The sequence below is a fragment of the [Acidovorax] ebreus TPSY genome, from assembly GCF_000022305.1.
GTDB lineage: Bacteria > Pseudomonadota > Gammaproteobacteria > Burkholderiales > Burkholderiaceae_C > Diaphorobacter > Diaphorobacter nitroreducens.
In genome coordinates this window covers 1995577-2053247 of sequence record NC_011992.1, presented here as the reverse complement: position 1 = coordinate 2053247, position 57671 = coordinate 1995577, and the positions used below count along the sequence as shown (strand labels likewise).

Below are 57671 nucleotides of genomic sequence, written 5' to 3'. Positions count from 1 at the left end.
TTCACAACGGCAAGCCGGTGCTGGCCCAGGATGTAAAGCACAGTTTCGACACCTTGATGGGCCCTTACACCTCACCGGGCTACAAAACGCTGCTGATCGAGGTGGCCGGTGTGGATGTGCTGGACGACCGCACCGTGCGCTACCGCTTCAAGGCGCCCAACCGCGAACTGCCGCTCACCGTCGGGGGGCTACCCGTGTTCAGCCGCGACTGGGGACTGGGCGCCGACGGCAAGCCCAAGCCGTTCGACCAGGTGGTGATGGACATCCCCATCGGCAGCGGACCGTACAAGATTGGGCCTGTCAACTTCGGCAAGGACATCACCTATGTGCGCGACCCCCAGTATTGGGCGCGCGACCTGCCCGTGCGCAAGGGGACGGCCAACTTTGACCGTGTGCTGGTCAAGATCTACAAGGACAACACTGCGCGGCTGGAGGCGCTGAAGGCCGGCGAGTTCGATTTGATGCGGTTTTTCAGTGCGGGCGACTGGGCGCGGCGGGTCAACGGCCGCAAGTTCGACACGGGTGAGCTGGTCAAGGGCGAGTTCGCCAACAAACTGCCCTCGGGCTTCCAGAGCTATGTGCTGAACACCCGCCGCCCGCTACTGCAGGACCGCCGCGTGCGAGAGGCCCTGGGGCTGGCGTTCGACTTTGAGTGGATGAGCCGCCAGCTTTTCTATGGTGCCTATCAGCGCGTGCGCGGCATTTTCGGCAACACCATGTGCGAGACCCACGGCATGCCCACGCCGCAGGAGCTGGCGTTGCTGGAGCCCTGGCGCAAGGATCTGCCCCCCGCGGTCTTCGGCCCCATGTTCGAGCCGCCCACCACCGACGGCGCCACCACGCTGCGCGACAACCTGCGTCGCGCGCAGGCGCTGCTCCAGGAGGCAGGCTGGCAGGTGCAGGATGGCGTGCTGCGCAACGCCAGCGGCCAGGCCATGGTGCTGGAATACATGGACAGCAGCGAAGGCGGCGTGCGCACGTTGTCCTCGTGGATGCGCAACCTGCAAAAGCTCGGCATCACCCTCAAGTTCCGCTCGGTGGACTTCGCGCTGTACCAGCAGCGCCTGCAGAAGTTCGACTTCGACATCACCACCATTGCCTACCAGGGCACCAACAACCCGGGGCAGGAGTTTGCCGACCTGTTCGGCAGCGCGGCGGCAGACCAGGAAGACTCGGGCAATTTCCCCGGCGTAAAGAGCCCGGCCGTGGACGCAATGATCCGTGCCATGGTCTCCGCCAAGACGCAGGAACAGATGTTGCCTGCGTGCCATGCGCTGGACCGCATCATTGCGCACGGCCACTACCTCATCCCGCAGTGGTCCGCGGGCACCCATCGCATGGTCTACAACGCCTGGCGCCTGGACCGGCCCGAAGTGGTGCCGCCGTATTCGACCGGAGAGATGTGGGCGGTGGATACCTGGTGGGCCCGTTCGCCTGCGCTGACCGCCGAGACTGCGCCCAAGGCCGCGACGCCGCGCAAGGACTGAAACCGCCATGTTCGCCTACATCCTCAAGCGCATCCTGCTTATGCTGCCTACGCTGTTGGGCGTGTTGCTGTTGACCTTTGTCGTGATCCAGTTCGTGCCGGGCGGGCCGGTGGAGCAGTACCTGGCCGAGGCCAAGGCAAGCGCTGCCGGCATGGGCGGGGGCGGCGAGGGCGGCGGCATGGCCTATCGCGGTGCGCAGGGCGTGGACCCCAAGCGGCTGGAGCAGATCAAGCAGCTCTATGGCTTTGACAAGCCAGCGCATGAGCGCTTCTTCCAGATGCTGGGCCAGTTCGCGCGCTTCGACCTGGGGCGCAGCTTCTTTCAGAACAAGGACGTGTGGCAACTCGTGAAGGAGAAGCTGCCCGTGTCCGTCAGCCTGGGGTTGTGGACCTTCTTCATCAGCTACCTCGTGGCGGTGCCGCTGGGCGTGGCCAAGGCGGTGCGCGCCGGCTCGCGCTTTGACTTCGTCACTACGCTCATCATCCTGGTGGGCTACGCGATTCCGGGTTTCGTGCTCGGCGTGGCGCTGCTGGTGATCTTTGGCGGGCAATTGCAGTGGTTCCCGCTGCGCGGGCTGACCTCGGCCAACTGGGACGAGCTGGGCCTGTGGGCCAAGGTGACGGATTACCTATGGCATATCGCGCTGCCCATCACGGCCATGGTGGCCGGCAGCTTTGCGGTGACGGCGATGCTGACCAAGAACGCTTTTCTGGAAGAGATCCGCAAGCAATATGTGCTCACCGCGCGTGCCAAGGGACTGACAGACCGGCAGGTGCTCTACAAGCACGTGTTTCGCAATGCGCTGATTCCCATCATCACGGGCTTCCCATCCGCCTTCATCGGCGCGTTCTTCGCGGGCTCGCTGCTCATAGAGACGCTGTTCTCGCTCGACGGCCTGGGCCTGCTGTCCTATGAGAGCGTGATCCGCCGCGACTACCCCGTGGTGTTGGGCACGCTGTACCTGTTCACCCTGATCGGGCTGGTGACCAAGCTCATCAGCGACCTGTGCTACGTGTGGGTGGATCCCCGCGTCAAGTTTGATTGAAATATGGCTCCAACGCCCGACCATCAAGCGCTAGCAGCTATTGATTCGGTAGCTAATGGGGCGCCAGCTGCGCCCGTTGCCGCCTCGGCGTCACCCAGCCGGCGCGCCTGGCAGCGCTTTCGTGCCAACCGCCTGGGGTTCTGGAGCCTGCTGGTGTTCTGCGCGCTGGTCGTGGTCAGCCTGGGGGCAGAACTGGTCAGCAACGACCGGCCCCTGGTCGTGCGCTATGAGGGTCAGACATATTTCCCGTTGTTCAAAGATTACCCCGAGACGACTTTCGGCGGTGACTTCCAGACGCCCACCGACTACCTCGACCCCTTCATTCGCGAGCGGCTGTCGCAGGGGGATAACTGGGCGCTGTACACGCTCAACCGCTACGGGCCCGACACCCTGAACTACTTCGCGAAGGAGCCCAACCCCTCGGGCCCGTCGCGCGACAACTGGCTGGGCACGGATGACCGCGGGCGTGACCTGTTGGCGCAACTGATCTACGGCTTTCGCGTGAGCGTGTTGTTCGGTATTGCCCTCACCGTGGTGGGCGTGGCGCTGGGTGTGGCGGCGGGGGCGGTACAGGGCTTCTTCGGCGGCAAGACCGACCTGGCTTTCCAGCGCTTCATCGAGATCTGGGGCTCCATGCCCGAGCTGTACCTGCTCATCATCTTCAGCGCCGTGTTCGCGCCCAGCATCGGGCTGCTGCTGGTATTGCTCAGCCTGTTCGGCTGGATGGGGCTTTCGGACTATGTGCGCGCGGAATTCCTGCGCAACCGGCAACTGGACTATGTGAAGGCCGCGCGGGCGCTGGGAGTGTCCAACGGCCAGATCATCCGCCGCCACATCCTGCCCAACAGCATGACGCCGGTGGTCACCTTTCTGCCGTTTCGCATGGGTGCGGCGATCCTGGCGCTGACGTCGCTGGACTTCCTGGGCCTGGGCGTTCCGCCCGGCACCCCCAGCCTGGGCGAGCTGCTGTCGCAGGGCAAGAACAACATCGACGCGTGGTGGATCTCCATCTTCACCTTCGGGGTGCTGGTCACCACGCTGCTGCTGCTCACCTTCATGGGCGATGCGCTGCGCGACGCGCTGGACCCCCGCAAGAACTGAGGCATCGTGAACCCTTCTGCCATGCGCGCTGCGCCCCCCCTGTCTCCCTCGTCCGCGCCGCTGCTGCAGGTGCGGGACCTGCGGGTGCGCTTCGGCGCCAAGCAGGTGGTGCATGGGGTGAGCTTCGACATGGCCCCTGGCGAAAAGCTCGCGCTGGTGGGTGAATCCGGCTCGGGCAAAACAGTGACTGCGCTGGCGCTGCTGCGCCTGACGGGCGATGCGCAACTGGAGGGGAGCGCGCTGATGCACGGGCGCGACCTGCTCCAACTGCCTGAGCGCGAACTGCGCGGCGTGCGCGGCGGCGACATCGCCATGGTGTTCCAGGAACCCATGACGGCGTTGAACCCGCTGATGACGATTGGCGACCAGGTGGCCGAGGTCTTGGTGCTAAAACAGGCCCTGAGCAAGGCGCAGAGCGCGCAAGCAGCTATCGAACTGCTAGCGAGTACCGGCATCCCCGAGCCGGCGCGGCGCGCGGGCAGTTTTCCGCACCAGCTTTCGGGCGGGCAGCGCCAGCGCGCCATGATCGCCATGGCCCTGGCCAGTCGACCGAAGCTGTTGTTGGCCGACGAGCCCACCACCGCGCTGGACGTGACGCTGCGCGGCCAGATCCTGGACCTGCTGTCCGACCTGCAGCGCCAGACGGGCATGGCCGTGCTGCTCATCACGCACGACCTGCTGCTGGTGCGCCGCTTTGCCGATCGCGTGGCCGTCATGGAGCAGGGCGCCGTGGTGGAGCAGGGCACCGTCGCCCAGGTGTTCGACGCACCGCAGCATGCCTACACGCGCAAGCTGATCGGCAGTACGCCGCGGCGGGACGTGGTGGAAGGCGGTGCCGACGGCGACGCCGTGCCCGCCGCGCAGGCAAGCGGCCTGCGCGTGGCCTACCCCGTGCCGGTGCCGGGCATCCGCGGCTGGTTTGCCAAAGGTGAATTCGTGGCCGTGAAGGATGCGGGCTTTCGCATTGCGCGTGCGCGCACACTGGGGGTCGTGGGCGAATCGGGCTCGGGCAAGTCCACGCTGGCCCAGGCGCTGCTGGGCCTGCTGCCGTCGCGCGGTGACCTGCAGGTGGCCGGCCAGGCCTGGCAGCAGCCCGCCCACCGCAACACCGCGCACAACCAGCAGCTGCGCCGGCAGGTGCAGGTGGTGTTCCAGGACCCGTTCTCATCCCTGTCGCCGCGCATGACCGTGGAGGAGATCGTGGGCGAGGGCCTGCGCGTGCACATGCCTGCGCTGGACGTGGCCGAGCGCCGCACGCGCGTGGCCGCCATGCTGGCCGAGGTGGGCCTGACGGACGCGCAATTCCCGGGCCTGCTGGCGCGCTACCCGCATGAGTTCTCGGGCGGCCAGCGCCAGCGCCTGGCCATTGCGCGCGCGCTCATCGTCGAGCCGCAGGTGCTGGTGCTGGACGAGCCCACCAGCGCGCTGGACGTCACCATTCAGCAGCAGGTGCTGAGCCTGCTGCAGCGCCTGCAGAAGGAGCGGGCGCTGTCGTACCTGCTCATCACGCACGACGTGGCGGTGGTGCGCGCCATGGCGCATGAGGTCATCGTCATGAAGGACGGCGAGGTGGTGGAAAGCGGCAGCGTGCACCAGGTGCTGGATGCGCCGCGCCACGCCTACACGCAACGGCTGGTGCAGGCCGCGCAGCCGGTCTGACCTGCCCGGCGGCGGGTCGCGCAGCAGGGTGTGCGGGGCCGTGGGCGCCTACCGCGTTTGGTGTAGGACACGGGCGCGATCTGCTTGCATGCCCGTTGGCCGGTTACTCTGCTATTCATAGCGTTGAATGTCGACTTCATGTGCCTGTCCGGTTTTTTGCAGCGCACAAGGCGGCTCCTGTTTTTCTGGCGATTTCATACATCAGGCAACACACCTGACACTTGGCTGCCAGCTGTCGCGGGATGCCGCTCTCACAATGCGCCCCGGGGCGGTCAGGCTGGTCTGACGGCACCTTCCTCGGCAAGAAAAACCCCGGAGGCGATGAACATCATGCGCACGAAAACCCTCTCCTGTTGCAAGTATCTGGCTGGCGCCACCGCGCTGGCTGCCCTGGTCGCCTGTGGCGGCGGCGGTGGTGATGGCGGTGACGGTAGCGGCACCGGCACGTTGAAGCTGGCGCTGACCGACGCTCCCAGCTGCGGCTATGACGCGGTGAACGTCACCGTGCAAAAAATACGCGTGCACCAAAGCGCTACGGCGGCGGATGACGCTTCCGGCTGGCATGAGCTCACGCTGAACCCCGCGCGCCGCGTGGACCTGCTGTCGCTGACCAACGGCGTGCTGGAGGAACTGGGCGAGCTGCCGCTGCCCACAGGCAAATACACCCAGATGCGTCTGGTGCTGGCCGGCAATGGCGGAGCGGCCCCCTTCGCCAACTCCGTCGTGCCCACGGGGTCGGGCGAAGTAGCGCTGACCACGCCCAGCGGCCAGCAAAGTGGCGTGAAGATGAACGTGAACATCGACATCGCCGCCAACCAGATGGCGGACTTCGTGCTCGACTTCGACGCCTGCAAGTCCGTCGTGGCGGCCGGCGCATCGGGCCGCTACCTGCTCAAGCCCGTGGTGGCGGTGATTCCGCGCCTGGTCTCTGGTGTGCAGGGCTTCGTCGAACCCGTTGCTGGCGCCACGGTGACGCTGCAGTCCCAGGGCGAGGTGGTGCGCGCCACCGTGCCGGACGCTTCGGGCCGCTACCTGCTGCGGCCGGTGGTGCCGGGCAGCTACACGCTGGTGCTGACGGCACCCGGCCGCACCACGGCCGTGGTGACCCAGGTGCCGGTGCAGTCCGAGCTGGTCACCTCCGTCGGCACGTCCACGCAGGCCGTAGCGCTGCCGGCATCGCCCGTTGGCACCGTGAACGGCACCACCTCGGTGGATGCCTGGGTGCGGGCCCTGCAGCCGCTGGCAGCGGCTGGCACGGTGCAAGTGTCGGCCAAGCCCGTGGACGGCGTGACCGGCGCCTACAGCTTCACGCTGCCCACGGCCGCCCCGCTGGTGGCGCCGTATGCCGCGGCGCCCACTCCGCTCGTGTTCACGGCCGATGCCGGAGCCGCAGGGCGCTACACCATCCAGGCGCGTCTGGCGGGGCAGGCCGACAAGCAGCAGGCCTTGACCCTGGGCGCGGGAACGACCCAGACGGTGAACTTCACGTTCCCCTGACGCCCGCCACGCGTTCCTAGAATGAAGGGCGGCAGTCCGCGACTGGCGCCCTTTTTTGTACGAACGCCCTTCCTGTCATGCCTCGCCTTGCTGCCAACCTCTCCATGCTCTACGCCGAGCATGCCTTCCTGGACCGCTTTGCCGCTGCCGCGTGCGACGGCTTCCGGGGGGTGGAATACCTTTTTCCCTACGACCATCCTGCGGAGCAGATTGCGCAGCGCCTGGCCGAACATGGACTGACGCAGGTACTGTTCAATGCCCCGCCGGGGGACTGGGCGGCGGGCGAGCGCGGTCTGGCCTGTCTGCCGGGGCGCGAGGCGCAATTCCAGGAGGGGCTGCAACAGGCGCTGCACTATGCGCAGGCGCTGCGCTGTGAGCGCCTGCACGTGATGGCTGGCGTGGTGCCGCCCGGGCTGGCGCACGCCGACGCACGCGCCTGCTACCTGCGCAACCTGCGCTGGGCCGCCGGCCAGGCCGGGCGCCAGGGCGTGCGGCTGATGATCGAGCCCATCAACGGGCGCGACATGCCCGGCTACTTCCTGCAGCGCCAGCAGGACGCCCATGCCGTGCTGCAGGAACTGGGCGCTTCCAACGTGCAGGTGCAGTTCGACCTGTACCACTGCCAGGTCATGGAGGGCGACGTGGCCACGAAGATCCGCCACTACCTGCCCACGGGACGGGTGGGGCATTTCCAGATCGCCGGCGTACCCGAGCGGCACGAGCCCGACCAGGGCGAACTGCAGGTCGACTACCTGCTGGGCGTGATCGACGAGGTGGCGACCACCTGCGGTTTCGACGGCTGGGTGGGCTGTGAATACCGTCCGGCGATCGCGGGCCCGGGCGGCACCTCGCAGGGGCTGGCCTGGGCGCGGCGCTGGGGTGTCGTGCCGCGCGGCGCGGATTGAGGGCGTTCGCCCCGGCGCGGGGCGGGGGCTAGCGTGGGGACGTCACAGTTCAGATAAAAAAGGCCTGCAGCGCTTATGCAGTAAGCGCTAGCAGCTATTGAATCGATAGTGAACCCGTCAGCGCAGCACCAGCACCGGCACGCTGCACAGCCGCAGCAGCGCGCTGGTGGTGCTGCCGACGATGAGCTGGCGGATGCGCGAGTGCCCGTAGGCGCCCAGCACCAGCAGTACGTTGCCGTGCGACTGCAGCAGGGCCGGCAGCGCCTCCTCCGGCACGCCCGGCACGATCTGCGTGGTGATGTCGAAGCCTGAGGCCTCCAGGTGTGACTGGGCGCTTTGCAGCGCTTCCAGCATCTCCAGCGTGGGCTCGCCGGCCAGGGCCAGCAGGCCGGGCATGCCGCGCAGCAGCGGGCTTCGGCCCACGGCCTCTACGGCGCGGCGCGCGGTGGCGCTGCCGTCAAAGGCCACGACGAAGCCCGCCGGCGCCACGAACTCCGGCATGGTCACCACCATCACCGGCTGGCGCACGTTGCGCACCACGCCTTCCACACGGTAGTCCAGCCGCAGCTTGCGCGCGGCGGTGGCGCGGTGCTGGCGCCCCAGCACGAACAGGCGCGCGCTGGGTTCGTGCTCCAGCAGCACGTCGGTCAGCTCGCCCTGGCGCAGCAGCGCCTGCAGCGAAGGCACGCGGGCGGCATCCACGCGCGCCTGGGCCTCGGCCAGCATGCGGCGCGCGGCCTCCTGTGCGACCTGGCTGCGCTCTTCATCGAGGGTATTCAGGCGCTGCAGCAGCAGGTCCTGCGCGCCCATGCCGATGACGCCGCTGTAGTCGCCCACGGGCGGCATGGGTTCAGGCCGCTCCAGTGCGTGCAGCAGCGCCAGGGGGGCCTGCAGGCGCTGCGCGGCCCACAGGGCCCCGTCCACCACGGCGTGGGTGGTGGCCAGCCCGTCGATGCAGGCATACACGGTGTCGTGGGTGTTCATTGCTTCCTCCTGCGCACGCATGTGATGGCCCGAGTGTGGCATCGCAGAGCGTGCAGTGCCACCGGGGGTGCCCCGCAGGCCGTGGGCGCGGGTGAACGCAAGTTTCAGGGAAATCGGGCTCCAGCGCTTGTCCGTCAAGCGCTGCCAGCTATTGTTTTGATGGCATTTCGGCATGCATCGGCCGCTGCTGCATCACCCGTGCGTACAGCGCCTGCGCGGCCACCGACAGGCCCCGGTCGCGCCGGCGCACCAGGTAGATCTGCCGCGTGAGCCCGGGCAGGGCCAGCGGCCGGGTGGCCAGGCCCTCCTGCTGGAAGTGGAACAGCGTGAGCGTGGGCACCACGCTGATGCCCAGCCCGGCCCGCACCATGCCCATGACGGTGGCCAACTGCTCCACTTCCATCAGCGTGCGCATCGCATGGGGATGGAAGGCCGCCTCCAGGTACTGGCGCACGCTGCTGTGCCGCGCGAGATGGATGAATGGCCACTCGGCCAGGGCGCGCCATTGCGCGGCGGCGCTGCGCCGGCCGGCGGGCAAGGGCTGCCGGGCGAGCGGATGGTCCGCGCGGCAGACCAGGTGAAAGACGTCCTCGCAGAAGGGCTCGGCCTGCAGCTCGGGCGTGTCCGCGCGGATGGCGGCCAGCGCGAAGTCGGCCTTGCCCGTGGCCACGCGCTCGATGCAAGGCTCGGACAGCACGTCGGCAATGTCCAGTTCCACGCCCGGGTGCTGTGCGCGAAAGCCGGCCAGCACACCCGGCAGCCACCCCGCGGCCAGCGAGGGCAGCAGCGCGACGGACACGCGCCCGCGCCGCAGCAGTGCGGCGTCGCGCAGCGTGGCCAGCGCGGCATCCACCTCGGCGCGAATGCGCAGCGCCGACGCATGGAAGTTCTCGCCCTCGGCCGTCAGGCTCACATGGCGCGTGCTGCGGTCGAACAGGCGCAGACCCAGGTCGTCCTCCAACGCGCGGATGAGCGCGCTGAAGGCCGGTTGCGACAAGTGGCACTGCGCCGCGGCGCGCGTGAAGCTGCGCTGCGCCGCCAGGGCAAGGAAGGCGTCGACCTGCCGTGTGGAGATATTCATTTGATATTCAGATGAATTGATCTTGACAATCTATTTCACAGAATAACCTGCCGTGCCTACAGTGCGCCCTGGAGACATTCCCCAAGGACCCCTGCAATGGCGAACCCCTCACCCCTGCTCATCGGCTGTGCGGCCGGCTTCTCGGGCGACCGCCTGGATGCTGCCGCACCCGTGGTGCAGGCGCTGGTGGACAGCGGCCGGCCCGGCGTGTTGATCTTCGAGACCCTGGCCGAGCGCACGCTGGCGCTGGCCCAACTGGCGCGCCGCGCCAATCCCGATGCGGGCTATGAGCCGCTGCTGGATGAACTGATGCGGCCGGTGCTCGCGCAATGCCTTCAACACGGCGTGCGCATCGTGAGCAACTTTGGCGCGGCCAATCCGCGGGGCGCTGCGCTGCGTATCCAGCAACTGGCGGCCGAGCTGGGCGCGCGCCGCCCGCGCGTGGCGGTGGTGCACGGCGACGACCTGAGCGGCGCACAGCACCGCGCTGTGCTGGAGCGGGCGTTGGGCCCGTCCATGCCCGCGCAGCCCATCGTGAGCGCCAATGCCTACATTGGCGCGGAACCCATCGCCCAGGCGCTGCGCGCGGGGGCCGACATCGTGGTCTGCGGCCGCGTGGCCGACCCTGCGCTGGTGCTGGGCCCGGCGCTGGCGCATTACGGCTGGTGCATGGACGACTGGGACCGCCTGGCGCGCGCCACCATGGCGGGCCACTTGCTGGAATGCGGCGCGCAGGTCACGGGCGGCTACTTTGCCGACCCGGGCTACAAGGATGTGCCGGGCCTGGCCCGGCTGGGCTACCCGATCGCCGAGATCGACGCCGACGGCTATTGCACCCTTACCAAGCCGCCGGGCACGGGGGGGCGCGTGGACGAGCGCACGGTCAAGGAGCAGCTGCTGTATGAACTGCACGACCCCGCCGCTTACCTGACGCCCGACGTGGTGGCCGACATCACCCAGGCGAGCGTGGCGCAGGTCGGCAGCGACCGCGTGCACCTGCAGGGCGTGCGCGGCCATGCGCGGCCGCCGTCGCTGAAGGTGAATGTGTGCTTCGAGTCCGGCTGGTTTGCCGAGGGCGAGATTTCGTATGCCGGTGCGCGCGCCGAGGAGCGCGCCCGCCTGGCGGGCGACGTGCTGCGCGAGCGGCTTGCGAGCGTGGCACCGCTGCGCGTGGACCTGATCGGCGTGGCCAGCGTTTGGGGTGACGACGCAGGGCGGTGGCTGGCGGCGCAGGCAAGCCAGGGCGCGCAGGACGTACGCCTGCGCGTGGCACTGCAGCACCGCGACCATGCCAGCGCGCAGCGCCTGGTGCGCGAGGTGACGGCGCTGTACTGCTGCGGCCCGGCGGGGGGCGGCGGTGTGCGCACGGCTATGCGCCCGCGCCTGGGCACCGTTTCCTGCCTCGTGCCGCGCGAGGCGGTCAATCCTGGCTACACGCTGCTGGACTGAAGGACCACGATGAACCCTACCGATCTCACGGTTCCCCTGTACCGCCTGGCGCACGGCCGCACGGGTGACAAGGGCGACCGCTCCAACATCAGTGTGATCGCCTGGCACCCGGCCCTGTGGGACGTGCTGGTGCAGCAGGTTACCGAGGAGGCCGTGGCGCGCCAGTTCGCGGCGCGGGGGCCCACGCGTGTCACGCGCTATCTGCTGCCCCAACTGCAGGCGATGAATTTCGTGCTGGATGGCGTGCTGGACGGCGGCGTGAACGACGCGCTCAACCTCGACAGCCATGGCAAGGCGCTGTCCTTTCTGTTGCTGGACCTGCCGGTGCGGATGCCGGCGGCGCTTGTACATCACCTGGCCGGAGCGCATTGACGCGCGCCGGCGGCATTTTTCATCACCACAACCAAGGAGACACCATGAACCCGTTCCCGCATCGCCGCCGTGTACTGGCTGCCACCGCTGCGGCCGTCCTGTGTGCCGCGGCCGGCACCGCCAACGCACAGGCCCCCGCCTATCCTGCCAAGCCCGTCACTTTCGTCGTGCCGTTTGCGGCCGGCAGTGCCACCGACCAGCTGGCGCGGGCATTGGGCCAGGCCGTGAGCACCGATGCGCGGCAACCCGTGGTCGTGGAGAACAAGGCCGGCGCCAGCGGCATGATCGCCGCGCAGTCCGTCGCCAAGGCACCGGCAGATGGGTACACGGTGCTCATCACCACCAACACCACGCATGCCGCGAACGAACACCTGTACAAGAAACTGCCCTACGACCCAGTGAAGGATTTCGCTCCCGTCACCGGCCTGGGTAAGGGCGGCCAGGTGCTGGTGGTGAACGCGGGCGCTCCCTACAAGAACGTGGGCGACCTGCTGGCCGCCGCCCGCAAGAACCCCGGCAAGCTGAGCTTTGGCAGCGGCAGTTCTTCCAGCCGCATGGCCGGCGAGATGCTCAAGCAACTGGCGGGGGTGGATATCCTGCATGTGCCGTACAAGAGCAACCCGTTGGCCATCACCGATCTGCTCGGCGGGCAGATCGACCTGATGATCACCGACACGTCCACCGGCGTTCCTCAGGTCAAGGCGGGCAAGCTGCGCGCGCTGGGGTACTCCACGCAAAAGCGCAGCACGCAGCTGCCCGAGGTGCCCACGCTGGATGAGGCCGGTGTGAAGGGCTATGACATGGGCTACTGGTTTGCGGCCTACGTGCCCGCCGGCACGCCCGCGCCCGTGGTGGCGCGGCTGAACGCGCTGCTGGCGCAGGCGACGAGGAGCCAGGCCGCTCAGTCGTTCTTCGAGACCGCAGGCTCCGAGGCCTGGACCACCACGCCCGAAGAGCTGGCGCGCTTTCAGGCCGCCGAGACCCAGAAGTGGGGCAGGGTGATCAAGGCCGCCGGTATTGAGGCGGAATGAGTGCGTCGGCGGGGTTGAAGGCGTTTTGGCCTTCAGCGCCCGCCCATCAAGCGCTAGTAGCTCCTATTTCAGGAGCGTTCTGAGCCGTCGTGCGGCGCGAACAGGTCCCAGGTGGCGATGAACAGTGCGGCGATCATCGGGCCGATCACAAAGCCCGTGAGCCCGAACAACGCCATGCCGCCCAAGGTGGAGATCAGCACCACGTAGTCGGGCAGCTTGGTGTCCTTGCCGACCAGCACGGGACGCAGTACGTTGTCCACCAGCCCGATGACGAATACGCCATAGGCGGTGAGGATCACGGCCTGCCCCGGCGCGCCGGTCGCCAGGAAGTAGATGGCCACCGGCCCCCAGATCAGGCTGGCGCCCACGGCGGGCAGCAGCGACAGGAACGCCATCAGCACGCCCCACATCACCGGCCCCTGGATGTTCAACAGCCAGAAGATCAGGCCACCCAGGGCGCCCTGGGCGGCGGCCACCACGATGTTGCCCTTCACGGTGGCGCGGATCACGGTGGTGAACTTGATGGCCAACTGCTCCTTGTGCCGCGCATCCAGGGGGATGGCCTCGCGGATGCGCGCCGCCAGCCGCGCGCCGTCGCGCAGCAGGAAGAACAACAGGTAGAGCATGACGCCGAAGCTCACCACGAACTGCAGCGTGTTCTGGCCCACGTCCAGCGCCTTGGTGGCCAGGAACTGGCTGGCCTGGGCGCCGATCGTGGTCAGGCGGGCTTGCAGCTCCGCGCGGGTGGTGAGGTGAAAGCGGTCCAGCAGCTCCAGCATCCAGGGGGGCAGCGCGGCCAGCACCTGCTGCAGGTAGGCGCCGAAGTTCAGCTGCCCCGAGCGGGCGCGCTCGTAGGCCACGCTGGCCTCCTGCACCAGCGAAGCGCCGATCAGCGTGACCGGCAGGATCACGATCACCAGGCACACGCCCAGGGTGGCAAGCGCGGCCAGGTTGCGCCTGCGCGGCATGCGCCGCTGCAGCCGCCGGTGCAGCGGCGTGAACAGGATGGCGAGCACCACACCCCAGAAGATGGCGCCGTTGAGCGGCCAGAGGATGGCGCCAAAGGCCAGCGTCACGACGGTGAGCAGGAGCAGCAGGGTGCGGGACTGGAGCGTGGGCGGGTTCATGGGGGCGGTGGAAGGAGCGAAGCCCAAAATGTAAGCCACACACACGCCTGTCTTGATACACCGCTCGCCGCGCGCGCAGGCGTTCAATGGCACAATAGCGGCCGCAAACGAGGCCCTTCCCCTGCCACAGTCGCATCCGCCAACCGGTTCAGCCGTGACGCGGAAGGTTTGTTAACCAGCTAACGCTTCCTTCAGGGAAGTGGAGGTCAGCGGAATATGAGCGATCCGACATCCGTCTACCAAGCCTACCAAGGCAACACCTATCTTTTCGGCGGCAACGCGCCCTACGTCGAAGAGATGTATGAGAACTACCTTGCCAACCCTGGCAGCGTGCCAGACTCCTGGCGCGAATACTTTGACGCACTGCAACATGTGCCCGCGGTAGACGGCAGCAATGCCAAGGATGTTCCCCACCTGCCCGTTATCAACGCCTTTGCCGAGCGTGCCAAGGCCGGCGGCACCAAGGTCGTGGTGGCCAGCGCCGACGCCGAGATGGGCCGCAAGCGCACCGCCGTCCAGCAACTGATCGCCGCGTACCGCAACGTGGGCCAGCGCTGGGCCGACCTGGACCCCCTCAAGCGCACCGAGCGCCCCCAAATTCCCGAACTGGAGCCGTCGTTCTACGGCTTCAGCGATGCCGACCAGGAAACGGTGTTCGACGCGAGCAACACCTTCTTCGGCAAGGACAAGATGCCTCTGCGCGAGCTGCTGAACGCGCTGCGCGAGACCTACTGCGGCACCATCGGCGTGGAGTACATGTACGCCACCGACCAGGTGCAAAAGCGCTGGTGGCAGCAAAAGCTGGAAAGCATCCGCAGCAAGCCCAACTTCTCTGCCGACAAGAAAAAGCGCATCCTGGAGCGCCTGACGGCCGCCGAAGGCCTGGAACGCTACCTGCACACCAAGTACGTGGGCCAGAAGCGCTTCTCGCTCGAGGGGGGCGAGTCCTTCATCGCCGCCATGGACGAGTTGATCAACTCCGCAGGCGCGAAGGGCGTGCAGGAAGTGGTGATCGGCATGGCCCACCGCGGCCGCCTGAACGTTCTGGTCAACACCCTGGGCAAGATGCCCAAGGACCTGTTCGCCGAGTTCGACCACACCGCCCCCGAGGACCTGCCCGCCGGTGACGTGAAATACCACCAGGGCTTCAGCTCCGACGTCTCCACGGCCGGCGGCCCGGTGCACCTGTCGCTCGCGTTCAACCCCTCGCACCTGGAAATCGTCAACCCGGTGGTCGAGGGCTCCGTGCGCTCGCGCATGGACCGCCGCGGCGACCCCAAGGGGAAACAGGTGCTGCCCGTGCTGGTGCACGGTGACGCGGCCTTTGCCGGCCAGGGCGTGAATCAGGAAACCCTGGCCCTGTCCGAAACCCGTGGCTACACCACGGGCGGTACGGTGCACCTGATCATCAACAACCAGATCGGCTTCACCACGTCCGATCCGCGCGACCTGCGCTCTACGCTGTACTGCACCGACATCGTGAAGATGATCGAGTCGCCCGTGCTGCACGTGAACGGTGACGATCCCGAGGCCGTGTGCCTGGCCATGCAGCTGGCGCTGGATTTCCGCATGGAATTCGCCAAGGACGTGGTGGTGGACATCATCTGCTACCGCAAGCTGGGCCACAACGAGCAGGACACGCCGGCGCTGACCCAGCCGCTGATGTACAAGAAGATCGGTCAACACCCCGGCACGCGCAAGCTCTACGCCGACAAGCTGGCAGCCCAGGGTCTGGGCGAGACGCTGGGCGACGACATGGCCAAGGCCTATCGCGCCGCCATGGACGAGGGCAAGCACACGGTCGATCCGGTGCTGACCAACTTCAAGAGCAAGTACGCCGTGGACTGGAGCCCCTTCCTGGACCAGAAGTGGACCGATGCCGGCGACACCGCCATCCCGCTGGCCGAGTGGAAGCGCATCGCCGAGAAGATCACGACCATTCCAGAGACCGTCGCACCGCACCAACTGGTGAAGAAGGTCTACGACGACCGCGCCGCCATGGGCCGTGGCGAGGTCAACGTGGATTGGGGCATGGGCGAGCACATGGCCTTCGCATCGCTGGTGGCATCGGGCTATCCCGTGCGCCTGTCTGGCGAGGATTGCGGCCGCGGTACGTTCACGCACCGCCACGCCGTGATTCACGACCAAAAGCGTGAGAAGTGGGACGAAGGCACCTACATCCCGCTGCAGAACGTGGCCGAGAACCAGGCGCCGTTCACGGTGATCGACTCCATCCTGTCCGAGGAGGCCGTTCTGGCCTTCGAGTACGGCTACGCCTCCAACGACCCCAACACGCTGGTGGTCTGGGAAGCGCAGTTTGGCGACTTCGCCAACGGCGCACAGGTGGTGATCGACCAGTTCATCGCATCGGGCGAAGTGAAGTGGGGCCGCGTGAACGGCATCACGCTGATGCTGCCGCACGGCTACGAAGGCCAGGGCCCAGAGCACAGCTCGGCCCGCCTGGAGCGCTTCATGCAGCTGGCCGCTGACACCAACATGCAGATCGTGCAGCCCACCACGGCGAGCCAGATCTTCCATGTGCTGCGCCGCCAGATGGTGCGCAACCTGCGCAAGCCCCTGGTCATCATGACGCCGAAGTCGCTGCTGCGTAACAAGGACGCCACGTCGCCGCTGTCCGAGTTCACCAAGGGCGGTTTCCAGACCGTCATCTCGGAGCAGGACGAAGCGATCGCCAAGAAGGCCGACAAGGTCAAGCGCGTGATCGCCTGCTCGGGCAAGGTCTACTACGACCTCGTGAAGAAGCGCGTGGAGAAGGACGCTACCGACGTGGCCATCATCCGCGTCGAGCAGCTCTACCCGTTCCCGCACAAGGCCTTTGCCGCCGAGCTCAAGAAGTACCCGAATGCCACCGACATCGTGTGGTGCCAGGACGAACCGCAGAACCAGGGCGCCTGGTTCTTCATCCAGCACAACATCCACGAGAACATGCTCGATGGCCAGAAGCTGGGCTATGCCGGCCGCGCCGCATCTGCCTCCCCCGCAGTGGGTTACGCTCACCTGCACCAGGAGCAGCAAAAGGCCTTGGTGGAAGCCGCTTTCGCCAAGCTCAAGGGTTTTGTCCTGACCAAGTAAGGCCGCAAACCCACACCTTCAGTACAGAACCCTCTTTGGAAAGAATCACATGGCTATCGTAGAAGTCAAAGTCCCCCAGCTGTCCGAGTCCGTGGCCGAAGCCACCCTGCTGCAGTGGAAGAAGAAGCCCGGCGAGGCCGTGGCAATCGATGAAATCCTGATCGAAATCGAGACCGACAAGGTGGTGCTGGAAGTGCCCGCACCGGCCGCCGGCGTGATGGCCGAGATCGTGGTCGCCGACGGCGGCACCGTGGCCTCCGACCAGGTCATCGCCAAGATCGACACCGAGGGCAAGGCCGGCGCGGCCGCGCCGGCAGCTGCTGCCGCTGCACCGGCGCCCGCAGCGGCATCTGCCCCGGCGGCCGCTGCGCCTGCCGCTGCTGGCGGCAGCAAGGGCGACGTGGCCATGCCGGCCGCCGCCAAGCTGCTGGCCGACAACAACCTGTCGGTCGGCGATGTGACGGGCTCCGGCAAGGACGGACGCGTGACCAAGGGCGATGTGCTGGCCGCAGTGGCAGGCGGCGTGAAGTCGACGGCCGCCGTGATCCCCACCGGCGTGCCCACCAAGGCGCTGCCCCAGGTAGCAGCCCCGTCGTCCGCTGCTGATCTGGGCGAGCGCCCCGAGCAGCGCGTGCCCATGAGCCGCTTGCGTGCCCGCGTGGCCGAGCGTCTGCTGCAATCGCAGTCCACCAACGCCATCCTCACCACGTTCAACGAAGTGAACATGGCGCCGGTGATGGACCTGCGCAAGAAGTTCCAGGACGCATTCACCAAGGAGCACGGCGTGAAGCTGGGCTTCATGTCCTTCTTCGTAAAGGCCGCGGTGCATGCCCTCAAGAAGTACCCGGTGCTCAACGCCTCGGTGGACGGCAACGACATCGTCTACCACGGCTACTTCGACATCGGTATCGCCGTGGGCTCGCCGCGCGGCCTGGTGGTGCCCATCCTGCGCAACGCAGACCAGATGAGCTTTGCCGACATCGAAAAGAAGATCGCCGAATTCGGCAAGAAGGCGGCCGACGGCAAGCTGGGCATCGAAGAGATGACCGGTGGCACGTTCTCCATCTCCAACGGCGGCACCTTCGGCTCGATGATGTCCACCCCCATCATCAACCCGCCGCAGTCGGCCATCCTGGGCGTGCACGCCACCAAGGACCGCGCCGTGGTCGAAAACGGCCAGGTCGTGGTGCGTCCGATGAACTACCTGGCCATGTCTTATGACCACCGCATCATCGACGGCCGCGAAGCCGTGCTGGGCCTCGTGGCTATGAAGGACGCGCTGGAAGACCCGTCGCGCCTGTTGTTCGACCTGTAATTCCCACAGGGTTCGACGCATACGAAAACCCACCCCCGGCCCGGTCCAGCGGTGGGTTTTTTCTCATCACCAGATACTGTTTTTGAACCATGAGCAAGCAATTTGATGTCATCGTGATCGGCGCAGGCCCTGGCGGCTACATCGCCGCCATCCGCGCCGCCCAGTTGGGCATGAATGTGGCCTGTATCGACGAGTGGAAGAACGCCGCTGGCGGCGCTGCACCCGGCGGTACCTGCACCAACGTGGGCTGCATTCCCTCCAAGGCGCTGCTGCAGTCGTCCGAGCATTTCGAACATGCCAACCTGCACTTTGCCGACCACGGCATCACCGCCACGGGCGTGAAGATGGACGTGGCCAAGATGATTGCCCGCAAGGACAACGTCGTGAAGCAGAACAACGACGGCATCCTGTACCTGTTCAAGAAGAACAAGGTGACCTTCTTCCACGGCCGCGGCTCCTTCGTGAAGGCGGTGGACGGCGGCTATGAAATCAAGGTCACCGGCAAGGCCGAAGAAACGCTGACCGCCAAGCAGGTCATCGTGGCCACCGGATCCAACGCACGTGCGCTGCCCGGTGCGGCCTTCGACGAAGAGCAGATCCTGTCCAACGACGGCGCGCTCGCCATCGGCAGCGTGCCGAAGAAGCTGGGCGTGATCGGCTCCGGCGTGATCGGCCTGGAAATGGGCAGCGTGTGGCGCCGCCTGGGTGCCGACGTGACCATTCTGGAAGGCTTGCCCACGTTCCTGGGCGCGGTGGACGAGCAGATCGCCAAGGAGGCCAAGAAGGCCTTCGACAAGCAAGGCCTGAAGATCGAGCTGGGCGTGAAGATTGGCGAAGTCAAGGCTGGCAAAAAGGGCGTGAGCATCGCCTACACCAACGCCAAGGGCGAGGCCCAGGCGTTGGAAGTGGACAAGCTGATCGTCTCCATCGGTCGCGTGCCCAACACCACCGGCCTGAATGCCGAAGGGGTGGGCCTGAAGCTGGATGAGCGCGGCGCCGTGGTGGTTGATGGCGACTGCAAGACCAACCTGCCCGGCGTGTGGGCGGTGGGCGACGTGGTGCGCGGCCCCATGCTGGCGCACAAGGCCGAGGAAGAGGGCGTGGCCGTGGCCGAGCGCATGGCTGGCCAGCACGGCCATGTCAACTTCAACACCATCCCCTGGGTCATCTACACCAGCCCCGAGATCGCCTGGGTCGGACGCACCGAGCAGCAGCTCAAGGCCGACGGCGTGAAGTACAAGGCGGGCACCTTCCCGTTCCTGGCCAATGGCCGCGCGCGCGCGCTGGGCGACACCACCGGCATGGTGAAGTTCCTGGCCGACGCCGCCACGGACGAAATCCTGGGCGTGCACATCGTCGGTCCGATGGCTTCCGAACTGATCGCCGAAGCCGTGGTCGCCATGGAGTTCAAGGCATCGAGCGAAGACATTGCGCGCATCTGCCATGCCCACCCTTCGCTGTCCGAAGCCACCAAGGAAGCGGCGCTGGCCGTGGACAAGCGCACCCTCAATTTCTGATAATTTGAGGCAAAAATGGCTTCCAGCGCTTGTCACACAAGCGCTGGAAGCTATTGTTTTTGAAGCATAGGGATAACATGCGGGTGAACGTCAGGCAGGCGTACGAGGCCGAGCTGGCCGCCAAGGGCTTCAAGAGCGATCCGGCCCAGTTGCGGGCCGTGGATGCGCTGGAGCGTTGTGCCCAGGAATGGGGAGCGTACAAGCAGCGCCGCTCCAACACGCTGAAGAAGCTCATCAACCGGCCCCAGGTGCCGCGGGGCGTGTACATGTATGGCGGTGTGGGGCGGGGTAAGAGCTTCCTCATGGACTGCTTCTTCAACGCCGTACCCATCAAGCGCAAGGTGCGTCTGCACTTTCACGAATTCATGCGCGAAGTGCACCGTGAGCTGGCTGGCCTGCAGGGGACGCAGAACCCCCTGGATGTGCTGGGTGCGCGCATCGCCAAGCGCTATAAGCTGATTTGTTTTGACGAGTTTCACGTCGCGGACATCACCGACGCGATGATCCTGCACCGCCTGCTGGCGGCGCTGTTCGACAACGACGTGGGCTTTGTCACCACTTCCAACTTCAAGCCCGACGAACTGTACCCGGGCGGCCTGCACCGCGACCGCATCCTGCCCGCCATCGACCTGCTCAACGAGCGCATGGAGGTGGTGAACGTGGACAACGGCACGGACTATCGGCGCCGTGCGCTGGAGCTGGTCGAGCTCTACCACACGCCCCTGGGCCCCGCGGCGGACGCGGCCATGCAGCACGCCTTCGAGCAGCTGGCCGAAGTGCGTGACGAAGACCCGGTGCTGCACATTGAGGCGCGCGAGATCAAGGCCATCCGCCGTGCGGGCGGCGTGGTGTGGTTCGACTTCCGCGAGCTGTGCATGGGCCCGCGGTCGCAGAACGACTATCTGGAAATCGCCTCGCAATTCCACACGGTGCTGCTGTCCAACGTGCCCTACATGCCTGTCAGCATGGCGTCGCCCGCGCGCCGGTTTACCTGGCTGGTAGACGTGCTCTACGATAGGCGCGTGAAACTCGTCGTCTCCGCCGCCGTGCCGCCCGAGCAGCTCTATACGGAAGGCCCCCTGGCGCATGAGTTTCCACGCACCATTTCGCGCCTCAACGAGATGCAATCCAAGGAATTCCTGGCGCTTGAGCGGCGCGTCGTCGATACCGGACTGACCTGATGCCTGCACTGCCTTCCCGCTTTCTTGCCGCAGCCCTCCTGTGCGTGGGTGGGGCAGCGCTGCCTCCCCTGGCGGCGCGGGCTGCCGACGCTCCAGTGACCGATGCAGCGCAGGCGCAGCGGCAGCGCCAGACCCAGCGTGAGCACATCCAGGCGCAGCGCCGGGAGATCGAGGCGCAGCGTGAGCGCGGCGAGGCGGCTTGCTACCAGCAATTTGCCGTGGAGGATTGCCTGCGCAGGGTGCGTGTACAGGCACGTGAGGCCGACAACGTGCTGCACCGCCAGGAAGTGCAGATCAACGATGCGGAGCGCCGGGAGAAGGCGGGGCAACGCCTGCAAGCAATCGAGGAGCGCAAGCAGGAGCAACGCCAGAAACTGGAAGCCGGGGAGCGTCCCGCCCCGATGCGGGTGGCGCCCCGCAACGCGCCGCAGAAGCCCCGCGAGCAGGAGGCGCGCGACCGTGCGCAGCAGCAGAGCCGCCGCGCAGCCGAGCATGCGGCCGATGTGCAACGCCGTGAGCAAACGCAGCCCCAGCGCATCCAGGATTCCCGCGCCCGCTACGAGGCCAAGCAGCAGAAAGCACGTGAGCGCCGCGAACGCCTTGAGCGCCAGCAAGCCGAGGCGGCCGGCCGCAAGCCGTCGCCGGCATTGCCGCCGCCGGCCCCGGCCGCGAGCAGCGACCGTTGAGTGCCCTTTAGGGCCCGGTGGACGCCACGGCCCATGCGGGGCCGTCTTCCACGCGCGTTTTAGGTGGCGGGTGTGAGTTGCGCCAAGCGTGGAGGCTTCTTTTCCTCTACCAGCGTTTCGATCTTCACGATGGCGAGCGACAGGTTGTCGCCGCCCCCGCGTGCGCGCGAGCGCGCCTTGTCGATGAGGAACTCGGTGGCCTCGCGCGGCGTCAGCGAATCCAGGACCGACGCCAGTTCCGCAGGTGAGAAGTAGTGCCACACGCCGTCGCTGCAAGCCAACAGCACGTCGCCCGGCTGCATCTGCGGAATCAGGTGGGTGGTGATGGGAGGGTCGCTCTCGGTGCCCAGACAGCCGACGAGGATGTTGGAGTGGGGGTGGGTGTTGGCCTCGGCTTCCGTGATCTCGCCACGGTCCACGAGCGCCTGCACATAGGAGTGGTCGCTGGTGCGGAACACCAGCCGCCCCCCCTGAAAGTGGTAGATGCGCGAGTCCCCTGCGTGGGCCCAGTGGCAATCGCCGCGTGGGTTGATCACGAATGCCGCGATGGTGCTGTGTGGCTCCTGTTCCGCGGAAATCGCGGTGAGGCGGATCACGATGTGCGCCTCCTCCACGATGTGCTTGAGCAGGGCGGCGGCGTCGTCCGTTTCTGGCGAGTAGCGTTCAAACAACTGGCGCGCGGTGAGCATCACCTGGTCGGACGCCTTGCGTCCTCCGCTGCGGCCACCCATGCCATCGGCCACCACGCCCAGTACGCATCCATTGAAACGCGGGTGCGACAGCAGGGCGACCTGGTCTTGCTGGTACTCGCGGTCACCCTTGTGGATGCCGGTCGACGCAATGAGGCGGAACGCTTTGGTCATGGGATTGGAGCGGAGGACGAAAGGCCGCCTCGCAGTCGCGAAAGCGGGGGGAGCCGCCTATTATGATCAACTCCCGGGCCTTGTCATCGCTGGTGCGTCTGCTTGTGTTTTTAGAGCATCACGGCCGGTGCAGGGCCATTCCTTTCTGACACTTCTTTTGGCCCGCGGCGCATGTCCTTGAGCGATCTCGTCCTCCCGGTGTTTGCGCCCGACGGACCCCTGGCGCGTGTGCGGCCTGATCTGCGTTCCCGCCCGGGGCAGGCGGCCATGGCCCTCGCTGTGGCGCAGGCCATCAACGCCCGGGAGTCACTGGTGGTGGAAGCGGGAACGGGGATTGGCAAGACCTTTGCCTATTTGGTTCCCGCACTGCTGAGCGGCGAGCGTGTGCTCATTTCCACGGCCACCAAGACACTGCAGGACCAACTGTTGACGCGCGACCTGCCGCTGCTGCAGCAGGCGCTGGCGCTTCCGCTACGCGTAGCGGCCCTCAAAGGCCGGGCCAATTACCTTTGCCTTTACCGACTGGAGCAGGCGCGTCGCGACGGGGAGGGGCATGACGAAGCAGTCGCCCACGATCTGGCGTGTGTTGAGCGATGGGCCCAGTCCACGCGCAGCGGAGACCTGGCGGAGGTCCCCGGTCTGGATGAATACTCAGCCGCCTGGAGGCAGGTCACTTCGACGGTGGACAACTGCCTGGGTTCCGGGTGCCCGCGGTTGCGCCAATGCCATGTCTACCGGGCACGGCACGACGCGCAGGCGGCGGATGTGCTCATCATCAACCACCACCTTTTCTTTGCGGACCTCGGTGCGCAGGGGGCGGGGGCCGCGCAACTGCTACCAGACACCGGGGTCGTGGTGTTCGATGAAGCCCATCGGTTGGCCGAGACCGCGGCCCAGTTCCTGGGCACGCATGTCAGCACCAGCCAGCTGCTGCAACTTGGGCAGGATGTGGTGGCGGCTGGGGCGCGGCATGCGCGCGGCGCTGCGGATTGGCAGGGGTTGCTCCAGCACCTGCGCCAGTGCGCGCACGCGCTGCGCCTGGCGGTCGCTCCGGGCGAAGCTGCCGATGCAGCCGGCTCCCGCATCGCCTGGACGGGCGTCACACCCGAGGCCTTGGATGCGTCAGCCTGGGACGGTGCGCTGGAGGGGGTGGTGGCGGCACTCCGCGCGGTGCTGGCCGCACTGGACGGCGTGGCGCAGCACGCTCCCGATCTGGCCCACCTGCACAGCCGGACGGTTGCGTTGCTGGAGCGTGTACTGCATTTCTGTTCCTCTGCGGAAGCTGGCACGGTGCGCTGGGTTGAATCTGCAGGCGCGTTGCGCATGGTGGAAACACCCCTGGATGTGGCCGGCGCCCTGCGCACGCTATGGAAGGGAAAGCCCCCCACGGAGGGCGCCTGGGACGAGAGCGACGAACCGCCTGCCGCGTCCGCACCGCGTTCGTGGATCTATACCTCCGCCACGCTGGGCGATGGCAAGGACCTGCGCTGGTTCACCGATGCCTGTGGTTTGGAGGGTGCTCGTACCCTGCAGGTGCCTAGCCCCTTCGACTACGCGCGGCAGGCGGCGCTGTATGTGCCACCCGCACTCCCGCTGCCTTCCGACGCGGGGCACAGCGTTCAGCTTGCGCGCTGGGTGGGTGATGCCGTAGCACGGCTTGGCGGGCATACGCTGGTGTTGACCACCAGTCTGCGGGCGCTTGCGGTGATCGCGGATGAGCTATGCCGCCGGTTCGCGCCCGGCGGCGGCATCGAGGTGCTGGTGCAGGGACATGCCTCACGGTCGCGCATGGTGGAGCGCTTTCGTGCCCAGCTTGACGCGAGCGGCCGGCCGGCGGGCCATGTGCTCGTGGGGGCGGCGTCGTTCTGGGAGGGGATCGACGTGCCGGGCGAGGCCCTGCAGATGGTGGTGATCGACAAGCTGCCATTCCCCGCTCCGGGTGACCCGTGGGAGCAGGCGCAGGCACGGCGGCTGGCGGACCAGGGTGGCAACGTGTTCCGCAGACACGCCCTGCCATCGGCGGCAGTGGCGCTCAAGCAGGGGGCCGGCCGGCTGATCCGCAACGAGAACGACCACGGCATACTGGTCATCGCCGACACACGTCTGTTGCACAAGGGCTATGGCAAGCCTCTGCTGCGGGCATTGCCCCCCATGCGGAGGCTGCATACGCAGGAAGAGTTCGGCGCGGCGCTGGATGCCCTTACCAGAACTTCCACCAGGGGTTCGCCTTCGCCTTGAATCCCGTCTGCGGCAGGCTGCTCTGAGGATAGGAAGCATCCATCACGCGGCGGGTGTCGTCACGCAGTTGCGTGAGTCCCAGCGCGTCGTACGACCGAACCAGGATGTACAGAGCCTCTTCCGTCGCTGGAACATCCTTGTAGTCGGCAACGGCACTCTGCGCGCGGCTCACGGCGGCCACGTACGCGCCGCGTTCATAGTAGTAGCGCGCCACGTGTACCTCGTACTGCGCCAGCGAGTTGACGATGTAGGTCATGCGCTGGCGGGCGTCGGGCGTGTAGCGCGACTCGGGGAAGCGGGTCACCAGTTCGCGGAAGGACTCGAACGAGTCCTTGGCAGCCTTCTGGTCGCGCTCCGACAGGTCCTGGCGCGAGAGCCACGAGAACAGGCCCAGGTTGTCGTTGAAGTTCACCAAGCCTTTGAGGTACAGCGCATAGTCGTACGCTGGGCTGGCGGGGTGCAGTTTCATGAAGCGGTCCAGCGTGGCAATAGCCTGCGCCTTCTCGCCGCCCTTGTATTGCGCGTAGGCCTTTTCCAACTGGGCCTGTTGTGCCAACGGCGTGCCGGCGGCGCGTCCTTCCAGCTTTTCCAGCAGCGGCACGGCTTTGTCGTAAGAGCCGCCATTGAGCTCGTCGCGTGCTTCCGAATAAATCTTGTCGGTGCTCCAGCCAGCGGTCTTGTCTTCAGGCGTGCTGGAGCAGGCAGCCAGCAGGCCGGCGGCGAGCAGGGCAGAAATCAAAGGCAGGGGAAAACGCGGCATGGCGGCAGCTCTTGGATTAAGGGTATGCGACGGCGGCGGCACCTCCATGGAGCGGCCGCATTGCGCCATTGTAAGGATGCTGCGCGCGGGGCCCTGAGCAAGCATGGGACATGCCCGCGTTCCTACAATGCCGCATGTTTGTCCACTTGCGCTTGCACACTGAATTTTCCGTCGTGGACGGAACCACCCGTATCGACGAGGTCGTCAAGGCGGCGGCGAAAGACGGCCAGCCCGCCCTGGCGATCACGGATCTGAACAACCTGTTCGGCGCGATCAAGTTTTACAAGGAAGGCCGGGGCAAGGGCGTCAAGCCCATCCTGGGCGCCGAAATCTACCTGGAGGGCGAAGCGGCAGGCGCACCCTCGCGCATGGTGCTGCTGGTGCAGAACCGCACCGGGTATCTGAACCTCTCCGAACTGCTGGCCCGCGCGTGGACGCGCAACATCGTCAGGAACCAGGCGCTGTGCACCTGGGAGTGGCTGCAGGAATTGGGCGACGGCCTGATAGCCCTCGCTGGAGCGCAGGCCGGTCCCGTGGGGCAGGCGCTCATGAAGGGCGATGACGCCGGAGCTGCGCAGCTGGCGCTGCGTCTGGCGGGCATCTTCCCGCACCGCTTCTACCTGGAGGTCCAGCGCGCCGGACGCCCTGACGACGAAGCCCATGTCACCGCGGCGGTACAGCTTGCCGCGCGCCTGGCCCTGCCGGTGGTAGCCACCCACCCGGTGCAGTTCGCAACGCCGGACGATTACGAGGCGCACGAGGCGCGCGTGTGCATTGCCGAGGGCGAGATCTTGGCGAATCCGCGGCGCGTGCGCCGTTTCACGCGCGAGCAGTATTTCAAGAGCAGTGCCGAGATGGAAGCGCTGTTCGCCGACGTACCCAGCGCCCTCGCCAACACCGTGGAGGTGGCCAAGCGCTGCAATGTGTCGCTGGTGCTGGGCAAGCCGCAACTGCCGAACTTCCCCATTCCGGGTGGGATGACGATGGAGCAGTACTTCCGCCACGCGTCCCACGAGGGCCTGGAGGAGCGGCTGCTGCACCTGTACCCGGACACCGCCGAGCGCGACCGCCAGCGCCCCCGCTACCAGGAGCGGCTGGAGTTTGAACTGGGCACGATCCTGAAGATGGGCTTTCCCGGCTACTTCCTCATCGTGGGTGACTTCATCCAGTGGGCCAAGAAGAACGGCTGCCCGGTGGGCCCCGGGCGCGGCTCGGGTGCGGGCTCGCTCGTGGCCTATGCGCTCAAGATCACGGATCTGGATCCGCTGCAATACAACCTGCTGTTCGAGCGCTTCCTGAACCCCGAGCGGGTGTCCATGCCCGACTTCGACATCGATTTTTGCCAGGCCAACCGCGACCGCGTGATCGACTATGTGAAGGACAAGTACGGCAAGGAGGCCGTGAGCCAGATCGCCACGTTCGGCACGATGGCGGCCAAGGCTGCCATCCGCGACGTGGGGCGGGTGATGGATATGAGCTACACGTTCTGTGACGGTATCTCGAAGCTGGTGCCCGGCAAACCCGGCCAGACCTATACGCTGGCCTACCCGCCAGAGCCCAAGAAGGAAGGGGACAAGAACAACTACGCCCTGGAGTTGGAACCCATCCTGTACGAGCGCGTGCGCAAGGAGGAGGACGTGCGCACCATCATCGAGATGGCGCAAAAGCTCGAAGGGATGACGCGCAATATTGGCATGCACGCCGGCGGCGTGCTGATCGCGCCGGGCAAACTGACCGATTTCTGCCCGCTGTACCAGCAGCCAGGCAGCGAATCGGCGGTGAGCCAGTACGACAAGGACGACGTGGAGGCCATCGGCCTGGTGAAATTCGACTTCCTGGGCTTGGCGACGCTGACCATCCTGGAAATCGCGCGTGAGTTCATCATGCAGCGTCACAAAGGGCAGGAAAACTTCGCGTTCGAGAACATTCCCCTGGACGATGCTGCGACCTACAAACTGTTCTCGGACGGCAAGACAGAAGCCGTGTTCCAGTTTGAAAGCCGGGGCATGCAAGGCATGCTCAAGGAAGCGCGCCCAAGCAGGCTGGAAGACCTAATCGCCTTGAATGCCCTGTACCGGCCCGGCCCCATGGACCTGATTCCCAGCTTCGTGAACCGCAAGCACGGCAAGGAGGTGGTGGAGTACCCGCATCCGCTGGTGGAGCCCGTGCTGGCCGAGACCTACGGCATCATGGTCTACCAGGAGCAGGTGATGCAGACGGCGCAGGTGCTGGGTGGTTACTCGCTCGGCGGCGCCGACATGCTGCGCCGCGCCATGGGCAAGAAAAAGGCCGAGGAAATGGCCGAGCACCGTGCCATCTTCCGCAAGGGTGCAGCCGAAAAGGGTATCAGTCAGGACAAGGCCGACGAGGTCTTCGACCTGATGGAAAAGTTTGCGGGTTACGGCTTCAACAAGTCGCACGCCGCCGCCTATTCGCTGCTGGCCTACCACACCGGGTGGCTCAAGGTGCACTACACGGCGGAGTTTTACTGCGCCAATATGACCGTGGAAATGGACGACACCGACAAGCTCAAGGTGCTCTATGAAGATGCGGTCAAACATTTCGGCATGACCTTCGAGCCGCCGGACATCAACCGCGGCAATTACCGCTTCGAGCCGGTGACGGACAAGGTCATCCGCTATGGCCTGGGCGCAGTCAAGGGCACGGGACAGCAGGCGATCGAGGCCATCATCGCTGCACGCGAAGGGCAGGGCGTGGGCCCACAGGGCGCAACCCGGGGGCCTTTCAAGAGCTTGTTTGACTTTTGCGTACGCGTGGACCGCACGCGCGTCAACAAGCGCACGGTGGAGGCGCTCATCAAGGCGGGCGCCTTCGATGCCCTGCAGCTCAACCGTGCCGCGCTCGTGGCATCCCTCGATCGGGCGTTCGAGTTTGCCAATGCGCAGATCGCCAACGCCAACCAAGGCGGGCTGTTCGACATGATGGGCGATGACGCCATCGGCTCCAGCACGCAGGAGCCTGATCTGGTGGATGTGATGCCCTGGGGCATCAAGGAACGGCTGATGCAGGAGAAGACCGCGGTGGGCTTCTACCTCTCGGGCCACCTGTTCGATGAAGTGCACCAGGAAGTGCGCCGCTTCGTGCGCACTGCTATCGACGAATTGGTGGACAGCCGCGAGACGCAGGTGGTCGCCGGCATCGTGAGTGACTACCGCGTCATCAACGGGCAGCGCGGCAGGCTGGCGTTGTTCAAGCTGGACGACAAGTCGGGCGTCATCGAGGCTTCCGCCGACGAAGGGCTGATCAATGCGAACGCCGGCCTGCTCAAGGACGATGAATTCGTAGTGGTGAGTGGTCGGCTGCAGTTGGACCACTTCAGCGGAGGCCTGCGCATGAAGGTGCAGCAGGTCTGGGATTTGGCGGGTGCGCGGGCACGCTATGGGCGCTATCTGCAGGTGTGCCTGGGGCAGCAGTTGCCAGACATCGGGGCGCTGGTGCGTGACTATCCTCCGCAACGGGAGGAAACCGAGCACGGCGAGGTGCTTACCCATGGCCTGCGCGTGCGCATGCAGTTGCGCTGCACAGCGGCGGCTGGCGCGGCCACGGCCGAGGTGCAGTTGGGAGAGGCCAGCCGGTTCTTTCCCAGCGATGCTGCGCTGGCCGCGTGGAGCGCTCAGGCGGGCAGCGGTGCTGTGAATGTGGTCTATGAGTAGGACTGTGATCAGCGCTTGAAAAAAGCCTGCGCGGCACCATGTGCGGTCTGCTCAGGTGCCGCATCGGCCTCGCTAGAATGAAATTCATGGCAACCACCCCCCCAATCCCCGCGCCGGTGCCGGCTCCCACCCCTCCGTCCTGGGACGAGGGTGGTTCGGTCGTGCTGGAGCGGCGTACACAGAAGACCCAGCCGCCCCAGATGTATCAGGTGGTCATGCTCAACGACGACTACACCCCCATGGAGTTCGTCGTCGTCGTGTTGCAGGAGTTCTTCAACAAGGACCGCGAGGCCGCCACGCAGATCATGCTGAAGATCCATCTGGACGGCAAAGGCGTGTGTGGCGTGTATACGCGCGATGTCGCCGCTACCAAGGTGGACCAGGTGCTGGAAGCGGCGCACAAGGCGGGCCACCCCCTGCAATGTTTGAGTGAGCCCGTTGAATAAGGGGGCATTGCTCCCGATCTACAGTCATCCCTAACACGCAAGCACAAAGGAGTTCTCACATGATTGCCCAGGAACTGGAAGTCAGCTTGCACATGGCCTTTGTCGAGGCCCGCCAGCAACGCCACGAGTTCATCACCGTGGAACATCTGCTGCTGGCACTGCTCGATAACCCCAGCGCGGCCGAGGTGCTGCGTTCATGCGCTGCCAACATCGACGATCTGCGCGCATCGCTGACCAACTTCATCAAGGACAACACCCCTCAGGTCGCCGGTACCGACGAGGTGGACACACAACCCACGCTGGGCTTCCAGCGGGTGATTCAACGCGCCATCATGCACGTGCAGTCCACGGGCAACGGCAAGAAGGAAGTCACGGGCGCCAACGTGCTTGTGGCCATCTTCGGCGAAAAGGACTCCCATGCCGTGTACTACCTGCACCAGCAGGGCGTGACGCGCCTGGACGTGGTGAACTACATCGCCCACGGCATCAAGAAGGGCGAGCCGCCGGAGCCCGCCAAGGCCGAGGGCCAGGCCGACGGGGAAGAGGGCGCGCAAGGCGAGCGCAGTGAAAAAGCGTCGCCCCTGGAGCAGTACACCCAGAACCTGAACCAGGCGGCCAAGGACGGCAAGATCGACCCCCTGATCGGCCGCAACTACGAGGTCGAGCGCACGATCCAGATACTGTGCCGCCGCCGCAAGAACAACCCGCTGCTGGTGGGTGAGGCCGGTGTGGGCAAGACCGCGATTGCCGAGGGCCTGGCCTGGCGCATCACGCAGAACGACGTGCCCGAGATCCTGGCCGAGGCCACGGTGTATTCGCTGGACATGGGCGCGCTGCTGGCGGGCACCAAATACCGCGGCGACTTCGAGCAGCGCCTCAAGGGCGTCTTGAAGAGCCTGAAAGACAAGCCCAACGCCATCCTGTTCATCGACGAGATCCACACGCTGATCGGTGCGGGCGCGGCGTCGGGCGGGACACTGGATGCGTCCAACCTGCTGAAGCCTGCGCTGTCCAGCGGGCAGCTCAAGTGCATCGGCGCGACTACCTTCACCGAATACCGCGGCATCTTCGAAAAGGACGCGGCGCTGTCGCGGCGCTTCCAGAAGGTGGACGTGGTCGAGCCAACGGTACAGGAGACCATCGACATCCTCAAGGGACTCAAGAGCCGCTTCGAGGAGCACCACAGCGTGAAGTACGCCGCCGCCGCCTTGCAGGCCGCGGCCGAGCTGAGTGCCAAGTACATCAATGACCGCCACCTGCCCGACAAGGCCATCGACGTGATCGACGAGGCTGGCGCAGCGCAGCGCATCCTGACGCCGTCCAAGCGCAAGAAGACCATCGGCAAGGCCGAGATCGAGGAGATCGTGGCAAAGATCGCCCGCATTCCGCCTGCCAACGTGTCCAATGACGACCGCGGCAAGCTGCAGACGCTTGAGCGCGACCTCAAGAGCGTGGTTTTCGGCCAGGACAAGGCGCTGGAGGTGCTCGCCGCCGCCGTCAAGATGGCACGCTCGGGACTGGGCAAGGCGGACAAGCCTATCGGCTCCTTCCTGTTCTCGGGCCCCACAGGCGTGGGCAAAACCGAGGCCGCCAAGCAGCTCGCCTACATCATGGGTGTGGACCTGATCCGCTTCGACATGTCGGAGTACATGGAGCGCCACGCCGTGAGCCGCCTCATCGGTGCGCCTCCGGGCTACGTGGGCTTCGACCAGGGTGGTTTGCTGACCGAGGCCATCACCAAGAAGCCGCACGCCGTGCTGCTGCTCGACGAAATCGAGAAGGCACACCCGGACATCTTCAACGTGCTGCTGCAGGTCATGGACCACGGTACGCTGACGGACAACAACGGGCGCAAGGCCGACTTCCGCAACGTCATCATCATCATGACGACGAACGCGGGCGCCGAGACCATGAACAAGGCCGCTATCGGCTTCACGAATCCGCGCCAGGCGGGCGACGAGATGGGCGACATCAAGCGCCTGTTCACGCCCGAGTTCCGCAATCGCCTGGATGCCATCGTGAGCTTCAAGCCGCTGGATGAGCAGATCATCCTGCGCGTGGTGGACAAGTTCCTGCTGCAGCTCGAGCAGCAGCTCGCCGAGAAGAAGGTGGAAGTTACCTTTACCGACGCGCTGCGCAAGCACTTGGCCAAGAAGGGCTTTGATCCGCTCATGGGCGCGCGCCCCATGCAGCGCTTGATCCAGGACACTATCCGCAAGGCGCTGGCGGATGAGCTGCTCTTCGGTCGTCTGACCGAAGGCGGGCGTCTGACGGTGGACATTGAGCTCAAGACGGACGACAAGGGCGTGGAGACTTCCGAGGTGCTGCTGGATATCCAGCCGGTGCCCAAGAAGGAGCGCGGAGCCAAGTCCGAACCGGCAGAGCCCGAAGAAGCCACCGCCGACTGATTCCGGCACCGCCTCAGTTCTTCGACCAACCCGCAGCCTGCGCTGCGGGTTTTTTTCGCGGACGATATCAACGGTCGTCTACGACGCGTAAAAAGGTAATCATGCCCTATTTTTGCGCCGCAACAATAATGCCGGGGCGCAGTGTTTTCCTCCTCGGTATTGTCGTAATTCTTGGGTAGAGTGGTCACTGATCTGATTCACTTTTGACACATCCAAGGAGCACACATGAGCCAGAAAGTTGCGTACGTCACCGGGGGTATGGGGGGCATCGGCACGGCCATCTGTCAGCGTCTGCACCGGGACGGGTTCAAGGTCATCGCCGGGTGCGGCCCCACGCGCGACTACAACAAGTGGCTGGGCGAGCAAAAGGCGCTGGGCTATACGTTTTACGCGTCGGTCGGGAACGTGGGCAACTGGGAGTCCACGGTGGAGGCCTTCACCCAGGCCAAGGCCGAGCATGGCAGCGTGGATGTGTTGGTGAACAACGCCGGCATCACACGCGACCGCATGTTCCTCAAGATGTCGCGCGAGGACTGGGACGCTGTCATCGAAACCAACCTCAACAGCATGTTCAACGTGACCAAGCAGGTCGTTGCAGACATGGTGGACAAGGGCTGGGGCCGCATCATCAACATCAGCAGCGTGAACGGCGAGAAAGGCCAGGCCGGCCAGACCAACTACTCGGCGGCGAAGGCGGGCATGCACGGTTTTTCGATGGCGCTGGCGCAGGAACTGGCCACCAAGGGCGTGACGGTGAATACCGTGAGCCCCGGCTACATCGGCACCGACATGGTCAAGGCGATCCGCCCGGATGTGCTGGAAAAGATCGTCGCCACCGTGCCCGTGAAGCGCCTGGGCGAGCCCAGCGAGATCGCGTCCATCATTTCGTGGCTGGCCTCCGAAGAGGGCGGCTATGCCACCGGGGCGGATTTCTCGGTCAACGGCGGCCTGCACATGGGCTGACCTAGCGGCAGCTGGAAAAGGCTGCCTTGAAATGCAAAAGGAACGTGGCGGCACGTTCCTTTTTTTGTCTCCACCCTGAAGTGGGCGGTGTGAATCGGGGCCGGTAGCTCCCGGCGGGCCATGGCAGTGGCTGGGAATTGCGCAGTGCGGCGATTCCTCCAACGAACGGCCTTCAGAACAGGCCGAGTGGACGCTTACAGGCGGGCCGGGGCGCGCTTGCGGTCACGTTCGTCTTCGGGCCAGGCAGAGAGGATTGCAGTCATGGTCATAGGGAAAACTCCTTAGATGTACCCACAACGCGGCCCCCTGGGGGGGCGTTGACAGTGCGCTGCAAAAAAATGCAACCCCGGGATATCCCCAGAATTTACTCCTGAAAAAGGAGCTGTCTGCGCTTTATGCGTAAGGCTTGGAGGCTGTTTTTATACAGATACCAAAAATACCTGTGTCCCCTCAGCGCGCCAGTTCCTCCAGCGCTGAGGAAACATCCAGCCACTTTTCCTCAAGGGCTGTCACCTCTTCGGCGCAGTCCTTGAGCCTCCGCCCGCATTCCGCGATCTCCGCGGGGGGCAACGGCTGCATGAGCCGTTCTTCCAACTGCGCTTTTTCCCGGTTCAGGGCTTCCAGGCGCTGGTCGATTTTTTCAAGCTCTCGCTTGAGGGGGCGGGTTTTCTCGGCCAACTGTTGGCGGGCCTGGGCTTCCTGGCGGCGCTGCTCGCGTGCGTCGCGCTGGGGAGGGGCGGCAGTGGCGGTTGGGGGCGCGGCCTCGGCAACGACCGCCTGCTCGGCTGCGCGGGCCAGTTCGCGCAGGCGCTTGGACTCCTCAAGCAGGTAGCGCTGGTAATCGTCCAGATCGCCGTCGAAGGGCGCCACGGCACCCCGGCCCACCAGCCAGAACTCATCGCACACGGCGCGCAGCAGCGCCCGGTCGTGGCTGACCAGCATCACCGTGCCCTCGAACTCGTTGAGCGCCATGGACAACGCCTCGCGCGTGGCCAGGTCCAGGTGATTGGTGGGCTCGTCCAGCAGCAACAGGTTGGGACGCTGCCAGACGATCATGGCCAGCACCAGGCGGGCCTTCTCCCCGCCGCTCATGGTGCCCACGGCCTGGTGCACCATGTCGCCGCTGAAGTTGAAGCTGCCCAGGAAGTTGCGCAGGTCCTGTTCGCGGCTGGGTTCCTGGGCCTGGGCACCCAGTTCGCGCGCCAGGCGCACCATGTGCTCCAGCGGGTTATCGCCGGGACGCAGCACGTCCAGCTCCTGCTGCGCGAAGTAGCCGATCGACAGGCCCTTGCCCTCGGTCAGGGTGCCGGAGAGCGGCGCCATGGTGCGGGCGATGGTCTTGACCAGCGTGGACTTGCCCTGGCCGTTGGCGCCCAAAATGCCGATGCGCTGGCCGGCCAGTACCGAGCGGTTCACGTGGCGCAGGATGGTGGTCTCGCTGCCATCCTCGGCGCGATAACCGAAGGACGCGTCGGTGATGGCCAGCATCGGGTTGGGCAGGTTGGCCGGCTCCTTGAACTCGAAGGTGAAGTCGGCCGAGGCCAGCACGGGGGCGATCTTCTCCATGCGCTCCAGCGCCTTCACGCGGCTTTGTGCCTGTTTGGCCTTGGTGGCCTTGGCCTTGAACCGATCGATGAATTTCTGCAGGTGCGCGATCTTGTCCTGCTGGCGCTCATAGGCCGACTGCTGCAGTTCCAGCTGCTGGGCGCGCAGCTCCTCGAACTTGCTGTAGTTGCCGCCGTAGCGGGTCAGGCGCGCGTTATCGATGTGCAGCGTGACCTGGGTCACGGCGTCGAGGAATTCGCGGTCGTGGCTGATGACGACCAAGGTACCGTTGTAGCGCTGCAGCCAGGCTTCCAGCCATACCAGCGCGTCCAGGTCCAAGTGGTTGGTGGGCTCGTCCAGCAGCAGCAGGTCGCTGGGGCACATCAGCGCGCGCGCCAGTTGCAGGCGCATGCGCCAACCGCCGGAGAAGCTGTTGACCGGGCGCTCCAGCTCCGCCACCTGAAAGCCCAGCCCCAGGATGAGCGCCTGCGCGCGTGCGGTCGCGTCGTGCGCACCGGCGTCTGCCAGGTCGGAGTGCGCCTGGGCGATGGCCATGCCATCACCCGCCTGCTCGGCCGTGTGCAGCGCCTGGCGCAGCTCCGTCAGGCGAGTGTCGCCATCCAACACGAAGGCGGTGGCAGACTCGTCCGTCTCTGGCATGTTTTGCGCCACCTGGGCCATGCGCCAGGCCGCGGGCAGGACGAAGTCACCGCCGTCTTCGTGCAGCGAACCATTGAGCAGCGCAAACAGCGTGGACTTGCCAGCGCCGTTACGCCCGACCAGGCCGACATGCTCCCCGGGGTTGATGGTGACGGAGACACCGTCGAGCAATACCTTGGCGCTGCGGCGCAGCGTGACGTTCTTCAGGGTGATCATGGGTCAAACCAATGGACGGGGCGGGGGCCGGCCGGGCCGGCGCCGTCACTTTGCGGGAGCGAGTGGGAGCAGGGCCTGGCGCGTGAGCAGCAGCACCTGGTCGCTGCCGGCGCTGGTCTCCAGCCAGAACACGGGCAGGTCGGGAAAGGCGGTCTCGAAGTGTTCGCGTTCGTTGCCGATCTCCAGCACCAGCACGGCGTCTTCGCTCATGCGCGCCGGGGCGTCGGCCAACAGCTGGCGAATGAAGTCCATGCCGTCCCGGCCGCCCCGCATATTGCCGGACAGGGCCAGCTCGGGCTCGGCCCGGTACTCGGGCGGCAGCTGGGCCATGCTGGCGGCGTTGACGTAGGGCGGGTTGCACAGGATCAGGTCCCAGGGGCCGGGCAGGGCGGCCAGGCCGTCGGACTCGACCAGCGTGATGCGCTCCTGCAGCCCGTGCCGCTCCACGTTGATGCGGGCCACGGCCAGCGCGTCGGGCGAGAGGTCGGCGCCCGTCACCTGCACGTCGGGATACGCCATGGCGGCCAGCACGGCCAGGCTGCCGTTGCCGGTGCACAGGTCGAGCACGTGGCGCGTCTGGTCGCTGAGCCAGTCGTCGATGCTGCCGTCGGCCAGCAGTTCGGCAATGAAGCTGCGCGGCACGATGGCGCGCTCGTCCACGTAGAACGGCACGCCCTGCAACCAGGCCTCGCGCGTGAGGTAGGCAGCCGGTTTGCGCGTGGCGATGCGTTCTTCAAAAAGCGTAGCTACCAGCGCTTGATGGGCGGGCGTTACGGGCCGATTTGCCACTGAACCTTCGACCCCCTCGTCGAGCACGCTGTCCAGCGGCAGCCCCAGGCGCCACAGCACCAGCCAGGCGGCCTCGTCCTGCGCGTTGGCGGTGCCGTGGCCGAAGGCCACGCCGGCCTGTGTGAGGCGCGCGGCGCCGCTGGCGACCAGCGCCCCGATGGTGTCGCCCTGGACTGCCGCGGTCATGCGCCCGCCAGTGCGTTGAGGTGGTCGAGCGTGCGGCGGTAGATGTTCTTGAGCGGCTCGATGTCGACCAAGCGCACGTTCTCGTCGATCTTGTGGATGCTGGCGTTGGGCGGGCCCAGCTCGATCACCTGGGGGCAAATCTGTGCAATGAAGCGCCCGTCGCTGGTGCCGCCGGTGGTGGACAGCTCGGTTTCCAGACCGGTCTCGGCGCGGATGGCTTGCTGCACCGCCTGCACCAGTTCGCCCGGCGTGGTCAGGAAGGGCTGGCCGCCCAGCGTCCAGGTCAGGTCGTATTCCAGTCCGTGGCGGTCCAATACCGCATGCACGCGCTGCTGCAGCCCTTCGGCGGTCGATTCGGTGCTGAAGCGGAAGTTGAAGTCGATCACCACCTGGCCGGGGATCACGTTGGTCGCGCCGGTGCCGCCGTGGATGTTGCTCATCTGCCAGCTGGTCGGCGGAAAGAAGGCGTTGCCCTCATCCCACACGGTGGCGGCGAGCTCGGTGAGCGCGGGCACGGCCTGATGGATGGGGTTGCGCGCCAGCTGCGGGTAGGCGATGTGGCCCTGCACCCCCCGCACGGTGAGCCGCCCGGACAGCGTGCCGCGGCGGCCGTTCTTGATCATGTCGCCGGTCTGCTCGACCGAGGTGGGTTCGCCCACGATGCACCAGTCCAGCCGCTCCCCGCGCGCGCGCAGCTGCTCAATGACCACCTTGGTACCGTCCACCGAGGGGCCTTCCTCGTCGCTGGTCAGCAGCAGCGCGATATCCAGGCGCGGGTCGGGCGTGGCGGCCAGGAACTCCTCGACCGCGACGACGAATGCGGCGATCGAGGCCTTCATGTCACTCGCGCCGCGGCCGTACAGGCGGCCGTCCCGGTGTGTGGGGGTGAACGGCGGGCTGCTCCACTGCTCCACGGGGCCCGTGGGCACCACGTCGGTGTGGCCGGCAAATACTACTGTTTTGGTAGCTGCTTGCGCTTGTCCAGAGCGCGCTGCAGTGCGTTTTGACCACAAATTGCTGACGCGGAAGTTCTCGGGCCCGCTGTCCAGTCGTTCGCAGGCAAAGCCCAAGGGAGCGAGGCGCCGGGCCAGCAGGTCCAGGCAGCCCGCGTCGTCGGGCGTGACGGAGGGGTGGGCGATGAGCTGTTCGGTCAGTAGCAGGGTGGGGGACATGGGTACAGGCGGCGCACTGCCGTGCAGCGGCCGCGAAACGGGCTCAGGCGGGCTTGACGTCCAGCACGATCTCGGTGAACGAGGGGGCATCGTCCTCGGACTGCTGGCCGGCATCGTTGACGGCGCGCGCCGACTTCGCGGCAGCCGAGAAGTCGTTTTGCAGGCGCCACATAAGGTTGGTGGGGGAGTCGGCGTAGGCCAGGCCTTCCTTGCGGTCGATCTTGCCCTCCAGGATCAGGTGTGCCAGCGCTTCCTCGAAGGTCTGCGAGCCTTCGGCCATGGATTTTTCCATGGCCTCGCGGATCCCCGAGAAGTCGCCCTTTTCCACCAGCTCGGCCACCAGCTTGGTGTTGAGCATGACCTCCGCCGCGGGCACGCGCTCGCCGGTCGTGGTGCGCACCAGGCGCTGCGAGATGATGGCCTTGAGCGCGGACGCCAGGTCGCCCAGCATCGTGGGGCGCACCTCCACGGGGTAGAACGACAGGATGCGGTTGAGGGCGTGGTAGCTGTTGTTGCCGTGCAGCGTGGCCAGGCACAGGTGGCCCGACTGGGCGTAGGCGATGGCGGCGGACATGGTCTCGCGGTCACGGATTTCGCCGATCAGGATCACGTCGGGCGCCTGTCGCAGCGCGTTCTTGAGCGCGGTCTGCAGCGACTGGGTGTCGCTGCCGATCTCCCGCTGGTTGACGATGGACTTCTTGTTCTTGAACTGGTATTCGACCGGGTCCTCCACCGTGAGGATGTGGCCGGTCATGGACTCGTTGCGCGCGTCCAGCATCGCCGCCAGCGTCGTGCTCTTGCCCGAGCCCGTGGCGCCCACGAGCAGGATCAGGCCGCGCTTTTCCATGATCAGCTCGCTGAGCACCGGCGGCAGGTGCAGCGTGGACAACTGCGGGATGTTCTGCGTGATGAAGCGGATCACCACCGCATAGGTGCCGCGCTGGCGCATCGCGCTGACGCGAAAGCGCCCTACGCCGGTGAGCGGCACACCCATGTTGAGCTCACCGGTCTCTTCCAGCTCTTCGATGCGGTCGGGGGGGACGATCTCGGACAGCAGGTTCTTGGGCGCGTCGGGCGGCAGGATCTGGCTGTTGATCGGCACGCATTCGCCGTTGATCTTGATCAGCGCCGGTGCGTTGGCCGACAGGTAGACATCGGATGCCTTCTTGTCGGCCATCAGGCGCAGAATCCGCTCCATCGTGCTCATGCTGGTTCCCTCTCAGTGCTGGTTATGTATGCGTGCAGTGCCGGTGCGGCGTAGCTTCAGTCGCGCAGCAGGTCGTTCAGGCTGGTGGTGGAGCGGGTCTTGGCGTCCACCTTCTTGACGATGATGGCCGCGTACATGCTGTAGCGGCCGCCGTCCTTGGGTAGGTTGCCGCTGACCACCACCGAGCCAGCGGGCACGCGGCCGTAGGTGGTCTCGCCCGTGGTGCGGTCGTAGATCGGCGTGCTCTGACCGATGTACACGCCCATGCTGATGACCGAGTTCTCTTCGACGATCACGCCCTCGACGACTTCGGAGCGCGCGCCGATGAAGCAGTTGTCCTCGATGATGGTCGGGTTGGCCTGCAGGGGCTCGAGCACGCCGCCCAGCCCCACGCCGCCGGACAGGTGCACGTTCTTTCCGACCTGCGCGCACGAGCCCACGGTGGCCCAGGTGTCCACCATGGTGCCTTCGTCCACATAGGCGCCGATGTTCACGTAGCTGGGCATCAGGATCGCGCCCTTGGCGATGAAGCTGCCGCGGCGCGCCACGGCCGGCGGCACCACGCGCACGCCGGTGGCGGCCATCTCGTCGGCGGACAGGTGGGCGAACTTGGTGGGCACCTTGTCGAAGAAGCCCAGGTCGCCGGCCTTCATGAGCTCGTTGTCCTTCAGGCGGAACGACAGCAGCACGGCCTTCTTGATCCACTGGTGCACGGTCCACTGGCCCACGCCCTCGCGCGTGGCCACGCGCAGCCTGCCGTTGTTGAGTTCGGCGATCACATGCTCGACGGCATCCACCACTTCCTTGGGCGCGGCGGAGGGCGAGAGGCTGGCGCGGTTGTCCCAGGCGTTGTCGATCAGGGTCTGCAATTGTTGGGTCATGGATGGAATAACGTACGGGATTGGATGAATTGCACGATGCGCGAGGCCGCTTCGGCGCATTCCGCGGTCTCGGCCACAAGGGCCATGCGCAAGCGCTGGGCGCCGGGGTTGGCGCCACCGGAATCGCGGGCGAGATAGCTGCCCGGCAATACCGTGACATTGTATTGAGCCAGCAGGGCCTGGGCGAACTCCGCATCGCTCATGCCCAGGGCGTCGGGCACCTTGGCCCAGAGGTAGAAACCCGCGTCGGGCAGGCGCACGTCCATCACCTCGGCGAGCATGGGCGTGACCTGGGCGAACTTCTGGCGGTAAAGGGCACGGTTTTCTTCCACGTGCACCTCATCGTTCCAGGCAGCCACGCTGGCGGCCTGCACGGCGGGCCCCATGGCACTGCCGTGGTAGGTGCGGTACAGCAAAAACGCCTTGATGAGTGCCGCGTCGCCCGCCACGAAGCCGCTGCGCAGGCCCGGCACGTTGCTGCGCTTGGACAGGCTGGTGAAGGCGATCAGGTTGCGGTAGTCGCTGCGTCCGAGCTTGGCTGCAGCCTCCAGGCCGCCCAGTGGTGGCTCGTCGCGGAAGTAGATTTCGCTGTAGCACTCATCCGAGGCGATCACGAAACCGTAACGGTCGCTCAGCGCGAAGAGCTTCTCCCACTCGGGCAGGGGCATCACGGCGCCCGTGGGGTTGCCGGGCGAGCACACGAAGAGCAGTTGCGTGCGCTGCCATACCTCCTCGGGCACGCTGTCCCAGTCCACGGCAAAGTTGCGCGCTGGATCGCTCGGGGCGTAGTACGGCGTGGCGCCGGCCAGCAGCGTGGCGCCTTCATAGATTTGGTAGAACGGGTTGGGGCACACCACGGTGGCGCCTGCGCGGGTGGGGTCCACCACGGTTTGCGCGAATGCGAACAACGCCTCGCGCGAACCGTTCACCGGCAGCACCTGCGTGGCGGGGTTGACGGGAATATGGTAGCGCCGCTGCATCCAGCCGGCACAGGCTTCGCGCAGGCTGGGGTCACCGGCGGTGGAGGGGTAGCTGGCCAGGCCTGCCAGGTTGGCGGCCAGGGCCTCCTGGATGAACGGCGGCGTTGCATGGCGTGGCTCGCCGATGCCCAGGCTGATGGCGCGGTGTGCGGCCGAGGGCGTCACCCCCGCAAAAAGCTGTCGCAGCCGCTCGAACGGATAGGGCTGCAGTAGGGAGAGCAGGGGATTCATAGGGGGGCGATTATCAGGGATGCGGCCGGGCGCCACAGGGCGCGGCCCCGCCACCCGTTCCCAAAAACAACTACAGGGTTTGATCGCTCTACACAGCCGTAAAATTTGGTTACAAACGGCATCAATTCATCAGTGCGACGCGCCAGGGCGCACATTTCAGCCATCGAGGGGGACAAAAGCGATGACGGTTTCATTCATTCTGCGACCTGGCGTAGGGCTCATGCGGCGCCTGCGTTTCTCGGCCAAGCTGGCCCTGTTGGGAGGCGTGGCCGTGTTGGCACTGCTGGCCGTGGCGGGGGTGCAGGGGTGGGGGCCGCGCGCCACGTGGGCCGTGTGTGGCGTGGCGGTGCTGGCCACCGCCTATCTGGCCACGGCTTTCCAGGCCAGTGTGGCGGGCGACCTGCGGCGGCTGGGCGGCGTCATGGAGCGCACGGCGCAGGGCGACCTGTGCAGCCGGGCCGAAGTGCGCGGCCGCGATGAACTGGCGCACATGGGCGAGCAACTCAACCGCATGGTGTACACGCTCTCGTCGATGGTGGCCGACATTCGCAGCAACGCGGCGCTGGTGGCGCACGCGGGTCAAAGCCTGGCGGCGGACAACCGCGAACTGGCCGACCGCACCGAGCAACAGGCCGCCAGCCTGGAGCAAACCGCGGCCAGCGTGGAGGAGCTGTCTTCCGCCGTGAACAACAACGCGCAGGCGGCTAGCGTGGCCGATCAGCGCGCCGGCGAGGTGCGCCAAGCCGCTGAGGCGGGCACCCAGGCGATGGCGCGGGCGGTGGAGGCGGTGCAGGGCATCCAGAACGATGCCCGTCGCATGGGCGAGATCATCCAGGTGATCGACGGCATCGCCTTCCAAACCAACATCCTGGCGCTGAATGCCGCCGTGGAAGCGGCACGCGCGGGCGAGCAGGGCCGGGGTTTTGCCGTGGTGGCGGCCGAGGTGCGCACGCTGGCGGGCCGCTCGGCCGAGGCGGCGCGCGAGATCCGCGACCTCATTGGCACGTCCGTGCGGCAGGTGGAGGGCAGCGCGGGGCTGATCCGCACCGCCGGTGAGGGCATTGCGGCCATGGCGCAAGGCATCCGTGGCGTGGCCGGGCATGTGAGCGAAATCTCCCACTCGGTCAATGAACAGGGCACGGGTCTGCGCGAGATCAGCACCGCGGTGCAGCAACTGGACCAGATCACGCAGCGCAATGCCCAGATGGTGAGCGATGCCCTGCGCGAGGCACAGGCGCTGGAGAGCCGGGCGTCCACCCTGTCCCGGGCGGTGTTGGCGTTTCGCCTGCAGCAGGGTACGGCCGAGGAGGCCGTGGCCCTGGTGCAGCGCGCTGCGGCCGTGCAGCGCGGCCTGCCGCGCGACGCCTTTCTTCGCACGTTGACCGACCCCGCACAGCCCTACCACGACCGCGACATGTACGTGTTCGCGCTCGATGCGGGCGGCACCTACCTGGCCTTTGGCGGCAATCCCGCCAAAGTGGGAACGCGGGTGCAGGACATTCCCGGTATTGCCGGGGATGCGCTGGTCAGCGCCATCGTGGCCCAGGCCGAACGCGCGCCGGGCTGGGTGGAATACGACATCACCAATCCGGCCACGGGCGCGGTGCAAACCAAGATGTCCTACGTGCAGCGCGCGGGAGATGTCTATCTGGGCTGTGGCGTCTACAAGTCGCTCGCGGCCTGATGCGGCAGGCCTGTCGCCGTATCGCGCCGTATTGCCATAGCCCGCTGCGGTCGTGAGCGGTAGGGCTGCCGGCGCAGCGGCGTCAGCCGCGGTCGGCGCGCTGCGCGCGGGCGCGCGCCAGGGCCGCGGCAATGGCTGCGCGCTTGGGATCGGGCGCGTTGTCCGGCGCCGGAGGAACGGGTTCGGTGGCGGCGGCCTGCGCCTCCTCGCGCTGCAGCCGCTCTTGCCGCGCCTGGTAGCGCACGCGCGCCTGCTCGGCCTGCGGGGCGGACCATGCGGCCCAGCCAGTGGCCTGGCCGCTGGCATTTTCCATGCGGATGCAATCCACCGGGCACGCGGGCAGGCACAGTTCGCAGCCCGTGCAGTGCGGCGCGATCACGGTGTGCATGCGCTTGTTGATGCCCAGGATGGCGTCTGTGGGGCAGGCCTTGAGGCACAGCGTGCAGCCGATGCACCAGTTCTCGTCGATCACCGCCACGGCGCGCGGGACCTCCGTTCCATGGGCCGCGCTCAGCGGCAGCTCGGGCCGGCCAGTGATGGCGGCCAGGCGTGCAACGCCCTGGGCCCCACCGGGCGGGCACTGGTTGATCTCGGCCTCGCCCCGTGCGATGGCACGGGCATAGGACTGGCAGTCAGGGTAGCCGCAGCGCGTGCACTGGGTCTGGGGCAGGGCCGCGTCAATGCGCTCAACGAGCGCCTGCTGCGCTGCGGGGGAGGTCATGGCCGGCGTCAGGCGGCGCTGCGTGCGCGGCGGGGGCGTGACGTGGGCTGGGCGGACTGGTTGGCACGGATGAAGTCGCGCACCTGCGGGTAGACTAGCTCGCGCCAGCGGCGGCCGCTGAAAATGCCGTAGTGGCCCGCGCCCTTCACCTCGAGGTGGTTGCGCCGGTCCGCGGCGATGCCGGTGCACAGATCCTGCGCCGCCTCGGTCTGGCCGGAGCCGGAGATGTCGTCGAGCTCGCCTTCGATGGTCAGCAGCGCGGTCTGGGTGATGTCCTGGGGGCGCACGCGCTCCACCGCGCCGTCCGGCGAGCGCACGTCCCAGGTGCCGTTGACCAGGCTGTAGTCCTGGAAGACGGTCTTGATGGTCTCCAGGTAATAGTCGGCATCCATGTCGAGCACGGCGTTGTATTCGTCGTAGAACTTGCGGTGGGCCTCGGCGCTGGCGTCATCGCCCTTGATGAGGTTCTTGAAGTAATCGTAGTGGCTGCTGGCGTGCCGGTCCGGGTTCATGGCCACGAAGCCCATGTGCTGCAGAAAGCCCGGGTACACGCGGCGGCCGGCGCCGGGGAAGTTGCTGGGTACGCGGTAGATGACGTTGTTCTCGAACCACTCCAAGCTGCGTTGGGTGGCCAGGTTGTTCACCGCCGTGGGTGAGCGGCGCGCATCGATGGGGCCGCCCATCATGGTCATGGACAGTGGCGTGGTCTCACCGCGGCTGGCCATCAGCGAGACGGCGGCCAGTACCGGCACGGTGGGCTGGCAGACGCTCATCACATGGCAGTTACCGTATTGGCCCTGCAGGTAGCGGATGAACTCCTGCACGTAGTTCACATAGTCGTCCAGGTGGAACTCGCCCTCCTGCAGCGGCACCATGCGCGCGTTCTTCCAGTCGGTGATGTAGACCTTGTGGCTCTCCAGCATGGAGCGCACGGTGTCGCGCAGCAGCGTGGCGTAGTGGCCCGACAACGGCGCCACGATCAGCACCACGGGCTGCCCCTTGAGCTTGAGCAAGGTGGCCGGGTCGTCCGAAAACCGCTTGAAGCGGCGCAGTTCGCAGAAAGGCTTGTCGACGTCCACGCGCTCATGGATGGCCACGCTCACGCCATCCACGTCCACGGTGCTGATGCCGAACTCGGGTTTCTCGTAGTCCTTGCACAGGCGGTACAGCAGTTCATAGCCCGCCGAGATGCGACGGGCCAGTTGCGTCTCGCTGAACGGCCACAGCGGGTTGCTGTAGAACTTGGCGGCGGCCTGCGCCAGGTCGGCGAAGGGCTCCATGAGGGAGCGCTGGGTCTCGTAGAGGGTGTACAGCATGGGGCAGGACCAAGTTATGTTGCAGTGCAATATATCAGCAGTTGCATTTGCTTGCGTGTCGTGCAACTACGCATTCAGTGTCCCGCGCGCGACATTGGCGGGCGGGCTTGATGCAATGCTTTTGATAGCTGTCAGCGCTTGATGGACAAGCGCTGGAGGTCGATTTGACTTATATCAGGGTGGGATTTTCCTGCAGCCACGCTTCGAAGGCTTCGCGCGAGCTGTTGCGCAGCGCGCGGCGAAACGCCTGCCGGTCGCCCAGGTACAGGCAGTGGCGGATCACGGTGAAGGGGTTGAAGCTGCCCTCGGGGTTCTGCGCCTCGTAGAACTGCTTGTAGCGCTTGACGGTGGCAATCGTTTCGCGCATCAGGGTGTTGAAGCGGGCACGCGTGATGCCCGGTGACCATGCGCGCATGTCGTCCACGAACAGGTCCACCTTCTGCGCGTCGAACTCCACGTCTTTGAAGAAATGGCGGGCAATCTTCAGGAACGTGAAGGCGTTGAGCTCGCTGCCGGGCGCCGGCATTCGGCTGGCTTCGGTCTCGGCCTCGGTGGTCTCGTCGGGTGCGTAGAGCAGTTCGGCATCGGTGGCATCGCGGATCTGGCGGAACTCGCGGTCCGCCAGTTCGAACAGGGCGGACAGCACGTTGATGCGGCGCTTGAGTTCGGCCGGAATCGACTTCTTGTACTTGATCTTGTGGTCCAGCACGCTCCACGCGTCCTGGATGATGGTGCGCACCTGCAGCTCGAACGGCTGCGCCGCGTAGGCGGCGTTCTCGGGTAGGGCGGCTTGCACGGCGTTGAGCCGCAGGTCCAGGTGCAGGCCCTTGTAGCCGAAAGAGGCCTCGGTGCCCTCCAGGGCGCTGACCTTGTCGGTCACGTCGATCACGTCGAAGTGCGACTGGACGATCTGCGCCACCTTCTCCAACTCGTCCTCGTACAGGCAGACCACGCGCACGCCGATCAGGTCGGTGATGTAGGGGCGGATTTCATAGGGGGCCCCGCTTTCCTCCAGCGCCGCGCGGTACTTGCGCGAAAACTTGCGCAGGCATTCATCGCGGTCCTTCACGCGCCCTTCGATCTTGGCAATGTCGATGTGGCGCGCCTGCGACAGCAGCGACTGCAGCAGCGCCATGTAAAACGCGCAGGCGTGGTCCAGCGCCGGGCGCTCCTGCGCATAGAACGCGTGGAACGCGGACTCCTCAGGGGTGAGATGGGTCGTGGGTGAGGGGAGGGGCACGGCAGACGCAGGGGTCAAGGGACAGCCACGGATGGTAGGGCAGGAAAGGGCCTGCGGTGGCCCTCGGCGGGGTAGGACAAGGCCGCGTCCCACAGACGGGCCGCGCGGCGCGGCAATCTGGCGCTTCCCTATTGTGTTGCGGCGGTCGCTATGCGACGCTTGGAAACGCATGAATAAAGAGGTGGCTGCCCCGAGGGGGTTCGCACAGCACTGGGCCCCATGGCATCCGGGCATGATCGCAGCAGTGGTGCTTTCACTGCTGCTGCTCGCCGTCACCTATCTGGTCTGGCAGGGTGTGGAGCGCGCACGGGACGAGCGCCGGCTGCAGGCTTTCGCCTTGTCCGTGGACCGCGTGGTTTCCAACCTGTCGGACCGCATCGCCGCCTACGAAATGGTGTTGCGTGGCGTCAAGGGCTACTACGAAGGCTCCGACAGCATCGACCAGCAGGAATTCCAGGCCTATGTGGAGGCCTTGCACCTGCCGCAGACGCGCCCGGGCCTGCAGGGCGTGGCGCTGCTGTCACGCGTGGCGGAATCCACCGGGGCGCGCACGGGGCAGGCGTTGATCACGCACATCGCACCCCAAACGCCGGAAAACCAGCAGGAATTGGGACAGGATGCCATGCTGCAGCCGGCGCGGCGCGAGGCGCTGCTGCGCGCGCGCGACTCCGGGACGCTGGCGCTGTCGGGCCCGCTGGGCAGCCGCGAAGGGAATGCCGGCAGCTCCCTGGTCATGTACCTGCCGCTGTATGCCAGACACGCTGCCGTGGACACTCTGGCCCAGCGCCGCCAGAACATTGCAGGCTGGGTGGCCGCGCCATTTCGCATGGACGACGTAATCCAGGGCCTGGCGCGCGAGCTGGACAGCGACCTTGCGCTGGCCATCCATGACGGCCCCTCGGTGGCAGGTGGGGTGCTCGTGTTTGCGTCGCGCACGGACTATGCACCCCACGCGGTCAATGGCGGGCTGGAGGCCGTGCGCAGCTACGACGTAGGCGGCAGGCGCTGGACGCTGGTGCTGTACCCGCTGCCCTCATTCGAGCAGCGCTTCGAAGGATCCACACACCATCTGGTTGCCCTGCTGGGCGCCGCCTTCAGCCTGCTGGCGGGATGGTTCGTGGGGCAGCAGGTGAACGCGCGACAGCGGGCCATGGCGCTGGCCCGCGAGATGACGCGCGAGTTGCGCCGCACGCGCGATGAGCTGGAAGCCACACTCAATGCCGTGCCCGATCTACTGTTCGAGGTGGACGCACAGGGAGGCATCCACCACTACCGGTCCGCCCGCGCGGACCTGATCGGCACGCGCGCCCAGGCGCTGGTGGGGCGCACGCTGGGGGATGTGTTGCCGCCCGCTGCCGCCGCCGAATGCATGGCTGCGCTGGACGAGGCGGCCGAGTACGGTTATTCCGAAGGGCGGCAGTACAGCCTGGACATCGGGGGCAGCCAGCATTGGTTCGAGCTGTCCGTGGCCTGCAAGCAGGGGGGGGCGCCGCAGACCGGGGCCGGCCCGGGCCAGCGCCACTTCATCGCGCTGTCGCGCGACGTCACGCGGCGCCACGAAGCCGAGGCCGCCATGTACCGGCTCGCGTATTTCGACGCGCTCACCGGCCTGCCCAACCGCCGCCTGCTGCTGCAGCGCTTGCAGGATGCACTGGTCACGGCCCAGCAGCAGGGGGGCATGGGCGCGCTGTTCTACATCGACCTGGACAACTTCAAGGAGATCAACGACGCGCGCGGCCACGGGGTGGGCGACGGGCTGCTGGTGCAGGTCGCCGCGCGCCTGCAGGACGCGGCCGGGCCGCAGGAGACCGTGGCACGGCTGGGGAGCGACGAATTCGTCATGCTGGTGCCGCGGCTGGGCGACGGCCCTTCCGTTGCGCGTGAGCAGGCCTGCCGGCGCGCCCAGCAGCTGCGCGAATGCCTGGATGCGCCCTATGACCTGGGCGGGGTGCACTACGGCAGTACCGGCAGCATCGGCGTGACGCTGTTTCCCAAGAACGGTGAGGCCGTGGAAGACCTGCTGCGCGAGGCCGACACGGCCATGTTCTGTGCCAAGGACCGGGGGCGCAACCAGGTGTGCTTCTTTGAGCAGGACATGCACGCCGCAGCGCAGGAGCGCCTGGCGCTGCTGCAGGACCTCAAGAGCGCGGTCGACAACGACGCGCTGCTGACCTATGCGCAGCCGCAGGTGGATGCCGCCGGCCAGCTCATCGGCGCGGAGCTGCTGCTGCGCTGGCCGCATCCGCAGCGCGGCTTCGTGCCGCCGGCGCAGTTCATCCCGGTGGCGGAACAGGCGGGGTTGATCGTGCGCATGGGTGCGCGTGTCATCCAGCAGGCCTGCGCCACGCTGGCCGAACTGCACCAGCAGGGCCGGGCGCTGTCGATCTCGGTCAATGTCAGCCCCCGCCAGTTCCGCCAGGCGGACTTCGTGGAGCAGGTGCGCGCGGCGCTGCACAGCACGGGCGCGCCCGCGGCGCTGCTCACGCTGGAGGTCACGGAAAGCTTGCTGGTGGAGAACTGGCAGGACACCGCCCGGCGCATGCACGAGCTGGTGGCGCTGGGCGTGCGCTTTTCCATCGATGACTTCGGCACCGGCTACTCCAGCCTGGCGTATCTGAAGCGCCTGCCGCTGTACGAACTCAAGATCGACCGCAGCTTCGTGCAGGACGCGCCCTCCGACGCGAACGACGCGGCGATCGTGCAGGCCATTCTTTCGGTCGCGCGCCACTTGCGCCTGCGCGTGGTGGCCGAGGGGGTGGAGACGCGGCAGCAGGCGGACTTCCTCATCGCCCACCACTGCCATGGCCTGCAGGGCTATCTGTTCGGGCTGCCGCAGCCGCTGCGGGACTGGCTGGCGGGCCTCAAAGGCTGAGCGGCTCCGTTGGCAGGGCGCCGGCTTGCACGGCGCTTGCGCGCAGTGCATCGGGCGCGGTGGCGCCCGGCTTGGTGCGCGCCAGGGCCATCACTTCGCGCGCGGGCAGGTGTTTCAAGCGGTGGTCGCTCCACACTTGGCGCCAGCGTCGCGCGCCGGGCAGGCCGTTGCGCAGGCCCAGCATGTGGCGCGCCACCGCATACCAGTGCGTGCCGTGCGCGGTGGCTTCGCGCTCCATGTAGGCCACCATGTCTTCCTCGACCTGCTCGCGCGTGGGCGCGGCGGGCGCGGCGCCAAAGAACTGCTCGTCCCAGCGCGCCAGCCACCAGGGGTTGTGGTAGGCCTCGCGGCCCACCATCACGCCATCCACCCGGGCCAGCTCCTCCAGCACCGCGGCGTCGGTCTGAAAGCCCCCGTTGATGGCGATGGTCAGTTGCGGGAAGTCGGCTTTCAGCCGGGCCGCGACGTCGTAGCGCAGCGGGGGAATCTCGCGGTTCTCCTTGGGCGACAGACCCTTCAGCCACGCATTGCGCGCATGCACGATGAACACGCGGCAGCCCGCGTCGGCCACCACGCCCACGAAGTCGCGCACGAAACCGTAGTCTTCGTTCTGGTCGATCCCGATGCGGTGCTTGACGGTGACCGGGACCTGAACCACGTCCACCATGGCTTTCACGCAGTCGGCGACCAGTTGCGGCTCGTTCATCAGGCAGGCGCCGAAAGCGCCGCGCTGCACACGCTCGCTGGGGCAGCCGCAGTTGAGATTGATCTCGTCATAGCCCCACTGCTCGCCCAGACGGGCGCAGTGCGCGAGGTCGGCCGGCTCGCTGCCGCCCAACTGCAGCGCCACGGGGTGCTCGGCCGCGTCAAAGCGCAGATGGCGCTGCACGTCGCCGTGCGCCAGCGCACCGGTGGTCACCATCTCGGTGTAGAGCAGCGTGTGGCGCGACAGCAGGCGGTGCAGGTAGCGGCAGTGCCTGTCGGTCCAGTCCATCATCGGCGCAACGGACATACGCCAGGGACTGTGGGCGATGGAGGAGGGCATAGCGTGCACGGTGAAGGACGGGGCGGTCTGGGGGACAAGGGAGCGGGGCGGGGGCCAGTATTGTCCCAGGTCCGGCGCTGCGCCACAGTTGCAAGGGATTTAGGGCGTTTTCGGCCTCCAGCGCTTGTCCATCAAGCGCTGGCAGCTATTAATTCATGAGTGCAAGCGCGCCGCATCCCCAGGCCCTACACTTGCCGCCCGGCGCCGCGCCGGCACTTCGACCCTCTGCCCACCTTGCTGTCCTCGATCCTCGTTCCCCTGGTTCCCGTCATTCTGTGCATCGGCATCGGCTACCTCACCGCCCGCGTGGGCTGGGTGCGCGCCACGGCGGTGCCAGATCTGTCCAATATCGTGTTCTTGGTGCTCACGCCCGCGCTGCTGTTTCGCACCATGGGCAATGTGCGGCTCCAAGAGCTGGACTTTCAGCCCGTGCTGCTGTACTTCAGCGCGGCGGCGCTGCTGTTCGGGCTGACGCTGGCGTTCAGCCGGTTCTCCACGGCCGCGGCGGCGCGGGCGCTGGCGCACACCTTCAGCAACCTGGTGATGATCGGCGCGCCGCTCATGGGTCTGGTGTATGGGCCGCAGGGCCTGGTGACGCTGTTCACGCTGGTGTCCCTGCATTCGCTGGTGCTGCTGACGGCGGCCACCATGGTGTTCGAGCTGGCCGAGGCGCGCGAGCAGCAGCGCACCGGCAGCGCCGCGCCGCGCCCCATGGCGCACACCGTGTGGCAGGCCGTGCGCAACAGCATCGTGCACCCGGTGCCGCTGCCCATCCTGGCGGGCCTGCTGTTCGCGCAGACGGGCTGGAAGCTGCCCGAGATGCTGGACCGCCCGCTGCAGGTGCTGGCGGCGGCGCTGGGGCCCATGGCGCTGCTGCTGGTGGGTATTGCGCTGGCGCACACACGCATTGGCAACCACTGGCGCGGCGCGTTGCGGGTGGCGGTGATCAAGAACCTGGCGCTGCCCGCCACGCTGGGGACGCTGGCGTGGGCGCTGGGGCTGTCAGGCCCGGCGATCGCGGTGATGTTCACCGCCGCGGCCATGCCGGTGGGCGCGAATGTGCTGTTGTTCACGCAGCGCTATGGCGTGATGCAGGAGGAGGTGTCCTCGGCCATCGCGCTGTCCACCGCGCTGGCGCTGATCACGCTGCCGGTGGTGCTGGTGTTGGCGCAGTTCTTCATGCATTGAACATGCGTTGAAGACGCGCGTGGAGCAGGGCGTCTTCCGGGCGCTTACGGCGCCAGCCGCTCGCGCTCCCACGTGCCGTCCTCCAGGCGGTAGCGCAACCGGTCGTGCAGGCGGCTCTTGCGGCCCTGCCAGAACTCCCACTGATCCGGCCGCAGGCGAAAGCCCCCCCAGTGCGGCGGGCGGGGCGGCTTGAGCAGGAACTGCGCGCCATACTTGGCGGCGTTGGCCACCAGCACGCCGCGGCTGGCGATGACCTGGCTTTGCGGGCTGGCCCAGGCGCCGATGCGCGAGTCCAGCGGGCGGCTGTGGAAATAGGTGTCGCTTTCCTCGTCGCTCACCTTTTCCACGACGCCCTCGATGCGCACCACGCGCTCCAGCTCCACCCAGTGGAATTGCAGCGCGGCATAGGGGTTGCCGGCCAGCTGGCGGCCCTTGCGGCTGTCGTAGTTGGTGTACCAGACGATGCCCTGCGCGTCATACCCCTTGATGAGCACCACGCGGGTGCTGGGACGCAGGTCGCTGCCCACGGTGGCCACGGTCATGGCGTTGGGCTCGGGCACCTGGGCAGCGATGGCTTCGCGCAGCCATTGGTCGAACTGCAGCAAGGGATCGGCGTGGGAGGCGTCCTCGCTGAGCTCGGCGCGCTCGTAGCTCTTGCGCAGGTCGGCGATGGAGGAGGAAAGAGGGCTGTGGCTCATGCGGGGATTGTGCCCGCAGGGCGCCCAGCCCTGCACGATCAGCGACCGGCGATCACCGCGCACGCCAGGCGCGCGCCCGCGTTGCCGGTAGGTTGGGTGACGTAGTCGTCGGGGTTGGCATGCACGATCAGGCCGCGACCCACGATGTCGGTGGCGCCGGAGCCCACGCGAATGCTGCGCGACTCGAAGTTGAAGGTGGCCACGCCGTTGCCGTCCGCGCGCAGGCTGGGCAGGTCGCCGGTGTGGTGCGGTCCCTTGCCGTGTTGGCCGTGCGGTGTGCCCGTGGGATTGAAGTGGCCGCCCGCGCTGTTGCCGTCCCCGCTGGAGCAGTCGCCTTTCTCATGGATGTGAAAGCCGTGCTCCGCCCCCGGCTTGAGCCCGCTGACCGTGCCGCTGACGCGCACCGCATCACCGCTCTGCACGAAGCGCACCGTGCCCTGGGTGCTGTTGCCGCGCGTAGGCTCCAGCCGTGCGGTGGCCGAGGGCGCGCTGGACATGGATGCGCAGCCGGCGAGTGCGATGGCAGCCGCCAGGGCCGCGGCCGTGGGGAGGTAGCGAAGGGACATGCGATTTCTCCAGGAGGGTTGAAAACCGCCAAACTAACGCGGTTCGCGCGCCAACGCAATCAGACGCGAGAGCGCCCGGTCGTGGATGCCCATGCGCTGCAGCTCGGCGTGCGTGGCCTCGGCGTAGTCGCGCGTGGTGCCGTAGATGCCGCTGGCCTGCGCGAAGATGCGGCGGTATTCCTCGTCCGCCAGCACGCCCGTGTGGCTGGGGCTCTTGCGCGACAGCGTGAAAGCCAGCGCGCGCACCGCACCTTGGGGCGTGCGGCAGTTGAGCCAGCGCGGGTCGTATACGCCCAGGACCATCTCGCGCTGCCACAGGTTGACCATGACCTGGCGCGCGTGGCTGTGGTCCACGCGGAACACCATGCCGCGGCAACTGCCGCCCGACAGCATGCCGAACACCAGGCCCGGGCATTCGGGCGTGCCGCGATTCACGCGGCTCCACATCTTCAAAGCCCGGTGCCAGCCGTGCACCGTGGCCGCGCGCCGCTCGGCGTAGGCAAAGTCGGGCCGCCAGATCAGCGAGCCATAGCCAAAGATCCACAGGTCGTCGCGCCCGCCCCATTCATGCAGCGCGCGGTCGAGCATGGGGGCGGGGTCACGCAGGGGAGCGGCAAGCGGCGGCATGGCGAGACTCTACAATCGATGGGTTTTGTCCAACGCACCGATTATTCACGGGAGTTCTCAACATGTCCTTCAACAGCTCCGACGACGACAGCCAGCAACGCTTCGCACTCGGGTTCCTCTTTGCGCTGATCGCGCTGGTGGTCTCCACCGTCGTGGGCGTGGTGGTCTACAAGCGTGGCATTGCCCACGCCCCCAAGGCGCCGGCCGCCGCCGTGGCCCCTGCGGCTGAGGCAGCCGCGCCCGGCGTGGTGATCATGATCACCGAGGACGCCGCCAGCGTGGTGGTGGAGGGCGGTGTGGTGAAGTTCTTCTTCGCCACCGGCAAGGCCGAGCTGGCCCCGGGCGCCAACGAAGCGCTGGGCGACGTGGTCAAGGGCGTGGTGGACGGCGGCAAGACCGCGGTGGTGTCGGGCTTCCATGACGCCACGGGCGACGCGGCCGTGAACGCCGAGCTGGCCAAGCAGCGCGCGCTGGCCGTGCGCGACGCCCTGAAGGCCCTGGGTGTGGCCGAAGAGAAGGTGGAGCTGAAGAAGCCCGAAGCCACGCAGGGCAGCGGCAGCAATGCCGAGGCGCGCCGCGTGGAGGTGATTCTGGCTCCCTGAGGCTGGATGCGCCAAGCCTGCGAAAGCCCGGTAATGCCGGGCTTTTTTGTGTCTGGCGTGCTACATATTCAATAGCTTGTCGCGCTTGTTTGAATGGGGATTCAGGTACTTTTTTGCCTTGAGTGCTTGATTTGCAAGCGCGAACAGCTACCAAAGCTGTAGCGCACTGCGCTGCACTGCACCCTTGTTCACGTACTCTCGCGCACGATCAGCTCGTAGTCCAGCTGCACGCACTGCGGCTGCGCCAGCGTGCCGCGCATCAGGCCCAGCAGCATGTCGGCGCCGGCGCGGCCGACTTCGCTGCGCGGTGTGCGGATGGTGGTCAGCGGCGGCACCATCTGCGCGCTGCCGGCCAAGTCGTTGAATCCCGCGACGGCGATGCGGCCCGGCACGTCGATGCGCATGCGGTTGGCCGCCAGCAGCCCGCCCTGGGCAATGTCGTCGTTGCAAAAGAAGATGGCGTCCACGTCGGGCATGCGTTGCACCAGGTCCTCGAACAGCCGGGCGCCCAGGGCGATGGAAGAGCGCTCGGGGCTTAGCAACTCCAGGCGCGGATCGTACAGGCCCGCTTCGCGCAGGGTGCGCCGGTACCCTTCGGCGCGCTGCAGCACGCGCGGGTCCAGTTGCGCGGCGCAAAAGGCGATGCGCTTACGCCCGCGTTCCAGCAGGTGGCGCGTGATGGTGGCGCCCGCGTCCTGCTGCGAAAAGCCCACGCAGGCCACACCAGGCGCGGCGCTGGTCTCCATGAGGTGCACGCACGGCACGCCGCTGTGCACGATGAGCTGGCGTGCGGCCTCGCTGCGGTCGAACCCCGTCACCAGCAGGCCGGCGGGGCGGTGGGGCAGGTAGGTGCGCAGCAGCAACTCTTCCTCGGCGCTGTCGTAGTGGGTCACGCCGATGAGCGGCTGAAAGCCCTTGGGGAACAGCGTGCGGTGCACCGCCTCCAGCAGATCCACGAACAGCGCGTTGGACAGCAGCGGCACCAGCACCAGCACCTGCGTGCTGCGCTGCGACGCCAGCGCGCGCGCGGCCGGGTCGGGTACGTAGCCCAGCCGATCGGCCGCCTCGCGTACGCGTTCGGCCAACGCGGGGTCCACGGTGCGTTCGCCGCGCAGGGCACGCGACACGGTGATGGGACTCACGCCGGCGGCGCCTGCCACGTCGTTCAGGGTGATGCGGCCGCTGGAGCGGCGCGGTCGTCGGTTGGCGGTCAAGGGTTATTCCTAGGAATTCTGGCCAAAATTGTCCCTTAAGATAGCGCTATCTTTCATGGGGTTTTCGCGGGTTTGTGGGGAGGGAGTAGCTTCTCCCCATGCGATGCAGCGAAATTTCTCCATGAGAAGCCGCGGCGTGAAGCCGTGAACTTCGGGTGAACGGCTTGCGTCCTGGGATGCAGCCGTTTTTTTGAATCTTTAAAGATAGCGCTATCTTGACCTGTGACATCGATGCCATCGTGGTGATGGGCGTTTCCGGCTGCGGCAAGTCCAGCGTGGGCGAGGCCTGCGCAAAAGCGCTGGGCTGGGTGCTGCATGAAGGCGATGCCCACCATGCTCCCGAGAGCATTGCCAAAATGCGCGCCGGCGTGCCCTTGACCGATGCCGACCGCGCGGGCTGGCTGGACCGGTTGGCCGCATTGCTGGCGGCGCCCGCGGGCACGGCGGGCGTAGTGTTGACCTGCTCGGCGCTGCGCCGCAAATACCGCGATCGCCTGCGTGCGGGCAACCCGCGCGTGGGATTCGTGTTTCTGGCGCTGGACTATGAGCAGGCATTGCAGCGCGTGCAGACGCGCGCGGGGCATTTCTTTTCGCCCGCTCTGGTGGCCGATCAGTTCGCCACGCTGGAGTCGCCCGAGGGCGAGCCGCGCGTGTTGACGCTGGATGCCACACGCCCCGTGGACGAGCTGGCCCGGTCCGTCGTCCAATGGCTGCGAGGCAACGCAGCTGCTTCCCCTTCGTCGTCTTCCGGAGACAGTGCATGAGCGCTTCTTCCCCTTCCCCGCAGGAACGGCCGCGCAAGCCCCTGGTGCAGCGCCTGGCCGAGCATTTCATGGTGCTCGCACTGGCCGGCATGGTCGTGGCCGTGTTCGTCAACGTGGTATTGCGCTACGTGTTCTCCACGAGCATCGTCTCGTACGAGGAGATCTCGCGCCTGCTGTTCGTGTGGCTGGTGGCGGTGGGCACCATCGTCGCGGCCTTTGAGGGCAAGCACCTGGGTTTCGACATGCTCACTTCGCGCCTGAAGGGCCGCTCGCGCAAGCTGCTGTTCTGGGCCAGCCAGGCTCTGGTGGCGGGCGGCATGCTGCTGCTGCTCAAGGGTTCGTGGGAGCAGGTGATCGCCGGCATGGGCAGCTACAGCACCGTGCTGGGTTATCCGCTGGCGCTGGGCGCCGCGGCGACGCTGGTACTGGCCGTGGGCCTGCTGGTGGGCGTGGTGGTGGATCTGCGCCGCGGCGAGCCACTGCCGCATGGCAGCGACGCGGAAACGTCGGTGGAGTAGGGCGCACCATGATCGTTACCGCCATCTTTCTTCTGGTGCTCATCGGCGGCATGGTGATCGGCATGCCCATCGCCCACGCCCTGGTGCTGACGGGTGTCGCCCTGATGTGGCACCTGGACTTCTTCGATTCGCAGCTGCTGGCGCAAAACCTGCAGGCCGGCTTTGACAACTTTCCGCTGCTGGCCGTGCCGTTCTTCATCCTGGCGGGCGAGCTGATGAACGCGGGCGGCCTGTCGCGGCGCATCATCGACCTGGCGCGCGCCTTCGTGGGGCATATCCGCGGCGGGCTGGGCTTCGTGGTGATTGGCGCGGCCGTGCTGTTGGCGTCCATGAGCGGCTCGGCCATTGCCGACACGGCGGCGCTGGCCACCATCCTGCTGCCGATGATGCGCGAGCAGAAATACCCGATGAGCTACAGCGCGGGCCTGCTGGCGTCCGGCGGCATCATCGCGCCGATCATCCCGCCGTCCATGCCGTTCGTGATCTACGGGGTGACGACGAATACCTCGATCAGCAAGCTGTTCCTCTCGGGCGTGGCACCGGGCCTGATGATGGGCATCTTCCTGATTGGCGCCTGGGCCTGGATTGCGCGCCGCCACGACCTGCCCTCGATGGAGCGTGTGGCGTGGGGCCCGCGCATGAAGGCGCTGGCGAAGAGCTTCTGGGCCATGATGATGCCGGTCATCATCCTGGGCGGCCTGCGCGGCGGCATTTTCACGCCCACCGAGGCCGCCGTGGTCGCCGCCGTGTATGCGCTGCTGGTGTCCATGTTCGTGTACCGCGAACTGAACTGGTCGCAGCTGTACGACGTGTTCCTGGCCGCGGGCAAGACCACGGCGGTGGTCATGTTCCTGTGCGGCGCCGCCACCGTCACGGCCTACATGATCACCCTGGCCGACCTGCCCAACATGCTGGCCGACAGCTTCGCCGGCGTGATGGGCAACCCCGTGCTGTTCATGGCGCTGATGATGACCTTCCTGTTGGTGGTGGGCACGGCCATGGACCTCACGCCCACCATCCTGATCTTCGGCCCCGTCTGCGCGCCGCTGGCCGCCAAGGCGGGCATCGACCCCGTGTACTTCGGCTTCATGTTCATCTATGTGGGTTGCATCGGCCTGATCACGCCGCCCGTGGGCACGGTGCAGAACGTGGTGGCGGGTGTGGGCCGGCTGCGCATGGAAACCGTGATCAAGGGCACGACGCCTTTCCTGGCCGTGTATGTGCTGCTGGCGGTCCTGTTCACGCTGTTCCCGGCCCTCATCACCGCGCCGCTGCGCTGGATGCACTGAGCTTTTCATCCCTTTTCACCCTGACTGTCCAAAGGAGACTTCCCATGCGTATCCGCTTTGCTCTTGCCGGCCTCGTGGCCGCACTCGTTGCCACCGGCGCTGTACAGGCGCAGGACTTCAAGCCGCGCATCGTGCGTTTCGGCTATGGCCTGGTGGACAACTCCAACCAGGGCCGCGCGGCCCGCATGTTTGCGCAAGAAGTGGAAAAGGCCACCGGCGGCAAGATGAAGGTGCGTGCCATTGGCAACGCCTCGCTGGGCTCCGACACGCAGATGCAGCAGGCGCTGATCGGCGGCGCGCAGGAGATGATGGTGGGCTCCACCGCCACGCTGGTGGGCCTGGTGCCGGAGATGGCCGTGTGGGACACGCCGTTCCTCTTCAGCAACGCCAAGGAAGCCGATGTGGTGCTGGACGGCCCCGTGGGCGACAAGATCAAGGCCAAGCTGGAAGCCAAGGGTATGGTGGGCCTGGTGTACTGGGAGAACGGTTTCCGTAACCTCACCAACAGCAAGCGCCCCGTCGCCAAGCTGGAAGACCTGAACGATATCAAGCTGCGCGTGATGCAGAACAACGTGTTC

General features: G+C 66.7%; 46 protein-coding genes (2 of these 46 only partly in view). 27 read left to right on the top strand and 19 right to left on the bottom strand.

Annotated features, from left to right (window positions below; translation table 11 throughout):
• The 6 genes from DTPSY_RS09635 to otnI form a co-directional block, all read left to right on the top strand.
• A protein-coding gene (locus DTPSY_RS09635) for an extracellular solute-binding protein (RefSeq protein WP_015913434.1) crosses the window boundary here: on the top strand, positions 1-1487 show its 3' portion. Its footprint begins 388 nt before the window's first position; the window shows 1487 of its 1875 coding nt (coding positions 389-1875); its start codon lies beyond the left edge, outside the window; the stop codon is at positions 1485-1487.
• Between the two features lie 7 nt (positions 1488-1494).
• Positions 1495-2532 carry a microcin C ABC transporter permease YejB gene (locus DTPSY_RS09630; RefSeq protein WP_015913433.1) on the top strand — a complete coding sequence of 346 codons (1038 nt, stop codon included), beginning with the start codon at positions 1495-1497 and terminating at the stop codon, positions 2530-2532.
• 3 nt (positions 2533-2535) lie between these two features.
• Positions 2536-3633, top strand: a complete 1098-nt coding sequence (locus DTPSY_RS09625; protein WP_015913432.1) for an ABC transporter permease — start codon at positions 2536-2538, stop codon at positions 3631-3633.
• 21 nt (positions 3634-3654) lie between these two features.
• A complete protein-coding gene (locus DTPSY_RS09620; protein ID WP_015913431.1) occupies positions 3655-5292 on the top strand; it encodes an ABC transporter ATP-binding protein in 1638 nt (545 codons plus the stop codon).
• A 330-nt stretch (positions 5293-5622) separates the two neighbouring features.
• A complete protein-coding gene (locus DTPSY_RS09615; protein ID WP_015913430.1) occupies positions 5623-6789 on the top strand; it encodes a DUF4382 domain-containing protein in 1167 nt (388 codons plus the stop codon).
• Between the two features lie 77 nt (positions 6790-6866).
• Complete coding sequence (gene otnI / locus DTPSY_RS09610; RefSeq protein WP_011805078.1) at positions 6867-7694, top strand: 2-oxo-tetronate isomerase; 828 nt, start codon at positions 6867-6869, stop codon at positions 7692-7694.
• Positions 7695-7811: 117 nt separating this feature from the next.
• On the opposite strand, the gene DTPSY_RS09605 is transcribed toward otnI, so the two are convergent.
• The gene (locus DTPSY_RS09605) at positions 7812-8678 is read right to left on the bottom strand and encodes a universal stress protein (RefSeq protein ID WP_015913429.1); all 867 of its coding nucleotides are present in this window, start codon (positions 8676-8678) and stop codon (positions 7812-7814) included.
• A 148-nt stretch (positions 8679-8826) separates the two neighbouring features.
• Complete coding sequence (locus tag DTPSY_RS09600; RefSeq protein ID WP_015913428.1) at positions 8827-9759, bottom strand: LysR family transcriptional regulator; 933 nt, start codon at positions 9757-9759, stop codon at positions 8827-8829.
• Positions 9760-9855: 96 nt separating this feature from the next.
• On the opposite strand from DTPSY_RS09600, the gene DTPSY_RS09595 reads away from it, so the two are divergent.
• From DTPSY_RS09595 to DTPSY_RS09585, 3 genes are read left to right on the top strand one after another with little or no spacing between them, the layout of a single operon-like run.
• Complete coding sequence (locus DTPSY_RS09595; protein ID WP_015913427.1) at positions 9856-11208, top strand: acyclic terpene utilization AtuA family protein; 1353 nt, start codon at positions 9856-9858, stop codon at positions 11206-11208.
• 9 nt (positions 11209-11217) lie between these two features.
• On the top strand, positions 11218-11580 hold the full coding sequence (locus DTPSY_RS09590; RefSeq protein WP_011805082.1) for an AtuA-related protein: 363 nt from the start codon (positions 11218-11220) through the stop codon (positions 11578-11580).
• A gap of 44 nt (positions 11581-11624) precedes the next feature.
• A complete protein-coding gene (locus DTPSY_RS09585; protein ID WP_015913426.1) occupies positions 11625-12611 on the top strand; it encodes a Bug family tripartite tricarboxylate transporter substrate binding protein in 987 nt (328 codons plus the stop codon).
• A gap of 68 nt (positions 12612-12679) precedes the next feature.
• On the opposite strand, the gene DTPSY_RS09580 is transcribed toward DTPSY_RS09585, so the two are convergent.
• The gene (locus DTPSY_RS09580) at positions 12680-13738 is read right to left on the bottom strand and encodes an AI-2E family transporter (RefSeq protein WP_015913425.1); all 1059 of its coding nucleotides are present in this window, start codon (positions 13736-13738) and stop codon (positions 12680-12682) included.
• Positions 13739-13954: 216 nt separating this feature from the next.
• Between DTPSY_RS09580 and DTPSY_RS09575 the strand changes: the two genes are divergently transcribed.
• The 5 genes from DTPSY_RS09575 to DTPSY_RS09555 all read left to right on the top strand — a co-directional run bounded on the left by DTPSY_RS09575 (position 13955) and on the right by DTPSY_RS09555 (position 21530).
• Complete coding sequence (locus DTPSY_RS09575) at positions 13955-16831, top strand: 2-oxoglutarate dehydrogenase E1 component (RefSeq protein WP_015913424.1); 2877 nt, start codon at positions 13955-13957, stop codon at positions 16829-16831.
• Positions 16832-16880: 49 nt separating this feature from the next.
• A complete protein-coding gene (odhB, locus tag DTPSY_RS09570; protein ID WP_015913423.1) occupies positions 16881-18146 on the top strand; it encodes a 2-oxoglutarate dehydrogenase complex dihydrolipoyllysine-residue succinyltransferase in 1266 nt (421 codons plus the stop codon).
• A gap of 89 nt (positions 18147-18235) precedes the next feature.
• A complete protein-coding gene (gene lpdA / locus DTPSY_RS09565) occupies positions 18236-19663 on the top strand; it encodes a dihydrolipoyl dehydrogenase (RefSeq protein WP_015913422.1) in 1428 nt (475 codons plus the stop codon).
• A gap of 83 nt (positions 19664-19746) precedes the next feature.
• Complete coding sequence (gene zapE, locus DTPSY_RS09560) at positions 19747-20844, top strand: cell division protein ZapE (RefSeq protein ID WP_041836257.1); 1098 nt, start codon at positions 19747-19749, stop codon at positions 20842-20844.
• A complete protein-coding gene (locus DTPSY_RS09555) occupies positions 20844-21530 on the top strand; it encodes a hypothetical protein (RefSeq protein WP_015913421.1) in 687 nt (228 codons plus the stop codon). Before zapE ends, DTPSY_RS09555 begins: the two co-directional genes overlap by 1 nt.
• A 59-nt stretch (positions 21531-21589) precedes the next feature.
• Here the strand turns inward: DTPSY_RS09555 and DTPSY_RS09550 are convergent, their stop codons facing one another.
• Positions 21590-22393: a PP2C family protein-serine/threonine phosphatase gene (locus DTPSY_RS09550; RefSeq protein ID WP_011805090.1), complete on the bottom strand. Its 804-nt coding sequence runs from the start codon at positions 22391-22393 to the stop codon at positions 21590-21592.
• A gap of 171 nt (positions 22394-22564) precedes the next feature.
• On the opposite strand from DTPSY_RS09550, the gene yoaA reads away from it, so the two are divergent.
• Entirely contained in the window at positions 22565-24631 is a 2067-nt protein-coding gene (gene yoaA / locus DTPSY_RS09545; protein WP_015913420.1) for a DNA repair helicase YoaA, read from the top strand.
• Here yoaA and DTPSY_RS09540 read toward each other — a convergent pair.
• Positions 24594-25391, bottom strand: coding sequence for an outer membrane protein assembly factor BamD (locus DTPSY_RS09540; RefSeq protein WP_015913419.1), 798 nt, complete (start codon positions 25389-25391; stop codon positions 24594-24596). The two genes, yoaA and DTPSY_RS09540, sit on opposite strands and share 38 nt — an antisense overlap.
• 134 nt (positions 25392-25525) lie before the next feature.
• On the opposite strand from DTPSY_RS09540, the gene dnaE reads away from it, so the two are divergent.
• The 4 genes from dnaE to phbB all read left to right on the top strand — a co-directional run bounded on the left by dnaE (position 25526) and on the right by phbB (position 32882).
• Positions 25526-29065 (top strand): DNA polymerase III subunit alpha, encoded by a 3540-nt coding sequence (gene dnaE / locus DTPSY_RS09535; RefSeq protein WP_015913418.1) that lies wholly within the window; start codon positions 25526-25528, stop codon positions 29063-29065.
• Positions 29066-29142: 77 nt separating this feature from the next.
• Positions 29143-29511, top strand: a complete 369-nt coding sequence (gene clpS, locus DTPSY_RS09530; RefSeq protein ID WP_015913417.1) for an ATP-dependent Clp protease adapter ClpS — start codon at positions 29143-29145, stop codon at positions 29509-29511.
• A gap of 59 nt (positions 29512-29570) precedes the next feature.
• On the top strand, positions 29571-31919 hold the full coding sequence (gene clpA, locus DTPSY_RS09525) for an ATP-dependent Clp protease ATP-binding subunit ClpA (RefSeq protein ID WP_011805095.1): 2349 nt from the start codon (positions 29571-29573) through the stop codon (positions 31917-31919).
• A gap of 225 nt (positions 31920-32144) precedes the next feature.
• The gene (phbB, locus tag DTPSY_RS09520) at positions 32145-32882 is read left to right on the top strand and encodes an acetoacetyl-CoA reductase (RefSeq protein ID WP_015913416.1); all 738 of its coding nucleotides are present in this window, start codon (positions 32145-32147) and stop codon (positions 32880-32882) included.
• A 450-nt stretch (positions 32883-33332) separates the two neighbouring features.
• Here the strand turns inward: phbB and DTPSY_RS09515 are convergent, their stop codons facing one another.
• The 6 genes from DTPSY_RS09515 to dapC are packed head-to-tail and all read right to left on the bottom strand — an operon-like array spanning position 33333 to position 40749.
• Positions 33333-35303 (bottom strand): ABC-F family ATP-binding cassette domain-containing protein, encoded by a 1971-nt coding sequence (locus DTPSY_RS09515; RefSeq protein ID WP_015913415.1) that lies wholly within the window; start codon positions 35301-35303, stop codon positions 33333-33335.
• Positions 35304-35348: 45 nt separating this feature from the next.
• On the bottom strand, positions 35349-36278 hold the full coding sequence (gene prmB / locus DTPSY_RS09510; protein WP_015913414.1) for a 50S ribosomal protein L3 N(5)-glutamine methyltransferase: 930 nt from the start codon (positions 36276-36278) through the stop codon (positions 35349-35351).
• On the bottom strand, positions 36275-37450 hold the full coding sequence (gene dapE, locus DTPSY_RS09505; protein ID WP_015913413.1) for a succinyl-diaminopimelate desuccinylase: 1176 nt from the start codon (positions 37448-37450) through the stop codon (positions 36275-36277). The genes prmB and dapE overlap by 4 nt, the downstream gene beginning before the upstream one ends.
• 43 nt (positions 37451-37493) lie before the next feature.
• Positions 37494-38657 carry a PilT/PilU family type 4a pilus ATPase gene (locus DTPSY_RS09500; RefSeq protein ID WP_011805311.1) on the bottom strand — a complete coding sequence of 388 codons (1164 nt, stop codon included), beginning with the start codon at positions 38655-38657 and terminating at the stop codon, positions 37494-37496.
• Between the two features lie 56 nt (positions 38658-38713).
• Complete coding sequence (gene dapD, locus DTPSY_RS09495) at positions 38714-39538, bottom strand: 2,3,4,5-tetrahydropyridine-2,6-dicarboxylate N-succinyltransferase (RefSeq protein WP_015913412.1); 825 nt, start codon at positions 39536-39538, stop codon at positions 38714-38716.
• Positions 39535-40749: a succinyldiaminopimelate transaminase gene (gene dapC / locus DTPSY_RS09490; RefSeq protein ID WP_015913411.1), complete on the bottom strand. Its 1215-nt coding sequence runs from the start codon at positions 40747-40749 to the stop codon at positions 39535-39537. Before dapC ends, dapD begins: the two co-directional genes overlap by 4 nt.
• 220 nt (positions 40750-40969) lie before the next feature.
• Here dapC and DTPSY_RS09485 point away from each other — a divergent pair, with 220 nt between their 5' ends.
• Positions 40970-42433, top strand: coding sequence for a methyl-accepting chemotaxis protein (locus tag DTPSY_RS09485; protein WP_015913410.1), 1464 nt, complete (start codon positions 40970-40972; stop codon positions 42431-42433).
• A gap of 82 nt (positions 42434-42515) precedes the next feature.
• Here the strand turns inward: DTPSY_RS09485 and DTPSY_RS09480 are convergent, their stop codons facing one another.
• From DTPSY_RS09480 to DTPSY_RS09470, 3 genes are all read right to left on the bottom strand, one after another.
• Positions 42516-43154: an RnfABCDGE type electron transport complex subunit B gene (locus DTPSY_RS09480; protein ID WP_015913409.1), complete on the bottom strand. Its 639-nt coding sequence runs from the start codon at positions 43152-43154 to the stop codon at positions 42516-42518.
• 8 nt (positions 43155-43162) lie between these two features.
• A complete protein-coding gene (locus tag DTPSY_RS09475; RefSeq protein WP_015913408.1) occupies positions 43163-44470 on the bottom strand; it encodes a polyhydroxyalkanoate depolymerase in 1308 nt (435 codons plus the stop codon).
• A gap of 169 nt (positions 44471-44639) precedes the next feature.
• On the bottom strand, positions 44640-45710 hold the full coding sequence (locus DTPSY_RS09470; protein WP_015913407.1) for a GTP pyrophosphokinase: 1071 nt from the start codon (positions 45708-45710) through the stop codon (positions 44640-44642).
• A gap of 232 nt (positions 45711-45942) precedes the next feature.
• Here DTPSY_RS09470 and DTPSY_RS09465 point away from each other — a divergent pair, with 232 nt between their 5' ends.
• Positions 45943-48582 carry a bifunctional diguanylate cyclase/phosphodiesterase gene (locus tag DTPSY_RS09465; protein ID WP_238526521.1) on the top strand — a complete coding sequence of 880 codons (2640 nt, stop codon included), beginning with the start codon at positions 45943-45945 and terminating at the stop codon, positions 48580-48582.
• Here the strand turns inward: DTPSY_RS09465 and dusA are convergent.
• Entirely contained in the window at positions 48572-49627 is a 1056-nt protein-coding gene (gene dusA / locus DTPSY_RS09460; RefSeq protein WP_015913405.1) for a tRNA dihydrouridine(20/20a) synthase DusA, read from the bottom strand. The two genes, DTPSY_RS09465 and dusA, sit on opposite strands and share 11 nt — an antisense overlap.
• Before the next feature lie 234 nt (positions 49628-49861).
• On the opposite strand from dusA, the gene DTPSY_RS09455 reads away from it, so the two are divergent.
• The gene (locus DTPSY_RS09455) at positions 49862-50815 is read left to right on the top strand and encodes an AEC family transporter (protein ID WP_041838844.1); all 954 of its coding nucleotides are present in this window, start codon (positions 49862-49864) and stop codon (positions 50813-50815) included.
• 44 nt (positions 50816-50859) lie between these two features.
• On the opposite strand, the gene pdxH is transcribed toward DTPSY_RS09455, so the two are convergent.
• Genes pdxH through DTPSY_RS09440 form a run of 3 tightly spaced genes read right to left on the bottom strand, consistent with a single transcriptional unit; the run spans position 50860 to position 52706 of the window.
• Positions 50860-51513, bottom strand: a complete 654-nt coding sequence (pdxH, locus tag DTPSY_RS09450) for a pyridoxamine 5'-phosphate oxidase (protein ID WP_015913403.1) — start codon at positions 51511-51513, stop codon at positions 50860-50862.
• A 38-nt stretch (positions 51514-51551) separates the two neighbouring features.
• Positions 51552-52079: a superoxide dismutase family protein gene (locus tag DTPSY_RS09445; RefSeq protein WP_015913402.1), complete on the bottom strand. Its 528-nt coding sequence runs from the start codon at positions 52077-52079 to the stop codon at positions 51552-51554.
• A gap of 33 nt (positions 52080-52112) precedes the next feature.
• Complete coding sequence (locus DTPSY_RS09440) at positions 52113-52706, bottom strand: gamma-glutamylcyclotransferase (RefSeq protein ID WP_015913401.1); 594 nt, start codon at positions 52704-52706, stop codon at positions 52113-52115.
• 62 nt (positions 52707-52768) lie between these two features.
• On the opposite strand from DTPSY_RS09440, the gene DTPSY_RS09435 reads away from it, so the two are divergent.
• On the top strand, positions 52769-53308 hold the full coding sequence (locus DTPSY_RS09435) for an OmpA family protein (RefSeq protein ID WP_015913400.1): 540 nt from the start codon (positions 52769-52771) through the stop codon (positions 53306-53308).
• Between the two features lie 188 nt (positions 53309-53496).
• Here the strand turns inward: DTPSY_RS09435 and gntR are convergent, their stop codons facing one another.
• Positions 53497-54522 carry an HTH-type transcriptional regulator GntR gene (gntR, locus tag DTPSY_RS09430; RefSeq protein ID WP_015913399.1) on the bottom strand — a complete coding sequence of 342 codons (1026 nt, stop codon included), beginning with the start codon at positions 54520-54522 and terminating at the stop codon, positions 53497-53499.
• A 245-nt stretch (positions 54523-54767) separates the two neighbouring features.
• On the opposite strand from gntR, the gene DTPSY_RS09425 reads away from it, so the two are divergent.
• The 4 genes in view from DTPSY_RS09425 to DTPSY_RS09410 are tightly spaced (at most 44 nt apart) and all read left to right on the top strand, a layout consistent with a single transcriptional unit that may run on beyond the window.
• Positions 54768-55286, top strand: coding sequence for a gluconokinase (locus DTPSY_RS09425; RefSeq protein WP_041839023.1), 519 nt, complete (start codon positions 54768-54770; stop codon positions 55284-55286).
• Positions 55283-55804: a TRAP transporter small permease gene (locus DTPSY_RS09420; protein WP_015913397.1), complete on the top strand. Its 522-nt coding sequence runs from the start codon at positions 55283-55285 to the stop codon at positions 55802-55804. The genes DTPSY_RS09425 and DTPSY_RS09420 overlap by 4 nt, the downstream gene beginning before the upstream one ends.
• 8 nt (positions 55805-55812) lie before the next feature.
• The gene (locus DTPSY_RS09415) at positions 55813-57093 is read left to right on the top strand and encodes a TRAP transporter large permease (RefSeq protein WP_015913396.1); all 1281 of its coding nucleotides are present in this window, start codon (positions 55813-55815) and stop codon (positions 57091-57093) included.
• 44 nt (positions 57094-57137) lie between these two features.
• On the top strand, positions 57138-57671 hold the 5' portion of the coding sequence (locus DTPSY_RS09410) for a TRAP transporter substrate-binding protein (RefSeq protein ID WP_015913395.1). 477 nt of this gene lie beyond the right edge of the window; only the first 534 of its 1011 coding nucleotides appear in the window; it begins with the start codon at positions 57138-57140; its stop codon lies off the right edge, out of view.

Coding starts and splice junctions, on each gene's coding strand:
- DTPSY_RS09630 (WP_015913433.1), top strand. CDS start 1,495: ATGTTCGCCTACATCCTCAAGCGCATCCTGCTTATGCTGCCTACGCTG.
- DTPSY_RS09625 (WP_015913432.1), top strand. CDS start 2,536: ATGGCTCCAACGCCCGACCATCAAGCGCTAGCAGCTATTGATTCGGTA.
- DTPSY_RS09620 (WP_015913431.1), top strand. CDS start 3,655: ATGCGCGCTGCGCCCCCCCTGTCTCCCTCGTCCGCGCCGCTGCTGCAG.
- DTPSY_RS09615 (WP_015913430.1), top strand. CDS start 5,623: ATGCGCACGAAAACCCTCTCCTGTTGCAAGTATCTGGCTGGCGCCACC.
- otnI (WP_011805078.1), top strand. CDS start 6,867: ATGCCTCGCCTTGCTGCCAACCTCTCCATGCTCTACGCCGAGCATGCC.
- DTPSY_RS09605 (WP_015913429.1), bottom strand. CDS start 8,678: ATGAACACCCACGACACCGTGTATGCCTGCATCGACGGGCTGGCCACC.
- DTPSY_RS09600 (WP_015913428.1), bottom strand. CDS start 9,759: ATGAATATCTCCACACGGCAGGTCGACGCCTTCCTTGCCCTGGCGGCG.
- DTPSY_RS09595 (WP_015913427.1), top strand. CDS start 9,856: ATGGCGAACCCCTCACCCCTGCTCATCGGCTGTGCGGCCGGCTTCTCG.
- DTPSY_RS09590 (WP_011805082.1), top strand. CDS start 11,218: ATGAACCCTACCGATCTCACGGTTCCCCTGTACCGCCTGGCGCACGGC.
- DTPSY_RS09585 (WP_015913426.1), top strand. CDS start 11,625: ATGAACCCGTTCCCGCATCGCCGCCGTGTACTGGCTGCCACCGCTGCG.
- DTPSY_RS09580 (WP_015913425.1), bottom strand. CDS start 13,738: ATGAACCCGCCCACGCTCCAGTCCCGCACCCTGCTGCTCCTGCTCACC.
- DTPSY_RS09575 (WP_015913424.1), top strand. CDS start 13,955: ATGAGCGATCCGACATCCGTCTACCAAGCCTACCAAGGCAACACCTAT.
- odhB (WP_015913423.1), top strand. CDS start 16,881: ATGGCTATCGTAGAAGTCAAAGTCCCCCAGCTGTCCGAGTCCGTGGCC.
- lpdA (WP_015913422.1), top strand. CDS start 18,236: ATGAGCAAGCAATTTGATGTCATCGTGATCGGCGCAGGCCCTGGCGGC.
- DTPSY_RS09555 (WP_015913421.1), top strand. CDS start 20,844: ATGCCTGCACTGCCTTCCCGCTTTCTTGCCGCAGCCCTCCTGTGCGTG.
- DTPSY_RS09550 (WP_011805090.1), bottom strand. CDS start 22,393: ATGACCAAAGCGTTCCGCCTCATTGCGTCGACCGGCATCCACAAGGGT.
- yoaA (WP_015913420.1), top strand. CDS start 22,565: ATGTCCTTGAGCGATCTCGTCCTCCCGGTGTTTGCGCCCGACGGACCC.
- DTPSY_RS09540 (WP_015913419.1), bottom strand. CDS start 25,391: ATGCCGCGTTTTCCCCTGCCTTTGATTTCTGCCCTGCTCGCCGCCGGC.
- dnaE (WP_015913418.1), top strand. CDS start 25,526: ATGTTTGTCCACTTGCGCTTGCACACTGAATTTTCCGTCGTGGACGGA.
- clpS (WP_015913417.1), top strand. CDS start 29,143: ATGAAATTCATGGCAACCACCCCCCCAATCCCCGCGCCGGTGCCGGCT.
- clpA (WP_011805095.1), top strand. CDS start 29,571: ATGATTGCCCAGGAACTGGAAGTCAGCTTGCACATGGCCTTTGTCGAG.
- phbB (WP_015913416.1), top strand. CDS start 32,145: ATGAGCCAGAAAGTTGCGTACGTCACCGGGGGTATGGGGGGCATCGGC.
- DTPSY_RS09515 (WP_015913415.1), bottom strand. CDS start 35,303: ATGATCACCCTGAAGAACGTCACGCTGCGCCGCAGCGCCAAGGTATTG.
- prmB (WP_015913414.1), bottom strand. CDS start 36,278: ATGACCGCGGCAGTCCAGGGCGACACCATCGGGGCGCTGGTCGCCAGC.
- dapE (WP_015913413.1), bottom strand. CDS start 37,450: ATGTCCCCCACCCTGCTACTGACCGAACAGCTCATCGCCCACCCCTCC.
- DTPSY_RS09500 (WP_011805311.1), bottom strand. CDS start 38,657: ATGAGCACGATGGAGCGGATTCTGCGCCTGATGGCCGACAAGAAGGCA.
- dapD (WP_015913412.1), bottom strand. CDS start 39,538: ATGACCCAACAATTGCAGACCCTGATCGACAACGCCTGGGACAACCGC.
- dapC (WP_015913411.1), bottom strand. CDS start 40,749: ATGAATCCCCTGCTCTCCCTACTGCAGCCCTATCCGTTCGAGCGGCTG.
- DTPSY_RS09485 (WP_015913410.1), top strand. CDS start 40,970: ATGCGGCGCCTGCGTTTCTCGGCCAAGCTGGCCCTGTTGGGAGGCGTG.
- DTPSY_RS09480 (WP_015913409.1), bottom strand. CDS start 43,154: ATGACCTCCCCCGCAGCGCAGCAGGCGCTCGTTGAGCGCATTGACGCG.
- DTPSY_RS09475 (WP_015913408.1), bottom strand. CDS start 44,470: ATGCTGTACACCCTCTACGAGACCCAGCGCTCCCTCATGGAGCCCTTC.
- DTPSY_RS09465 (WP_238526521.1), top strand. CDS start 45,943: ATGATCGCAGCAGTGGTGCTTTCACTGCTGCTGCTCGCCGTCACCTAT.
- dusA (WP_015913405.1), bottom strand. CDS start 49,627: ATGCCCTCCTCCATCGCCCACAGTCCCTGGCGTATGTCCGTTGCGCCG.
- pdxH (WP_015913403.1), bottom strand. CDS start 51,513: ATGAGCCACAGCCCTCTTTCCTCCTCCATCGCCGACCTGCGCAAGAGC.
- DTPSY_RS09445 (WP_015913402.1), bottom strand. CDS start 52,079: ATGTCCCTTCGCTACCTCCCCACGGCCGCGGCCCTGGCGGCTGCCATC.
- DTPSY_RS09440 (WP_015913401.1), bottom strand. CDS start 52,706: ATGCCGCCGCTTGCCGCTCCCCTGCGTGACCCCGCCCCCATGCTCGAC.
- DTPSY_RS09435 (WP_015913400.1), top strand. CDS start 52,769: ATGTCCTTCAACAGCTCCGACGACGACAGCCAGCAACGCTTCGCACTC.
- DTPSY_RS09425 (WP_041839023.1), top strand. CDS start 54,768: ATGGGCGTTTCCGGCTGCGGCAAGTCCAGCGTGGGCGAGGCCTGCGCA.
- DTPSY_RS09420 (WP_015913397.1), top strand. CDS start 55,283: ATGAGCGCTTCTTCCCCTTCCCCGCAGGAACGGCCGCGCAAGCCCCTG.
- DTPSY_RS09415 (WP_015913396.1), top strand. CDS start 55,813: ATGATCGTTACCGCCATCTTTCTTCTGGTGCTCATCGGCGGCATGGTG.